Raw genomic sequence first — 50245 nt, 5'->3', positions numbered from 1 at the left:
TTGCCAGATGCGCCAAGGATGAGAATCTTGATCATGTGGACGTCTCCGGTCGCGCGCTTGTCAGGTAGAAGCGCCAGTGAAAGCCGGGGTATGGTATGATCATGGACGCATGTCCAGAAATGTTCTGGACTGGTGTCCAAGAATATTTGCCCGTAAGGTCGTGGCTTGAAAAAACGAGGGCGCCGATGCCAAATCTTTCCCGCGACCTGCGTAGGACCCAGATCATCAACGCGGCGGTAGAGCTTACGATGACCGAGGGGTTGAACGCGGCCACCGTGCGCCGTGTCGCCTCTGCAATCAGCGTGTCGCCCGGACAGATTCACCACCATTTCACGTCTGCCGATGCCTTGCGGGCCGAAGCGTTCCGCGTGTTCGGTCAGCGGCTGGCCCAGACCTTCGAACGTGACGCGTCTGATCAACCGGCGATGGAGAGGGCACTGACGCTTCTGGACTGCAAGCGCAGCAACCCCGAGATCGATGTCGATCGGCTTTGGAAAGAGGCGATGTTCGCCTCGCGCGAGGCGGATCTGGTGCGCGAGGCGGTTCGCGACGTGCTGGTCGCGTGGCAGGACATGCTGGCGGATGCTCTGTCCGCCATTCTTGCAGAGCGTGGCCTTCAAACGGACCGTGAACTTCATGCTTCCGCGCGGAGACTGATCGCGATGGCGATCGGGTCGGACCTGATCGCCGACTTCCATCTCCGCGATCCCGGCGATCTGCAAGAGTTGCAGGACTGCATCGAGCAAGAGGTGGCGAAAATCGCCCGGACCTGATCCTCAAGGCTTCGGCGGCAGCCGCGACAGCAGGTCCGTGAGGATCTCTGACATCGCGGCGGCCGTGTCCGCCTGAGAGATCCGGCTCTCAAGGCACGCACGTCCCAACTCTTCCAGGGCGCCGAAAATGCCAATCAGTCGCGTCCGGGCTGGGCAGCTTGCCGCCAGCGCCCGCCTCAATCTTGAACTCGCGGCTGAACTTCCGTCTCGTCATATCCACTCTCCAGTTCCATGGTCACGATCTTATCTGCGTGTCCACGAAACCGGCAGCAGGCCAGAACGGTGTCCTTGGGGGCCCCTCTGATCAGGCGGGCAGCAGGGTACTTGCCGCGCAGTATGATCCCGACCTTAACGGAGCTTGACCGAAAGCACTTCTCATCGGCAATCTTCGCTCGGGAACCGCAATCGAGGCAGCGTCATGGCACCCGGAAACGCAGCAAAACCCTCAAGGGGCAGGCGCCGCCTGCTGGCCGCGTTCGGTGCCTTCGGCGCACTGGCGCTGCGCGGTGCGCATGCCACCCAGGATCGCGGGCGCGTTCTGGTGCTGGGCGCGGGTCTTGCAGGGTTGGCCGCCGCGCGGCTTCTGCAACGGGCCGGCCATGCCGTGACGGTGCTGGAAGCGCGCGACCGGGTCGGCGGGCGGATCCACACCTCGCGGCTCTGGCCGGATCTGCCGATGGATCTGGGGGCAAGCTGGATTCACGGAAAGCGCGGCAACCCCATGACAGAGATTGCAAAGGAAACGGGCTCACGGCTGGTGAGCACACGTTATGATAGCGCGATATTGTTGGGGCCGGATGGTGACGAGATCGACCCCGATCTGGCCCCGGCGCGTCGTGTCCTGCGTAACGCTCTGGCTGCGGCCGAGGATCGGTCGCGCGATATCTCGGTTCTCGACGCGGTCCAGTCGCATCGCGGATGGCAGCGTGCCGATGGCGAAACGCGGCGGCTGGTCATGTATCTGCTGAACAGCACGCTGGAACAGGAATATGGCAGCCCCGCCCGCCTGCTCTCGGCCTGGTATGGCGAGGAGGGGCGGGAATTCGACGGGGGCGACGCGATCCTTCCGGAAGGGTTCGACCAGATCACGACACATCTGGCACAGGGGTTGGCTATCCGCCTCAATGCGCAAGTGTCTGAAATCGCGCCCCGATCGGTGCGCCTTTTGGGCGGCGAACAGATCGAGGCCGACCGGATCATCTGCGCTCTGCCCCTTGGTGTGCTGAAATCGGGTGGACTGCGCTTTGCCGAGTCACTGGCCCCTGAACGGCAGCGCGCGATCGACAGCCTGGGGGTCGGTTTGCTGAACAAGTGCTGGCTGCGCTTCGACCGGGTGCGCTGGCCCTCGGATGTGGACTGGATCGGCTGGCTGGGGCCGAAGCCCGGATTTTGGGCAGAGTGGGTGTCGCTGGCACACGGCCTTGGTGCGCCGGTTCTTCTGGGCTTCAACGCCGCCGATCCCGCGACAGAGATAGAGGATTTGAACGACGCCGACACCATCGCCCTTGCGCATGAGGCCCTGCGGGCGATGTTCGGCAGCGCCTTTCGCGCCCCGCTGGCGGGGCAGGTCACGCGGTGGGGGCGCGATCCGCAGGCATTGGGCAGCTACAGCTTCAATGCGGTCGGGACTCGCCCTGCGACGCGCCGGGCGCTGGCAGGCGCGGATTGGGACGGGCGGCTCTGGTTCGCCGGAGAGGCGGCCTCGGCCGATCATTTCGGCACCGCGCATGGGGCGGTGCTGTCGGGTGAGGCTGTCGCGCGCGCGATGATTGCCCGCTGATCAGACAGGGAAAGGCCCCGAAGCGCCCTGATCGCAAGTCCAAACCGCCGCCCGACTTTGTAGAGATGGCCGCGCTCAACCGAACCGGCGAGCGGCGGTATACGCGGTCTTGGCTTCAGCCTTGAACTCGGCCTGAAGGGGCCTCTGCCACTGACTTCTGTGTAAAGAAAACTACGCCGTGCCTGCCCCGTCCTGGTCCTGAATTGCGGGCCGGCCTTCTGACACAGCGTCTGCACCAAGCGCTATCGCGATCACACGGGGCGCCTCGTCCCTCAATTTCCTCGAACTGGCTCTGGTTTGACCGGCGGTGGCGTCTTTTCAGGATGCCATGCCCTCGAACCGCACGCTCAGCGGCATAATACAACTTTTCTGTTGACGTGTCGTCACCGTGTCGGCAACCTGCATGTGCGGGATGAAAAGAACGAAGGGAACGCGTCGCTGCGATTTGCCTTCACCCGCGCCAACGGGAGAGAACGATGAACAAGATTGTAAGAAAGACGCTTGGTCGGGCCGCTGTTGCCGTGCTGATGCTGACTGGCGCGGCGTCGGCTCAGGACGGGCAAGGCTACTGGCAGCAGGTGCAAAGCGCCGGCAAGCTGCGCTGCGGTGCTGCGGTGGCTCCGCCCTATGTCATGCGCGATCCGGCCACGGGCGCCTATTCGGGGTTCTTTGCCGACCTCTGCCGCGAATTCGCGGAGACGCTGGAGGTCGAGGCCGAGTTCGTGGACACGACCTGGGACAACATCGTCGCGGGCCTGCAGGCGGGGCGATGGGACATGTCCCTTGCGCTGAACCGGACCCCGGTCCGTGCGATGGCCGTCCAGTTTTCGATTCCGGCGATGGAATACCAGATCTCGCTTGTCTACAACGCGGAGAACCCCAAGATCCCCGCGAACCCGGTTTCCGTCGCCGATCTGGACGTTGCGGGCGTGACGCTTGCCGTGATGTCCGGCACGGCCCAGGACAAGGCGATCTCGGCCGCCGTGCAGAACGCGACGATCCTGCGCCTGCCGACGGCCGACGAAACGCGCCTGGCGTTGCAGTCCCGGCGGGCCGATGTCGTGGTGGACGCTTCGGACACGAACCTGCTGTTCACGCAAGCCAACCCGGACTGGACGGCGACGCTGAACCCCGAACCCGCGCTGGCCAAGCAGGGCGTGGCGTTCGGCTTGCCCATCGGTCTTCGTGCCTCGGATGTCGCGGTCGTGGACATCTTCCTCGAGGAGCGGGTCGCGACCGGCGCCGTCGATGCCCTGATCGCCAAGGCCGCCGACGAGGTTCTCGCCGCGGGCGGACAATAAACCCAAGCTCAGCCGGGCTGCCGCCATGGCAGCCCGTTCCCGCGATTGCAACGGAGGTGAAGGATGACTTCGTCTGCGAACGGCGCCCCCTTGGTCGAGATCAGGGACCTGCACAAGGGTTATGGCCCGAACATCCAGGTCCTGAAGGGGCTGAACATCCAGATGATGCCGGGCGACCGCGTGGTCGTGATCGGCCCGTCAGGCGGCGGCAAGTCCACGCTTTTGCGCGTGGTCATGGGTCTTGAGCGGATCCAGGGCGGCGAGGTCCGATTTGCCGGCAAGCCCTATATCCGCGCCAACGGCCGGAAAACCGTCATCGACACGGACCTCCGGAAGCGGATCGGGATGGTCTTTCAGCACTATACGCTGTTTCCCCATCTCTCGATCATGGAGAATCTGATCCTCGCGCCGCGCAAGGTCAACGGCGAAGGCCGGGCCTCGGCGCGTGAACGGGGCCAGAAGATCCTCGAACGCTTTGGCCTGGGGGAAAAGGCCGATGCCTATCCCAGCCAGCTTTCCGGCGGCCAGAAGCAGCGGGTGGCCATCGCGCGCGCGCTGATGCTGGACCCCCAGTTGATGCTGTTTGACGAGGTGACCTCGGCGCTGGACCCGGAACTGGTGGCCGAGGTCGAGCAGGTCATCCTGAACCTTGCCGCCCAGGGGATGCCGATGATGATGGTGACCCACGACATGTGGTTCGCCAAGAATGTCGCAAGCCGCGTGATCTTCTGCGCAGGCGGCGTGGTGGTCGAGGACGGCCCCCCCGAGCAGGTGCTGGGCAATCCGCGCGAAGAGCGGACGCGCGAGTTCATCAACCGCGTTTTCCACATCAAGGCGTGAGGGCGATGGAGTATCAACTCGACATCGGGGCCGTCACCCGGAACATGGGGCCGCTGATAGACGGGCTGTGGGTCACGCTGCAACTGACGCTGGCGGCCAATGCGATCGGCATCGTCGCCGGCTTCGGGCTTGCGCTTCTGACGACATCGCGGCTTGCCATCCTGCGCTGGCCGTCGATGCTGTTCGTCGAGTTCTTCCGCTGCACCCCGGCCATCGTGCAGATCGTCTGGTTCTTCTACTGCGTGCCGATGATCTTTGGCGTATTCTGGGGGCCGATCTTCATGGGCATCATCGCGCTTGGCCTGAACCTGACGGCCTTCAACGCCGAAGCCTATCGCGCGTCGATCCAGGCAGTGCCCAAGGAACACCTTGATGCCGGCATCGCGCTTGGGCTTTCGCCGACGCAGCGCGTGTTGAACATCGTCCTGCCACAGGCGTTGCGCAATTCGGTCCCGGTGCTTCTGACCAACGGGATCGGCATCTTTCAGCAGTCGGCGCTGGTGGCGATCGTGGGCGTGGCCGACCTGATGTATCAGGGCAAGACGCTGGCCACCGCCACATACCGACCGATCGAGACATTCACGGTCGTCGCGCTGATCTACCTCGCCATCTCGTATCCGGTCGGCCAGTTCGTGAACTGGCTCGAGCGCCGGCAACGCCATACCTGAGAGGGTCCGACATGGGAATGACGCTGGATTTCTCGATCCTTGCCCGTTTCACCGATGCCTTTGCCCTGGGGCTCTGGACGACGATCAGGCTGACGCTTCTGTGCATCGTGCTGGGCACTTGCCTGGGGTTCGTGATCGGGCTGGTGCGCAGCAGCGGCAACGCCGTCATCCGGGGCTTGCTGGGGCTTTATGTCGAGATCTTCCGCGGCACGCCGGTGCTGATCCAGCTGTTCTGGGTCTTCTTCTGCCTGCCGCTGATTCTCGGGGTCGAATTGTCGAACTTTGCATCGGCCACGATCGCCCTGACGCTCTATATGGGGGCGATCACCTCCGAGACGTTCCGTGCATCGCTGCGCTCTGTCGGCAGCGAGCAGATGGATGCCTGCATCGCGCTTGGATTGCCGCGCCGTGCGCAGATCATGAACGTCATCATGCCGCAGGCGGTGCTGCGCGCGGCCCCGACCCTGCTTTCAAACGCCATCTCGCTGTTCAAGGAAAGCGCGCTGGTTTCGGCGGTGGGCATGGCTGACCTGATGTTCATCGGACAGAACATCTCGAACAACACCGCCCGCCCTGTCGAGGTGCTGACAGCCGTTGCCGCCATCTACTTCGTCATCGCCTTCCCGCTGACGCGGGTCGTCACCCTCCTCGAGCAGAAGCTGCTCAGGAAATTCTCTGCCTGAATGTAAGGACACAACATGAAACTTTCTGGCGTCATGCCCGCCCTGGTCACGCCCTTCGACGCAAACGGCAAGATCGATTTTCAAGCCTTCAAGACCCATCTGACCAATCTGCGTGATGCTGGCGTCACGGGTTGGGTTCCCTGCGGGTCGTCCGGCGAATACAATCTCATGACCGACGAGGAACGCGACCAGGTCCTGAAATTCGTCAAGGACTTCGCCCGACCCGGCGAGATCCTGATCGCCGGGACCAACGCGCCATCGACCGCCGGCGTCATCGCGAACACCCTGCGCGCCAAGGAAATGGGCTACGACGCCGTTCTGCTGGCCACGCCCTTCTATACCAAGCCGACGCAGGCCGAGCTTGTCCAGCACTTCAGGACCGTGCTCGACGCGACCGACATGCCCATCGTCCTTTACAGCTATCCCGACAAGGATGGCGTCGAACTGGGCTGGGAGGTTCTGGATGCGCTTGCCGACGATCCGCGCATCATCGGCATCAAGGAAAGCTCGGGCTCGCTACAGCGCGCCATCGGCATCGCCACGCGCTACAAGAACCGGATTCAGCTGGTCTCGGGCTCGGACGACATCGCGCTCGACTTCATGCTCTGGGGCGCCGAGAGCTGGATCTGCGGACCCGCCAACTGCATGGCCAAAGCCGTGTGCGATCTGGACCGGACCTTCAAGTCGGGCGACCTGAAGAAGGCCAAGGACCAGATGGCGACGCTGTATACGGCCATGAACATCCTGGAATCCGGCAAGTTCGTGCAAAAGCTGAAATACGGCTGCGAGATCCAGGGCACGCCGGTCGGCGAATGCCGCTCGCCCCTCGGGCCGCTGACGGACGAGGAAAAGGCCGATTTCCGCAAGGCGATGGAACCGATCCTCGCCTGGTGAACAGCATGGCCGGGCGGATCGTCCGTCCGGCCCTTGGATCCATCAAGGAAAGACTTGGCATGACCATCGTCGTCGTTGGCGCAGGCATCATCGGAACGACCATCGCCTATGCCCTGCAAAAGCGCGGGCAGCGGGTGATCCTGCTGGACAAGGGGGATGTCGGGCGCGGGGCCTCGTTCGGGAACATGGCCTCGATCGCCGTCACCGAATTCATGCCGGCCTCGCGCCCGTCGGTCTGGCGGCAGATCCCCGGCTGGATGCTCGACCCGGAAGGTCCGGTCTGCGTGCGCCCTGCCTACATGCCGAAACTCATCCCGTGGTTCGCCCGCTTCGTTGCCGCCTCACGCCCCGGCAAGCTGCGCGCGCTCGAGGCGCAGGGTGCGGCCCTGTGCAAGCGTGTCTATGACGACCTTCTGCCGCTGCTGCGCGAAACCGGCCTTGAGCAAGAGCTGACCGACGAAGGGTGCCTGTCGCTTTACAAGGATGAGGCCGAGTTTCGCGCCGACCGCGAACATATCGAAATCCTCGAACGTTTCGACTTTCCGCATCAGCGCCTCACCGGGAACGAAGCACGCGAGCTGGAACCCGCCCTCTCCGACAGCATCGGCCTTGCGGTCATCTTCCCGCAGAACAGGTCCTTGCGCGACCCTCACCGACTGGTCGTCAAACTGGCCGAGGCGTTTCAGGCCATGGGCGGCAGGATCGAACGGGGCGATGTCTCGGGGTTCGAGCGGGGCGAGCGCATCACCGGCATTCGGCTGGCTGACGGCCGCAGCCTTGGCGCGAACGTGGTCGTCCTTTGCGCGGGCGCGCATACGGGTCGGCTGTCGAAGCTGCTGTCCGAGCCCATGCCGCTGGAAACCGAGCGTGGCTATCACACGCAGATCATGCAGCCGGGCATCTCGATGCGCCATTCGATCATCTGGCCCGCGCGCGCCTTCATGGTGACCCCGACGGCGGGCGGTATCCGCGTGGGCGGCACGGTAGAGATGGCGGGCCTTGACGCGCCGCCTGACTACCGCCGGGCAAAGATCACCGTGAAGCGCGCCTCCGAGGCGCTGCCGAAGTTGCGCTGCGCCGATGCGACAGAGTGGATGGGCCATCGCCCTGCGCTTCCCGACACGGTGCCGGTCATGTCGGCTTCGGCCAGGGTTCCGGGGGTCTACTATGCCACGGGTCACGGCCATCTGGGCGTGACCTATGCCGCGACCACGGCGCGGCTGATGGCCGACCTGATCACTGGCGCTACGCCCCCGGTCGATATGCGACCCTATCGCATCAACCGTTTCTGACGAAGGAGAAACCATGACCAAGAGGGTCTGCCCGATCACCGGCGGAGGGCGGGGCAACGGCACGGCAGTTGCGCGCGAGATGGCCAGCAGACGCTATCGGCTGGCCTTGATGTCACCGTCCGAAAACTGAGAGGCATTCATGAAACACCAAATGTTCATCGACGGCGCATATCGTGACGCGGCTTCGGGCGAGGTTTTTGACGTGATCGACCCGTCGACCCGCCAGGTCTTTGCGCAGGTCGCGCGTGGCGCCGCCGAGGATATCGACCGAGCCGTTCAGGCCGCGCGGCGTGCCTTCGACACCGGCCCCTGGCCGCGCATGTCGGGCGCCGCACGGGCCGATGTCCTTCGCCGGATGGGCGACATCATTGCCGAACGCCGGGACGAACTGGCCCGGATCGAGGTTCAGGATAACGGCAAGCCGCTGCCCGAGGCGAACTGGGATATCGACGATACCGCGGGCGTGTTCCATTTCTACGCCGATCTGGCCGCGCGGCTGGACACTTCGTCCGAGCAGGACATCCCCCTTGGGATGCAGGGCTTTGCATCAAAGGCGGTGAAAGAGCCGGTGGGCGTGGCGGGGGCGATCATCCCCTGGAATTTCCCGATGCTGATGGCGTCGTGGAAAGTGGCCCCTGCGCTGGCCGCGGGCTGCACCGTCGTCCTCAAGCCGTCCGAACTGACCCCCCTGACGGCGCTGGAACTGGGCGGGATCGCGAACGAGGCGGGCCTGCCCGCTGGCGTTCTGAACATCGTTCCGGGCTTCGGACCCGAGGCAGGCCAGCCCCTGACCGAACATCCCGGCGTGGACAAGCTGGCCTTCACGGGCTCGGTTCCGACCGGCGCCCGGATCATGGCGACGGCGGCGCGCGACATCAAGGCGATCAGCCTTGAGTTGGGCGGCAAGTCGCCTCTGGTCGTCTTCGCGGACACGCCCCTCGATGAGGCGGTGGAATGGATCATGTTCGGCATCTTCTGGAACCAGGGCGAGGTCTGCTCGGCCACCTCGCGCGTGTTGATCGAAGAGACGATCTACGAGCCGCTTCTGGCCCGGCTGGCCGAAGAGGCGCAGAAGATCCGCATCGGCCACGGTTTGCAGGAAGGCGTGCTGCTGGGACCGCTTGTCAGCCAGTCCCAGCACGAGAAGGTTCTTGATGCCATCGCCCGGGGCAAGACCGAAGCCCGGTTGGTCAGCGGCGGCGGCGTTCCCCAGGGGCTGGAGAACGGCTGCTATGTCGAGCCGACCATCTTTGCCGACATGGCCGAGGATGCCTGGATCTGGCGCGAAGAGATCTTCGGCCCCGTGGTCTGCGTCAAGCCGTTCCGCACCGAGGACGAGGCCGTCCGGATGGCCAATGATTCCCGGTTCGGGCTGGGCGCGGCGGTGATGTCCGCCGATCTCGACCGGGCCGAGCGCGTTGCCCGCGCCTTCCGCGCAGGGATCGTCTGGATCAACTGCTCGCAGCCCACCTTCACCGAGGCGCCATGGGGCGGCTACAAGCAATCCGGCATCGGGCGAGAGCTGGGCGAATGGGGGCTGAACAACTACCTCGAGACCAAGCAGATCACGAGCTATGACCGCGCAAAGCCCTGGGGATGGTATCTGAAATGAACTTCGAGCGTTCGCTGGACATTCTTCTTGTCCATTGCCAGGGCGAAAGCGGCAATGTGCTGATGAGCGGGGCGCCCGAGATCCCGGGCGCCACGATCCTCGACAAGATGAACCACCTCAACGACACCGACAACAGCCTTCGCCTGTTCGTCACGCGAGAGCCGCGCGCCCAGGTCGTCCACACGACGAACCTTCTGCTTGAACCGACCCGCCCCGATGCGGATGCGGCCTTCATCGTGCTTCAGCCGGACATGGCGCACCCGATGTCGGGGTCGAACTGCATCTGCGTCGTCACCGCGCTTCTGGAAACGGGTCGGGTCCCGATGGTCGAACCTGAAACGCTGGTGCGACTGGACACAGCGGCAGGCCTGATCACCGCCCGCGCCCATTGCGAGAACGGGCGCTGCCTGTCGGTCAGCCTGGACAACGTGCCCGCCTTCGTCTGGCAGCTGGACCAGCCTATCCTGACGCCGAAATGGGGCATCATCACGGGCGACATCGCCTTTGGCGGGGTTTTCTATGCGCAGATCGACGTGGGTCAGATCGGCCTGAAGATCCGCCCGGACCATGCCCGCGCGCTGGCCGAGGCGGGAACCGAGATCAAGGCGCTGCTTGCGGATCAGGTTCAGGTCCGGCACCCCGAGTTGCCCAGCCTCGACACGATCGCCTATGTGATGTTTCGCGACTACCAGCCCGACGGCTCGGTCGTGACTTGCACCACCTTGAAGCCCGGCCGCGTGGATCGTTCGCCCTGCGGCACCGGATCGTCGGCCAATCTTGCGATCCTGCACGCAAGGGGCCAGGCCCGCACGGGCGATGTCCGCACATCGCGCAGCATCATCGGCGGCACCTTCACCGCCGAGCTTCTGGGCGAGACCACGGTCGGCGGGCGTCCAGCCGTTCTGCCGCGCATCACCGGGCAGGGCTATGTCTTCGGGCGCCAGCAGTTGCGGCTGGATGATCGTGACCCCTTCGCCGCGGGTTTTGCCATGTCGGACACCTGGGGTCCGCAGGTGGGTGAGCTGTGAGACCCGCGCTGAAATAGCCGGAAAGGTCGCGGCGTTTGTCGCCTTCCTTGCCTCCTGGGCCGCGTTCAAGCGGCTCGGTGGTCGAAATGACGGGCGCGCGAGCCGTCGCCTGATATCGGGAGAAACCATCGTGAATCTTCAGCACAATGATCTGTCTCATGTGGTCGCCGCGGATCGGGCGCATGTCTGGCACCACCTGAGCCAGCACAAGCAATACGAGACCGCGGACCCGCGCGTGTTCGTCGAAGGCAGGGGAATGCGCCTTTGGGACACCAATGGTCGTGAATATCTTGATGCCGTCTCGGGTGGCGTCTGGACGGTCAATGTGGGCTATGGCCGCGAGAGCATCGCCGACGCCGTCCGCGACCAGCTGGTCAGGCTGAACTACTACGCCGGCGCGGCAGGAAACGTGCCGGCAGCGCAGTTCGCCAAGCGGTTGATCCAGAAGATGCCGGGGATGAGCCGGGTCTATTACTCGAACTCCGGCTCCGAGGCCAACGAGAAAGCCTACAAGATGGTCCGCCAGATCGCGGCTCGGCGCCATGGCGGGCGAAAGTGGAAGATCCTCTACCGCGACCGCGACTATCATGGCACCACCATCGGCACGCTTGCGACCTCGGGGCAGGATCAGCGGGCAGCGCAGTATGGGCCTTACCCCGACGGGTTTGTTCGGGTGCCGCATTGCCTGGAGTACCGGGCGCAATGGGACGTGGAAAACTACGGCCAGCGCGCGGCGGACGCCATCGAAGAGGTGATCCTGCGCGAGGGGCCCGACACCGTGGGCGCCATCGTGCTGGAGCCGATCACGGCCGGGGGCGGCGTCATCGTGCCACCCGAAGGCTACTGGCCGCGGGTTCAGGAGATCTGCCGCAAGTATGACATCCTCTTGCATATCGACGAAGTCGTCTGCGGTCTGGGCCGCACGGGCCGCTGGTTCGGCTACCAGCACTATGGCATCCAGCCTGACATCGTGACCATGGCGAAGGGCCTGGCGTCGGGTTACGCGGCGATCAGCTGCACAGTGACAACCGAAGCCGTCTTCGAGATGTTCAAGGACGACGCCAGCGACCCGATGGGCTACTTCCGGGACATCTCGACGTTTGGCGGCTGCACCGCAGGTCCGGTCGCCGCGCTCGAAAACATGCGCATCATCGAGGACGAGGGCCTGCTGGAAAACACGGTCGCCATGGGGGAACGCGTCCTCGGGAACCTGAGAGCGCTTCAGGAGCGGCATGCGGTGATCGGGGATGTCCGCGGCAAAGGCCTGTTCTGCGGGGCCGAGCTGGTGGCGGACCGCGCGACGAAGGAGCCGCTGGACGAGAGGTGCGTGCAGGCCGTGGTGGCCGACTGTCTGGCGCAAGGCGTCATTATCGGCGCGACCAACCGCAGCCTGCCCGGTTTCAACAATACGCTGTGCCTTTCGCCCGCCCTGATCGCGACAGCCCCTGACATCGACCGGATCACCGATGCCATTGATCGGGCGCTCACCAGGGTGATGGCGTGACGTCCCGAGCGGCGCGGGGCACCGCGCCGCTCTTTGCTCCGGGCGGGCGGGTCTAGGCCGTCCGGCGCATCGCGGTCAGGTTGACCCCGGTGGCGTAATTTTCCTTCATGAAGTCGAAGAAATTGTCGCGGAACTGGCGCGTATGGGCATGTGCCAGCGCGTCCGCGCGTTCGATGTCCTTCAGGCGGATCGCCTCGAGCATGTCATTATGTTCGTCGGTCAGCAGATAACCGTCGGTCGTGCGCTCGATGAACTCGAAGTGAAGGTGCAGCATCCGCCGCCCCTGCTTCAGCAACCGTTCGTAGAAGGATGCGATGTAGAGGTTCTTCCCGGCATGGGCGATGGCCATGTGGAACTGCATGTTCGCATGGGACATCTTCAGCCAGTCGCCCTGGTGCACCGCGGCTTCGAAGTCCTTCTGCCGCGCGGCGATCGCGGCGAGGTCCTGATCGCTGCGAAGTTCAGCCGCAAGGCGGTTGTTGAGCCGCTGCGCGACATCCAGAGCCTCGACATATTTCGGAAAGCTCAGCACATCGATCGGCGCCACGATGGTCGATCGGTTCTGAAGCGTCACCACAAGGTCCTCGCCGGCCAGCCATATCAACGCCTCGCGCACCGGCGAGCGCGACATGCCAAACCGTTCCGCAATGCTCGTCTCGTCCAGAAGCTGCCCGGGCTGCAGTTTCAGGCTGAGGATCTCGTCGTGAAGAGTATCGTAGATATGCCGCCAACCCGTTCCCTTGGCGCGTTTTGTCTGAGCGTCGTCTTCCATCTCTAGATGTGTCCTCTTGCCACGGGCCGCGACGTAAAGCACGCGCTTGGACATGTATAGCGGCATGCCGGTTTGTTGTCGACACGCGGCCGTCAGGCTTTGCCCTTGCGGTCGGAACTCAGCTGGCGATCCGCAGGCTCATGAACAGGCCTTGCAGGCTGGCGACCAGATCGCGCCGGTTTGCCCCGGGATTGCAGGCGGCGCGTCCGGCGATGCCGTCGATGAGCGCGTGGATGAGGTAGCTCATGCTGGTCGCGTCATGGCTTTCGGGAAGTAGTCCCGCGGCGATATCGCGCCTGAGTGCGGCCTCGAGAGCCGCGCCCAGCCGTTCGTCGGCGGCGCGGAAGGCCTCGGCGACCAACGGATTGCGAAGGGCCTCGGCCGTGAACTCGATCCTGAGCCGCGCCAGCAGGTCGTCGGTCTGCCAGGTGATGATGGTCTCGGCCCAACGTGTCAGCGTGTCGATCAGATCCGCTTCGCCCTCGATGGCATCGGCAAGCTGCCCCAGATCCTGCGCGTCCAGCTGCGCGAGGGCCAGGATGATGTCGTCCTTGCTGGCGAAATAACGGTAGAGGGCGCCGGGACTGATCGCGGCCGCCTCGCAGATGTCCTTCATCGTCGTCTGATGCACGCCCTTTGTCGCGAACAGCTGCATGGCGGCGTCCAGCACGGTCTCTTGACGGGCTTTTCTGCGTTCCGGGTCAGGCGGGCGACCGGCCATGAGCACTCCTTAAGCTGCGATGTCCTCACGGAATAATTGTTGACGACGGCGCTTGCAATAATTATGCGAACGAGCATTCGCTAAATGTGAGACCCCTCATGCGTAACTTGCTTTTCGTCCCGATGGCGCTGTTTCTGGCCGGTGCCGCGCAGTCGGAGGAGGCGGCCCCGACCTCGCCGCGCCCACCATTGACCGTCGCGGCGGTCAGCGCTGAACATGGGGCGGTCACACAATGGCTGTTCGCCGAAGGGGTCGCGCAAGCGGCGCGCAAGGAGTTCCTGCAGTTCCGCCAGGCCGGCAGGGTCATCGAGATCCCGCAGGACGATGATGGACGCGAACTGCGGGCGGGAAGCCGGGTCACCGCAGGCACGGTCCTGGCGCGACTACCGCGCCACGGGACACTATCGCCTTGAGGCGTAACTTGCCGCGTAAGCGGATGCCCTAATGCTGGCGAACGGCGAGGGGCGCGCTGCCTCTGCCCTATACTTAGGCGCAGTCTTGTGCCGGGCCCAGTCTGCGCGAGTGGGCGGTGCATCCCAGACAACGGTTGGCAGGCCCAGAAGACTGCTTTGAACGGCTTTAAAAGCCCGGGATCAGATGGAACTGTATCTGCTGGGAATATCTCTGACCTGTCATGCAAGAATTCGTGTCACGCTAGACAAACCGCTATTCGGCGGCGATGGGGGTCGCGCGGGCCAGAAGCGCGCGCAGTTCGGGGCGGCAGGACCCGCAATTCGTGCCGGCCCCAAGCGCCGCGCCGATGGCCTCGACGCTCTGCAGCCCGTCTCGGGCAATGGCGCGGGTGATCGTGTTCACGCCGATCTCGAAACAGGCGCAGAGGATCGCGCCGCGATCGGGTGCCGCTACGCCCGGATGACCTGCGAGGATCGCGGGATCGGGGCGGGTCAGGCTGTCCCCCAGATGCGCGCGCGACAGCCGCACGGGCTGGTCCGAGACGAACAGCGCCGCGACCAGCCCCTGATCGTCGGACAGCGCCGCGCGGTAAAGGCCACGCCCCAGGTCGGACAGCGTCATGTCGGGCGCCGCACCGAACCAGTCGCGGAATTGCGCGGTCCAGTCGGCAGGGGTGGTCGCGCCCGCCATCTCGAACTGGCGGCCGCCGGGGATGGTCGCGCCTGCCCAGTAATCGCAGCCCGGCGCCATGTCGCGGCGTGTGACGCAATAGCCGAACCACGCGGCCCTGAAGGGACGCACCGCGACCTGCATCGCCTTGCTGGCCGGCTGGCCCGAGACAAGGTCGGTCCGCGCCGCGACCAATGCATCGATCCGCCCGGCCGAGGCGGTTTCCCCGGTCCAGTGGATCGGCGCAAAGGGATGGCCCGGCGCGACCGAGGTCGAGGGCAGGACCCGCAGGATCGCGCGGCCCAGATCGGATGTGACCTCGGCCAGTCCGGCCGGGGTCAGGTCCAGCTGCGCCATGTCCTCGGGGTGGATCTCCAGATAGGGTTCGGCCAGATGGCGCGAGAGGCGCGGCGAAAGGCCCGTCCGTGTCATCGTGTGCCATTGGTCGCGGGTGCGGCCGGTGTTCAGCGTCAGCTTGCCTGGGATGCGCGCGGGCATCGCGGCGGCGACCGGCACCATTCGGGCGCGCCCGTCCGGGGTGTGGAACCGCCCCGTGCCGAAAAAGCGTCCCCCCCGTTGCGCCGGGCCTTGCGGCCAGTGCGTGGGGGCCAGCGTCTCGTAGTCGCGCACCCCCAGATCCGAGATGTCGAAATCGCTGCCCAGCCCGCCCGCAACGCCCGACAAGGCGGCGTGTTCGGCAAAGATCTGCGCGGGGCTGGTCCAGTCAAAGCCCTGAAAGCCCATCCTGCGGGCCACCTGAGCGATCTGCCACCAATCGGGCCGCGCCTGCCCCGGTGCGGGCAAGGCGGCGCGCTGGCGGCTGATCATGCGTTCGGAATTCGTGACGGTCCCGTCCTTTTCGCCCCAGCCCGTCGCGGGCAGCAGCACATGGGCCAGCCGCGCCGTATCGGTATCGGCTCGGATGTCGCTGACCGCGACGAAGTCGCAGCCCGCGATGGCGCGGGCGACGCCGTCGGCATCCGGCATGGTCGCGGCGGGGTTCGTGTGCAGGATCCACAGCGCCTTGATGCGGCCCTGTTCGACGGCGCGAAACATGTCCACGGCCTTGAGGCCGGGGTGCTCGGCCATGCGCGGGGCGTTCCAGAAGCTCTGGACGGCGGCGCGATGGGCATGATTTTCCAGGTCGAGGTGACAGGCCAGCATGTTGGCAAGGCCGCCGACCTCGCGCCCGCCCATCGCATTGGGCTGGCCGGTGACGCTGAACGGCCCCATGCCGGGGCGGCCTATGCGGCCTGTCGCAAGGTGGCAGTTGAGGATGGCGTTCACCTTGTCCGTGCCGGTGTCGGATTGGTTGATCCCCTGCGAATAGACCGTGACGGTGCGTTCCGTCCGCGCCCAGAGGTCCAGGAAGGCGGCAAGATCGGCGGCGGGCAGCCCGGTGTCGCAGGCGCGGCTGGCACGCGCCGCTGTCAGCGCGGCGTCCAGACCCGCGACATGCGGCAGGAAATCCGCGCTCATCGCCCCTTGGTCGAACAGGTGGCACAGAAGCAGGTTGAAGAGATGCCCGTCCGCGCCCGGCGCCAGCGCCAGATGCAGGTCGGCGCCCTCGCAGGTCGCGGTGCGGCGGGGGTCTATGACCACGATCCGCATCTGGGGCCGCGCCGCGCGGGCGGCCATCAGGCGTTGGTGCAGGACCGGATGGCACCAGGCGAGGTTCGACCCCGTCAGCACGACCAGATCGGCCTGCTCCAGATCCTCGTAGAGGCCGGGCACGGTGTCGCTGCCGAAGGCCCGCCTGTGCCCCGCCACGGACGAGGCCATGCACAGGCGTGAATTCGTGTCGATATTGGCGCTGCCGACGAAGCCCTTCATCAGTTTGTTGGCGACATAGTAATCCTCGGTCAGCAACTGTCCCGAGACATACATCGCCACCGAATCCGGGCCGTGATCGCGGATCGCGGCGGAAAAGCGCGCAGCGATCAGGTCAAGCGCGCTGTCCCATGTCGCATCATCGCCGTCGATGCGGGGGCTCAGCAGGCGGCCTGCCAGCCCAACCGTCTCGCCCAGGGCCGAGCCCTTGACGCAGAGCCGCCCCCGGTTCGCCGGATGGTCGGGGTCGCCCTTGACCGACAGCCCCCCTTTCCCGTCGGCTGTCGCCAGAACCCCGCAGCCGACGCCGCAATAGGGGCAGGTCGTCCGCACCTTCATGCCGCGCGCCGGATCAGACGGATGTCCAGCAGGATGCGGCCTTCCTGCACCCGCACGGGATAGGTGGCGACCGTGCCCTTGTCGGCGCCCTGGGCAAGGCCTGTCTGCATGTCGAAGACCCAGTTGTGCAGGGGACAGGTCACCTGCGTGCCATGCACGATGCCCTCGGACAGGGGGCCGCCCTTGTGCGGGCAGCGGTCGTCCAGCGCAAAGACCCGGTCGTCGGCGGTGCGGAAGATGGCCACGCAGCCATGCGGCGTGCGGACCACCCGCGCGCCTTGCGGCGGAATGTCCGAGAGGGCGGCGATGTCGATCATGGTCATTGGCTGGCCCCTCTCATTCAGCGGCGCGAAGTGTCAGGTCGGCGACGGGGGACCATTCCGCCGGGCGGGCGGCGTGATCGGCCCAGGGATCGGTCTGATAGATGGATTGCGACAGCGCAAAGCGCGCGACCAGCGCGGCGCGGGTCGCCGGGTCGGCCACCTGCTCGCGGCACCAGTCAAGGCCCACCTTGTCCACCCATTTGTAGATCCGGTGCAGATAGCGGGCGTTCTCGCGGTAAAGTTGCACGAAGGCGGCGATGACGTCGCAGACCTCGTCCTCGGTCGGCACGGTCAGCAGGGGGACCGTCTCGCGCACGTCCATTCCGGCTGCACCCGCGACGCTGATCTGGAAACCGCTGTCCACGCAGACGATGCCGATGTCCTTGCAGGTCGCCTCGGCGCAGTTGCGGGGGCAGCCCGAGACGCCCAGCTTGACCTTGGCCGGGGTCCACGACCCCCAGAGCAGCTTTTCCAGCCGGATGCCAAGCCCGGTGCTGTCTTGCGTGCCGAAGCGGCAGAATTGCTGGCCAACGCAGGTTTTGACAGTGCGCAGGCCCTTGGCATAGGCGTGGCCTGACACCATGCCCGCCGCGTTCAGGTCGGACCAGATCGCGGGCAGATCCTCTTTCCGTACACCCAGCAGGTCGATGCGCTGGCCGCCCGTCACCTTGACCATCGGCACGTTGTAGCGATCGGCGGCGTCCGCGATGGCGCGCAGCTCGGCGGGGGTGGTGACGCCGCCCCACATGCGGGGGACCACGGAATAGGTGCCGTCCTTCTGGATATTTGCGTGGTTCCTTTCATTGACGAAGCGGCTTTGGCGGTCGTCGCGATAATCCAACGGCCAGTCGGCCAGCAGATAGTAGTTCAGCGCCGGGCGGCAGGAGGCGCAGCCGCCGGTGCTGCGCCAGCCCAGTTCCTGCATGACCGCCGGGATGGACTTGAGGCCCATCGACTTGATCAGACGGCGCACGTCCTCATGCGTGTGGTCGGTGCATTTGCACATGGGCGGGTTGGCATTGGCGGCAAAGCCGTCGCCGAGGGTCAGGGCCATGACCTGTTCCACCAGCCCGGTGCAGGTCCCGCAGGAGGCGCTGGCCTTGGTAAGGCCGCGCACTGCGTCCAGCGTGTTCGCGCCGCCCTCGATGGCGCGGGTGATCTGTCCCTTGCAGACGCCGTTGCAGCCGCAGATCTCCGCCTCAGGCGGCAAGGCTGCAACGGCTGCCAGAGGGTCCGCTTGGGCGCCTCCGGCGAAGGCGGGGCCGAAGATGAGGGTGTCGCGATCCGCCGTAACGTCGGCCCCGCTGCGGATCTTGTCGAAGAACCACGCCCCGTCGGCGGTGTCGCCATACATGACCGCGCCGATCAGGCGCTCGCCTTCCAGGATCAGGCGCTTGTAGATGCCCCGGCCGGGGTCGCGAAAGACGATGTCCTCGCGGCCCGGCGCATCCGCGAAATCGCCCGCGCTGAACAGGTTGCAGCCGGTGACCTTCAGCTTGGTCGCGGTCTGGACGGGCCTGAAGGCGGCGGGCGCGCCGGCCAGCGTCGCGGCCAGCACGCGGGCCTGGTCGTAGAGCGGCGCGACGAGGCCGAAGAGCTGGCCGTCATGCTCGACGCATTCGCCAAGCGCGTAGATGGCGGGGTCGCTGGTCTGAAGCTGGTCGTTCACGGTGATGCCGCGGGCGACCTCCAGCCCCGCGTCGTTCGCCAGCCGCGTCTCGGGGCGGATGCCGACGGCCATGCAGACCAGATCGGCGGGGTAGACGGTGCCGTCCTCCAGCAGGACGGCCTCGACGCGGTCCTCGCCGAGGATTGCCTTGGTCGCGCCCTTGCAGTGGATGCGGATGCCGCGCTTTTCCAGGTCCTTTTGCAGCAGGTAGCCGGCGGCGGGGTCCAGCTGACGCTCCATCAGGTGGCCCATCAGGTGGATCACCGTCACCTCGGCCCCCCGCGCGGCCATGCCTGCGGCAGCCTCAAGCCCCAGAAGCCCGCCGCCGATGACGACCGCACGCGCGCCGGGGCGCGAGGCGGCGATCATCGCGCTGGTGTCCTCGAGGTCGCGGTAGCTGACGACGCCGGGCAGCTTGTGGCCCGGAACCGGGATGATGAACGGGGCCGAGCCGGTGGCGATGACCAGCGCGTCGTAATCGACCGGCCCGTTCCGGCCGTGAACGACCTGCGCCTGCCGGTCGATGGCGGTCACGCTTTCGCCGAAACGGCAGGTGACGCCATGAGCGCGATACCAGCTCTCGTCATGGGTGACGATCTGCTCATAGGTCTTTTCGCCCGACAGGACCGGCGACAGCATCAGGCGGTTGTAGTTTCCGCGCGGCTCGGCGTTGAACAGGGTGACATCGAAAGCGCCGGGGGCGGCCTCGAACAGATGCTCCAGCATCCGGCCCGAGGCCATGCCCGCGCCAATGACGACAAGGTTCTTTGTCATGGGCTTACTCCGCCGCTTCCACGAAGCGATGACGTTCGTAGAGGAAGCGCAGCACGGCCTCGCGTGCGCGCACATAGTCGGGGTGGCTGGCCAGCCGGATGCGGTCGCGGGGGCGGTCCAGCGGCACTTCGAGCACCTCGCCCACGGTGGCGGCGGGACCGTTGGTCAGCATCACGATGCGGTCGGCCAGCAGGACGGCCTCATCAACATCGTGGGTGATCATGATCATCGTGTTGCCAAGGCGGGCGTGGATCTCCATCACGGCGTCCTGAAGATGGGCGCGGGTCAGGGCGTCCAGCGCGCCGAAGGGTTCGTCCAGCAGCAGGATCTTGGGCTCCATCGCCAAGGCGCGGGCGATGCCGACGCGCTGCTTCATGCCGCCCGAGATTTCGCCGGGGCGCTTGTCGGCGGCATGGCTCATCTGCACGAGGTCCAGGTTCTGCATGATCCAGTCATGGCGCTCGGCCTTGGACTTCGAGGAACCAAAGACCTTCTGCACGCCCATCTTCACGTTGTCATAGACGCTGAGCCAGGGCAGCAGCGAGTGGTTCTGGAACACCACGGCGCGGTCGGGGCCGGGGGCGTTCACCTCTCGTCCCTCGAGGATGATGCCGCCGGTCGTGACCTCGGTCAGGCCCGCGATCATGTTCAGCAGCGTGGATTTCCCGCAGCCCGAATGACCGATCACGGACACGAATTCGCCCTTGGCGATGTCCAGCCGCACGTCCTGCAGCACGACGTTCTCGCGTCCGCCCGAGGCCGGGAATGATTTCGCGACGCGGTCGATTTTAAGATAGCTCATGGCGTTTCCCCTCAGACCGTGGTGCCGCGGCTGACCTTGGCGCCGATGAACGCGACCAGGCGGTCCAGCGCAAAGCCGGTGGCGCCGATGTAGAGCAGCGCGACGAAGATGTCGGTCAGCATGGAGCTGTTCCACGCGTCCCAGATGAAGAAGCCGATGCCCACGCCGCCGGTCAGCATCTCGGCCGCGACGATGGCCAGCCAGGCCAGCCCGACGCCGATCCGCAGGCCCGAAAAGATGTAGGGGGCGGCGGCGGGGACCATGATCTTCCAGAAGAACTCGATCTGGTTCAGGCGCAGGACGGCGGCGACGTTGCGGTAATCCTGCGGGATGGCGCGGACCCCTGCGGCGGTGTTGATGATGATCGGCCAGATCGCGGTGATGAAGATCACGAAGATGGCCGAGGGGCGGCTGTCCATGAAGGCCGCCAGGCTGATCGGCAGCCAGGCCAGCGGCGGCACGGTCCGCAGCACCTGGAACAGCGGATCGACCCCGCGCATCAGCCAGGCCGATTGCCCGATCACCGCGCCGACCAGCACCCCCACGCCTGCGGCAAGGCCAAAGCCGATCGCCACGCGCTCCAGCGAGGTCAGGACGCGCCAGCCAAGGCCCATGTCCTGACTGCCCGCGACATAGAACGGATCAAGGATCAGGTCGCCCGATTGCCGCCAGATTTCCAGCGGCGAGGGCAGCGACGCGCCGCCCCCCGACAGAAGCAGCTGCCACAGACCCAGCAGCGCCAGCGTGACCAGGAGCGGCGGCAGCGCGTTGGACATCGCCGCCCGCGCCATCCGCGCCGCGCGCGCGGCAAAGGGCGAGGGGGCGCGGCGCGGGATCGACAGGACCTTGCCCTTGGGCCGTGCGGCGGGCTTCGGGGGCAGTTTCAATGCGGTGACGGTCATTTCGGTTCCCTTACGCCATGGCCTTGATGGAATGGGCGGCCAGATAGGCCTCGGTGTCGGCGGGATCGAAGCTGACGCCGTCGAAGAAGGTCTCGATCCCGCGGCTGTCGCCCTTGTCCGAGACATCGAGGCCAAGCGCCGCCGCTGCTTCGATCCACAGGTCCGAGCGGTTCGTGCGGTCGATCAGCGCCGCCGTGTCCAGATCGCCCGGCAGATAGCCCCACCGCTTGTTTTCGGTGATGAACCAGCTGTCCAGCGACTTCCACGGAAAGGACGTGCTGCCATTCTCGCCCCAGAAGCGCATGGCCAGATCGGTGCGGTTTTCCTGACGGCCATTGCCGTAATTGATCTCGCCCTTGATGCGGGCGGCGATGTCGGCGACGGGCACGTTGTACCATTGGCGGCGCGACAGGATCTGCGCCATCTCGTCCTTGTTGGCGTCATCCTCGCACCACATCTGGGCCTCCATCATCGCCATCAGGATGGCGCGGGTGGCGTTGGGGTTGGCGTCCACCCAGTCGGCCCGCATCCCCAGCACCTTTTCGGGGTGGTTCAGCCAAAGCTCCCCGGTGGTGCAGGCGGTGAAGCCGATGGCCTGGTTCACCAGTTGTTCGTTCCACGGCTCGCCTACGCAGAAGGCTTCCATGTTGCCGACCTTCATGTTGGCGACCATCTGCGGCGGCGGCACGACGATCAGGTCGCAATCCTTGGTCGGGTCGATGCCCGCTGCGGCCAGCCAGTAGCGCATCCACAGGTCATGCGTGCCGCCTGGGAAGGTCATCGCCACGGGGATTTCCTGCTCTGCGGCGCGGCGGGCGGCCCAGATCTCTTTCAGGGGGCCTGCGTCCAGACCCACGCCGCTATCGGCATAGGCCTGCGTGACCGAGATGCCCTGGCATTGTTCGTTCAGGCTCAGCAGGTTGTACATCGGCAGCGGTTGGTTGTTCTGCATCACGCTGCCCGTGGAATAGAGATGCACCTTGGGCCGCAGGATATGGCCGCCATCAATGCCGCCGCCCGCGCTGCCCAGGGCCATGTTATCGCGCGTGGCACCCCAGCTGGCCTGTTTCTCGATCTTCATGCCGGTCAGGCCGTGCTTTTCGTAAAAGCCCTTTTCCAGCGCGATGATCAGGGGCGCGCTGTCGGTCAGCGCAATATAGCCAAGTGTGGCGCCCGCGACCTCGGGGGTGGGGGTCGATGCCCAGGCACCACCCGGCAGGGCAAGGCGCGCGGCGGCGGCGGTGGCCGCGACCGAGGCGGCGGATTTCAGGAAGGAACGGCGGTTCGGCGCGAAGCGGGTCATCTGGCTGTCCTTTGGCGCGGCCCGGATGGGGGCTGGGATGACGGGAACGGCAGAAGGCCACCAGAGGCGCCCCTTCTCGGGGTCAGCGACAGGTGGCGACATTGCCGGGTCTGAATGGGGAACCGCATCCTTGCGGTGTGGAAAGCCGGGGCGCCGTTGCCTCGGGCTTTCATTCAATCTGCCGGGCGGGGTGCCGGGCGGTCAAGGTTAAGGTGCCCGATTTTCGCCGCGTCGCAGCAAATGCCGCGCGCAAGGGCGCGATGCCCGCATTTTCAGCGCGACAGGAACGCGGGATCGAAGGTCTGGCCATCGAAGAACGCATCCGGTCCCAGAATCATCTGCCCCTTTTCGCTGGCCACCGGGGTCGGGTGACGCATCGCGCCCTCGACCCGGGCCGAGGCGCCGGGCATGTCCGCCCCCGCCGCGCGCAGGTGCTGGCGGTAAAGGTCGGTGCGGAAACAGGCGGGTGCCTCGCGCATGGCGCGGTCGGGGTCCAGCCCGTGGGCCAGAGCGATCTCGCGTGCCATCATCGCGGCGATGCTGCGCCACGGGAAATTCGCGCCCCCCTCGTGAAAGCGGATGAAATCGGGATAGGTCCGTACCTCGCCCTGGGGGGTGACGTGCAGGCGGCCCAGAAGGCCCCGTTCGGTCAGTTCGGGGGCAAGGTTCAGGTAGTCGGGCCGCGACACGATCTCGGCCGCCGTGCCGCGATGGCCGGCATCGTCCAGCCAGCGGCAGGCCCGCCAGACGGCACGCATCAGGGCGCCCGTCGCCTCGGGGCGGGCTTGGGCGAAGTCGCGCGTGACGACCAGCCCCTTTTCGGGCGGCGCGCCCCAGATCGCCCGCCCGGCCAGCAGCAGCGACCCCGCCGCCGTCTCGACGCCATAAGAGGCCCAGGGTTCGCCCACGCAATAGGCGTCAACCTCGCCCGAGGCCAACGCGGCGGCCATCATCGGGGGCGGCACGGTATGGACCGACAGCCCCGGCGCCAGCGCCGATCCCGCCAGCCAGTGCCGCACCAGATGCGACTGGGTCGAGAAGGTGAAAGGCACGCCCACTCGCAGCGATGGCCCGGCCACCGCCTCCAGTGCCTGCCGCGCCGCGACCGGATCGGCAAAGCCGAAATCATGCCCGATGTCGCGCAGCCTTTCCGCCAGCGCGGCGCTGACCGCGACCGCCTGGCCCCCCTGCGAGATGAACATCAGCAGATCAAAGCGCGGATAATCCGGCCCCAGCCCAAGCGTCTGCGCGACGGGCATCGGCACCAGCATATGCGCCGCGTCCACCGCGCCCGTTCCCAGCATGTCGCGGCTCTGCGCCCAGCCCTGAAGGCGGATCAGGTCCAGCGCCAGACCTTCCTCGGCGGCAAAGCCCAGCTCGTGCGCGATGATCAGGGGTGCCGCGTCGGTCAGCGGCACATAGCCCAGCCTCAGGGGGGTCGCGCTCATGTCAGAAGCCCCGCCGCCATGACCAGTTGCTGCGCGATATCAGCCACGCGGCGGCCCTGGTCCATCGCGGTCTTGCGCAACAGCGCATAGGCCTGTTCCTCGTCGATGCCGCGCGCCTTCATCAGGATCGCCTTGGCGCGGTCGATGATCTTGCGTTCCTCCAGCGCGGCGCGGGTGGCGGCCAGTTCGGTCCGCATCTTCTGGAACATGTGGAACCGCGCGATGGCGGCATCCAGGATGGGCTTGATCCGGTCGGGTTGCAGCCCGTCCACCACATAGGCCGAGACGCCCGCCTCGATCGCGGCGCGGGTCAGCTGCTCGTCCGAGCGGTCCACGAACATCGCCACCGGCCGGTCCATCGGTCCCGAGGCGAAGGCCAGTTCCTCCAGCACGTCGCGCGAGGGGTTGGCGATATCGATCAGCACGATGTCAGGCTTGAGTTCGGTGATCCGCCGCGCCAGCCCGGTTTCTTCCGAGATGACGGCGATCTGATGCCCTTCGGCGCCCCCAAGACCATCGACGATCCGCAGGGCGCGTTCCCGGTCGCGTTCGACCACGATGATGGAGAGCTTCGGCATGCCTTCCGTCTAAGCGGATGAGCGGCGCGACGGCAGAACGATCGGCCTCTCCGGCGGCCGGAAGCGCGGCTTCGGGGCCTCGCTGCCCGTGGACGCGGCAAGGGGCGCCGGGGTGCCGGTTTTTCGGGCAATTCACGGTGCGCTCGGGCGGTCACGATTCGTGCCTTGATGCGGGCCGAGGGTGGATGCGGCGATTTGGCCCGCCGTCCCGGATTTTGCCCGAGGCGCTCTGGAAAGCCCGGAAAATTCAGGCTAGACGGGCTGCCCGGCGGGTCGCGCCCGCACGTTGCCATCCGCGAAATCACCCGGCCCACCACACCAGATATTGACACCGGGTTAACGCTGCAGTCTATATGATGTGGCATCGCATCCACGGCTCGCGCTACGGTAGAAACGGTTCAGCCCGTCGAAATCCCCGTTTCCACGGGGTTTTCGCCCCGGTCAGCGCAGGGTCACGAGGGTCGCGATTGCACGACATCACAAGGACCGGGCGACGGGTCCGGGGGCTGCAAGCCCCTCCCGCGCCTCTGACAGGAAAGCGAGCAGGGCATGACCATCATCGTTTACAGCAAACCCGCCTGCGTGCAGTGCACCGCCACCACCCGCGCACTGGATGCCCGTGGGCTGGATTACGACGTGATCGACCTGACCCAGGACGACGAGGCCATGGCCCGCGTGACCGAGCTTGGCTATCGGCAGGCCCCCGTCGTCATCGCCGGGGAATCGCATTGGGCGGGCTTCCGCCCCGACATGATCAGCGCGCTGGCCTGATCGCCGCGATGGCGGGGTTGGTCTATTTATCGTCTGGCTCGGGGAACACCGCGCGGTTCGTGCAGGCGCTTGGCCTGCCCGCCGACCGCATCCCGATCCGCGAGGGGCAGCCCATGCCCGCGCCCACGGCGCCCTATGTGCTGATCTGCCCGACCTATGCCGATGGCGAGGGTCGGGGCGCGGTCCCCAAGCAGGTGATCCGCTTTCTGAACGACCCCGCCCGCCGCGCCCTGATCCGGGGTGTCATCGGGGCGGGCAACCGCAATTTCGGGTCGACCTATGCCCTGTCGGCCCGGATCATCGCAGAAAAATGCCGCGTCCCGGTGCTGGCCACGTTCGAACTGGCCGGGACCCAAACCGATATTGCCCGCATCCGTGACGGGCTGACCCTGTTCTGGAGAGAGCCATGCTTGACGCCGTGAAGCCCGACCTCGACTACCACGCGCTGAACGCGATGCTGAACCTCTATGACGGGGACGGCAAGATCCGCTTTGATGCGGACCGCATGGCCGCGCGGCAGTATTTCCTGCAGCACGTGAACCAGAACACGGTCTTCTTCCACTCGCTGGACGAGAAGCTCGATTACCTTGTGGACGAGGGCTATTACGAGGCCGAGGTGCTGGCGCAATACCCGCGCGAGTTCCTGCACGCGATCTGGGCCGCCGCCTTCAAGCGCAAGTTCCGCTTTCCGACCTTCCTTGGCGCGTTCAAGTATTACACCAGCTACACGCTGAAGACCCGCGATGGTCAGCGTTACCTCGAACGCTACGAGGATCGCGTGGTGATGGTCGCGCTGACGCTGGCGCGCGGCGATCAGGCGCTGGCGATGCGCTTCATGGAAGAGATGCTGTCGGGCCGTTTCCAGCCCGCCACGCCGACCTTCCTGAACGCGGGCAAGAAATCGCGCGGCGAGCTGATTTCCTGTTTCCTCCTGCGGATCGAGGACAACATGGAATCCATCGGCCGCGCCATCAACTCGTCGCTGCAATTGTCCAAGCGCGGCGGCGGCGTGGCGCTGATGCTGACCAACATCCGCGAGGCCGGCGCGCCGATCAAGGGGATCGAGAACCAGTCCTCGGGCGTCATTCCGGTGATGAAACTGCTCGAGGACAGCTTCAGCTACGCCAACCAGCTGGGCGCGCGGCAGGGCGCGGGGGCGGTCTATCTCAACGCCCACCACCCCGACATCCTGCGCTTTCTGGACACCAAGCGCGAGAACGCGGACGAGAAGATCCGCATCAAGACGCTGTCGCTTGGCGTGGTGATCCCCGACGTCACCTTTGAACTGGCCAAGAAGAACGAGGATATGTACCTGTTCTCGCCCCATGACGTGCAGAAGGTCTATGGCGTGCCCTTCTCGGAAATCTCGGTCAGCGAGAAGTATCACGAGATGGTCGAGGACAAGCGCATCAAGAAGAAGAAGATCAACGCCCGCGCCTTCTTCCAGACGCTGGCCGAGATCCAGTTCGAGAGCGGCTATCCCTACATCATGTTCGAAGACACCGTGAACCGCGCGAACCCCATCGCGGGCCGGATCACCATGTCGAACCTGTGTTCGGAAATCCTGCAAGTGGCCGAGGCCTCCGAGTTCAACGAGGATCTGGGCTATGCCAAGATGGGCACGGACATTTCGTGCAACCTCGGTTCGCTGAACATCGCGCAGACGATGGACGGTCCCGATTTCGGCGAGACGGTCGAGACCGCGATCCGCGCCCTGACCGCTGTCAGCGAGATGTCCGCAATTGACGCGGTGCCGTCGATCCGGCGCGGCAATGACGAGGCCCATGCCGTCGGTCTGGGCCAGATGAACCTGCACGGGTTCCTGGCGCGCGAACGCATCCATTACGACAGCCCCGAGGCGGTCGAGTTCACCAGCGTCTATTTCGCGGCGATCACCTATCACGCGATCCGCGCCTCGAACGCGCTGGCGCGCGAGAAGGGGACGACCTTCAAGGATTTCGACAAGTCGCGCTATGCCGACGGCACGTTCTTCGACAAATACGTGACCCGCGACTGGCTGCCCGAGCGGGCCGAAGTCGCGCGGCTGTTCGAGGGTATCACCCTGCCGACGCGCGAGGATTGGGCCGCGCTGCGCGAGGCGGTGATGAAGAACGGGCTTTACAACCGCAACCTTCAGGCCGTGCCGCCGACGGGTTCGATCAGCTATATCAACAACTCGACCAGCTCGATCCATCCGATCGTGTCGAAGATCGAGATCCGGAAAGAGGGCAAGATCGGCCGCGTCTATTACCCCGCGCCCTTCATGTCGAACGAGAACCTGGAATATTACCGCGACGCCTACGAGATCGGGCCGGACGCGATCATCGACGTCTATGCGGCGGCGACCGAGCATGTGGACCAGGGCCTGTCGCTGACGCTGTTCTTCCCGGCCGAGGCCACGACGCGCGACATCAACCGCGCGCAGATCAAGGCGTGGAAATCGGGGATCAAGACGATCTACTACATCCGCCTGCGCCAGGCCGCGCTGGAGGGGACCGAGGTTCAGGGCTGCGTCAGCTGCTCTTTGTGATTGGCCGAGGACCGGGGGCCAGCCCCCGGACCCCCGGGATATTTGGATGAAGAAGAAGGGTTTGTGCGATGCGTGACATGGTGACGGGCGCGGCCCGCGCGATCAACTGGAACCGGCTGGAGGACGAGAAGGACCTGGAGGTCTGGAACCGCCTGACGGTGAATTTCTGGCTGCCCGAGAAGGTGCCGCTGTCGAATGACGTGCAAAGCTGGGCGACGCTGCGCCCGGCCGAGCGTGAGCTGACGATCCGGGTCTTTACCGGGCTGACCATGCTGGACACGATCCAGAGCAGCCTGGGCGCGCCTGCGCTGATGGGCGATGCGATCACCCCGCATGAGGAGGCGGTCTTGTCCAACATCGCCTTTATGGAGGCGGTGCATGCGCGGTCCTATTCGTCGATCTTCTCGACGCTGTGTTCGACGCCCGAGGTGGATGACGCCTTCCGCTGGTCCGAGGAGAACCCGCATCTGCAGCAGAAGGCGCGGCTGATCCTGGAGGAGTATCAGGCGGGCGCCGATCCGCTGAAGCGCAAGATCGCCAGCGTGTTCCTGGAAAGCTTCATGTTCTATTCGGGCTTCTACCTGCCGATGTACTGGTCGAGCCGGGCGAAGCTGACGAACACGGCCGACCTGATCCGTCTGATCATCCGCGACGAGGCCGTGCATGGCTATTATGTCGGCTACAAGTTCCAGCGGGGTCTGGAGCGCGTGACCGAGGCCGAGCGGGCGGCGCTGAAGGATTTCGCGTTCTCGCTGATGTTCGACCTCTACGAGGTCGAGAGCCGCTATACCGAGCAGCTTTATGACGGGATCGGCCTGACCGAGGACGTGAAGGCTTTCCTGCATTACAACGCCAACAAGGCGCTGCAGAACCTTGGCTACGAGGCGCTGTTCCCGCCTGCCGCCTGCGAGGTGAACCCCGCGATCATGGCCGCCCTGTCGCCGGACAGCGAGAACCATGACTTCTTCTCGGGTTCGGGGTCGTCCTATGTGATCGGAAAGACCGTCGCCACCCAGGACGAGGACTGGGATTTCTGAGACGGAACGGGGCGCCTGCGGGCGCCCCTTTTCATGCGGCCAGACCGCCCTGCGGTGGATCGACTGCAAAGCCCAGCCGGGCCACCGTGCCGCCCTGAGGATGGCGGTTCAGCGACAATTCGCCGTTCAGTGCCGTTGCGAATTGCCGCGCCACGATGAGGCCCAGGCTGTCCGAGCGTTCCAGCGCGAAGCCCTCGGGCAGGCCCGGGCCGCGGTCGCGGATTTCCAGCGTGGCGGCGGTTCGGCCCTGGCCCGCCGGGCCGTTCACCTTGAGGCGCGCCGTGACGTGGTTCACGCGGCCCTCGGCCGCCGCGTGTTCGATCGCGTTCATCACCAGTTCGCTGGCGATGAGACCCAAGGGCACGGCGCTGTCATGGGGCAGGGGCAGGCTGTCGGCGCTGAAATCCAGCTGCACGTCGCCCGCGCCCGCGACCTCGACCACATCGGCCAAGACGTCGCGCAGGTAGTCGGCGGCGTCCAGATCCTGCATATCGGGCGCGTGCAGGCGCCGTTGCAGCAGCGAGATCGACCGGATGCGCGATTGCGCCGCCATCAGGGCGTGCCGCGCCGTTTCGTCGGTGATCTGCTGGCTTTGCAGCCTCAGGAGCGCCGCCACCGTCGAGAGGTTGTTCGAGATCCGGTGCTGAAGCTCCGAGAACATCAGGCTGCGGGCCTGTGCCAGATGGCTGGCCCGCGCCTCGGCCCGTATGCGCTGCCACAGCGCGCGGCGCGCGGCGGTGATGAAGATGACCTCGGTCCCGATGATCAGCGCGTAGAAGCCGAGGGCCAGGATCGAGCCGGGATCGAGCGTCAGCCTGCCGACCGGCTCGATGAAAGAATGCAGCGCGATCACGCCGCAGACGACGCCCACCACCACGCCCGAACGCAGCGACGACAGGACCAGGGTCAGCATCACCGCCGGAAAGAAGGTCAGGAACGGAAAGCCGGGCGGCAGGATGTCGTTCAGCGCGTGGCGCAGCCCGGTCGAAACGGCGATGGCCGACAGCGCGAACGTGATCTCGTAGCGCGGACTGCGCCGCGCCATCAGGGCCGCACCAAGGGCCCGCATGAAACGCCCCGACCGTTCCGGTCTGGCACTGGTCACCATCTGGCCCGCCATTGCATCGCCCCCTTCGAGTCAGCGCAGGTATTTGGCCATTTACTCGTGGTTTGGTATCACGCCTGCGGGCGGCAAAGCAAAGGTTGATCTTTGTTTGTCTCGCTGCGTCAGAAGGCTGCGCGGGGCAGCCAGGTGCCGATCGCGGGGACCAGCCAGATCAGCGCGATGGCCAGCCCTTGCAGGGCGATGAAGGGGATGACGCCGCGATAGATCATGCCCGTCGTGATCGAGGCCGGGGCAGCGCCGCGCAAATAGAACAGCGAGAATCCGAAAGGCGGCGTCAGGAACGAGGTCTGCAGGTTCACCGCGATCAGCACCGCAAGCCAGATCGGGTCATGCCCCATCAGGATCAGCGGCGGGACCAGCAGCGGCAGCAGGATCACGGCGATCTCGACGAAGTCCAGAAAGAAGCCCAGCACGAAAATGAAGGCCATGGCGAAGATCAGGGCGCCGGTCGGGCCTCCGGGCAGGGATTGCAGGATTGCCGCGATGCGGTGTTCGCCGCCCAGACCCACGAAGACCAGCGAGAAGTAGCTGGCCATCAGGATCGTGGCGAAGATCATCGAGGTGACGGTCAGCGTCGAGGTCAGGACCGGCCCGAAGACCCCTGCCCGCATGAGCCGCCAACCGGCCACCGTGATCGCGGCCATCCCCCAGAGCGCCAGCCCCGCATAAAGCGCGGCGCGCAGATATTCGGCCATGCCCGCATCCGATCGCTGCACCCGGACCGGCCAGCCGCCTGCCAGCACCGCCAGCAGCGCCAGCGCCACGCCGCCCGAGACCAGCAGCCAGCGCGGCAAGCCGTGCCGCCCGCCCGCCAGCAGCAGCGCGCCGATGGCGCCCACCGCCGCGGCCTCGTTGGGCGAGGCGACGCCGCCCAGGATCGCGCCCAGAACGGCGACGATCAGCAGGACCGGCGGCAGGATCGCGGCCAGCACCGCGCCAAGGTGCGGGCGGGTGACGGCCTCGCGCATGGCGGGGGCGTCGTCAGGGCGCAGCCACGCCCGGATCAGGATATAGGCCACATACAGCGCGACCAGCAGCAGCCCCGGCATCAGCGCGGCCGCGAAGACCTGCCCGACCGAGACCGTCTGGATCGAGAACAGACCCTGCGCGTATTGCGCCTGCTGAAAGGCCGAGGACATCACATCCGCCAGGATGATCAGCAGCGTCGAGGGCGGGATGATCTGGCCAAGCGTGCCGGACGTCGCCACCATCCCCGCCGCCAGCGACGGGTTGTAGCCGTTCCGCAGCATCGCGGGCAGCGCGATCAGCCCCATCGCCACCACCGTCGCCCCCACGATCCCGGTCGAGGCCGCCAGCAGCGCCCCCACCAGCACGACCGAGACACCAAGGCCCCCGCGCAACGTGCCGAACAGGCGGCCCATCGTCTCAAGCAGGTCTTCGGCGATGCGGCTCCGTTCGAGGATCACACCCATCAGCACGAAAAGCGGAATGGCGGTCAGGACCGGGTTCGTCATGATCCCGAAGAACCGCTGTCCAAGCGCGCCCATCAGCGCGATGTTGAACTGCCCCGTCGCGGACCCCAGCAGCGCGAACCCTGTCGCCACGCCGGCAATGGCGAAGGCCACCGGATAGCCGGTCAGGATCACGGCGATCAGCGCGCCGAACATGATCAGGTCAAGGGGCAGGGTCATGCCTCGTCTCCGTTCAGGCGCAGCAGGTCGCGGAGCAGCGCCGACAGGCCCTGGATCAGCAGCAGCACGCAAAAGACCGGGATCAGCGTCTTCAGCAGGAACGAGGCCGGGATGCCGCCCACGCTGATCGGCCCTTCAAGGATCGCCCAGGACCGCCTGACTGTCGGCCATGACCAGTAAAGCAGGATCAGAAGCCCCGGCATCAGCAGCGTCAGATGCCCGATGACATCCACCACCGCCCGACCCCGCGCCGAGAGCTTCGCATAGAAGATGTCCACCCGCACATGCCCGCCCACCAGCAGCGTGTAGCCCGCGCCGATCATGAAGATCGCGGCATGCAGATAAAGCACGCCCTCGGTCAGGAAGATCGAGGAATAGCCAAAGACGTAGCGCAGCAGGACGATGGCGAATTGCAGCATCACCATGGCCAGCGCCAGCCAGCGCACCGACAGCCCGGCCGCGCGGTTGATCCAGTCCAGCATGTCGGCCAGTCGCAGCATCCTTGCCCCCGTTCGCGGTGATCGCGCAGGGCCGCGACGGCCCCGCGCCTTGTCTCATCAGCCCTCGTGGACGGCCGCGCGGGCGTTCAGTTGCCCGCCTTCCGCATAGGGCATGTAGCCCGCCATCAGGTCGCGGTATTCCAGATAGCTTTCGGTGATGCGCCGCACCAGTTCGTCGCTGTCCTCGCGCAGACCGGCCACGACCTCGTCCATCGCCCCAGCCATCGCCGTCACGACATCCTCGGGAAGCTGGCGCACGGTGACGCCATGGTCGCTGACCAGTTCGCGCAGGGCCATCGCGTGCTTGGTGTTGTATTCGGTCAGAACCGGGTTGTAGAGGCTTTCGCAGGCATAGGTGACGGCCTCTTTCAGATCGTCCTCCAGTTCGTTGAAGGCGTCCAGATTGACCGCGCATTCCTCGGCCGAGGACGGCTCGCCCACGCCGGGCCAATAGTAGTTCTTGGCGACCTGTTGCAGGCCAAGCGCGGAATCCGACCAGGGGCCGATGAACTCTCCTGCATCCAGTGCGCCCGATTGCAGCGCCTGGAACATCGCGGGTCCGGGCATCGCCTCGACCGCCATGCCGATGCGCGAACAGACCTCGGAGTTCAGGCCCGTCGTGCGATATTTCAGCCCGCGCAGATCGTCGAGGCTGTTGATCTCGTTGCGGAACCAGCCTGCCCATTGCGGACCCGAATTGCCGCAGAGGAAGGGTTTCAACCCGAAGCGGCCATACATCTCGTCGTAAAGCGCCTGCCCTCCGCCATGCAGCATCCAGCCATGCTGTTCGATCGCGGTCAGGCCGAAGGGCTGGCTGCCGAACAGCAGGATGCCGCGCGATTTCGACCCCCAATAGGCCGGGACCGCGTGATAAAGCTCGGCCGTGCCCTCGGCCACCGCGTCAAAGACGCCGGGGCCGGGGACGATCTCGCCCGCCGCGAACAGCTCGACCTGGATGCGGCCACCCGACAGGGCGGTGATGCGGTCGGCCAGCATCTGGGCGGCGATGCCGGGTCCGGGCAGGTTGCGCGGCCAGGCCGAGACCATCCGCCATTGTCGCACGCCCTGCGCCAGGGCCGGGGCGGCCAGCGCCGAGGCCGCGGCCCCGATGCCCGCCGTCGCAAGGAAAGAACGTCGCTTCATGATGTCACCTCTCTGTTGGGGGGAAGGGCGCCGTTCGGCGGCGCCTCGGTTCTTGTCAGTCCCTGAGGATCGCGGGCAGGTTCAGCCCGTGTTCGCGGGCGCAATCCAGCGCGATGTCGTAGCCCGCATCCGCATGGCGCATCACGCCCGTCGCCGGGTCGTTCCACAGCACGTTGGCGATGCGCCTGTCGGCATCCTCGCTGCCGTCGCAGCAGATGACCATGCCGGAATGCTGGGAAAAGCCCATGCCGACGCCGCCGCCGTGATGCAGGCTGACCCAGGTGGCACCTGACGCGCAATTCAGCAGCGCGTTCAGCAAGGGCCAGTCGCTGACCGCGTCGCTGCCGTCCTTCATCGCCTCGGTCTCGCGGTTGGGGCTGGCGACGCTGCCGCTGTCCAGGTGGTCGCGCCCGATCACAACCGGGGCCTTCAGCTCGCCATTCCTGACCATCTCGTTGATGGCCAGCCCCGCGCGGTGCCGGTCGCCCAGACCGATCCACATGATCCGCGCGGGCAGGCCCTGAAACGCGATCCGCTCGCGCGCCATGTCCAGCCAGTTGTGCAGATGCGCGTTGTCGGGGAACAGTTCCTTCATGCGCTGGTCGGTCTTGTAGATGTCCTCGGGGTCGCCGGACAGCGCGCACCAGCGGAACGGCCCGATCCCCTTGCAGAACAGGGGCCGGATATAGGCCGGCACGAAGCCCGGAAAGGCGAAGGCGTTTTCCAGCCCTTCCTCCAGCGCGACCTGGCGGATGTTGTTGCCGTAATCCAGCGTCGGCACGCCCGCATTCCAGAAGCCGACCATCGCCTCGACATGGGCCTTCATGCTGGCGCGGGCGGCCTGTTCGACGGCCTTCGGATCGGTTTCCTGTTTGGCGCGCCATTCGGCCACGCTCCAGCCCAGGGGCAGGTAGCCGTGCAGCGGATCATGCGCGCTGGTCTGGTCGGTCACGATGTCGGGGCGGCCATTCGGCATCGGCTCGCCCGCCTTCATGCGGCGCAGCAGTTCGGGGAAGACCTCGGCGGCGTTGCCGATCAGGGCCACGGATTTCGCCTCGCCCGCGCGGGTCCAGGTGTCGATCATCGCCAAAGCCTCGTCTAGGCTGTGGGCCTTGGCGTCGCAATAGCGGGTGCGGATGCGGAAATCGGCGCGCGTCTCGTCACATTCGACCGCAAGGCAGCAGGCCCCCGCCATCACCGCCGCCAGAGGCTGCGCGCCGCCCATCCCGCCAAGCCCCGCCGTCAGGATCCAGCGCCCGCGCAGATTGCCGTCGTAATGCTGGCGACCGGCCTCGGCAAAGGTCTCGTAGGTGCCCTGCACGATGCCCTGCGTGCCGATATAGATCCAGCTTCCCGCCGTCATCTGGCCGTACATGGCCAGCCCCTTGCGGTCGAGTTCGCTGAAATGCTCCCATGTCGCCCAATGGGGAACAAGGTTCGAGTTCGCGATCAGCACGCGCGGCGCGTCCTTGTGGGTGCGGAAGACGCCCACGGGCTTGCCTGACTGGACCAGCAGGGTCTGGTCATCCTCCAGCGCGCGCAGGCTGTCGCAGATGCGGTCGAAATCCTCCCATGTGCGGGCGGCGCGGCCGATGCCGCCATAGACGACCAGTTCATGCGGGTTCTCGGCCACGTCAGGATGCAGGTTGTTCATCAGCATCCGCAAGGGCGCCTCGGTCAGCCAGCTTTTGGCGCTGATCTCGGTGCCGGTGGCGGGGTAGATGTCGCGGGCATTGTGGCGCGGGTTGTGGGCGGTCATGTCAGGCTCTCAGCTTGGGGGCCAGATCGGCCAGGCGATGCAGGATGGCGGCCAGAACCGGGCGCAGGGCTTCGGCGCGGGCCGGGTCATAGGCAAAGGGCGGGGTCTCGGATGACAGATGCGTGGACTGCGCCAGCTCCATCTGGATTGCGTGCAGGCCCTCGGCGGGCCGGCCGTAATGGCGCGTGGTCCAGCCGCCCTTGAAGCGCGCATTGACCACGGTGGGGCGCCCGGTCGCGACAGCGACCTCCTGCGCGGCGGCCTCGATGGCCGGCGCGCAGGACGCCCCCTCGGCGGTCCCGATGTTGAAGTCGGGCAGCACGCCCTCGAACAGGAACGGGATGCGCGACCGGATCGAATGGCAATCATAAAGGATCGCCACCCCGTGCCGCGCGCGCACCCGCTCCAGTTCGGCGGCAAGCGCCGCGTGATAGGGCGCGTGAAAGGCCAGACGCCGCGCCTCGACATCCTCGGGCGGCTCGTCCCAGATCGGCTGGCCGTCGAAATCGGTCAGCGGCACAAGCCCGGTCGTGTTCTGCCCCGGATAGAGGCTCGCCCCGTCCGGGGGCCGGTTCGCGTCGATCACATAGCGGTGGAACTGGGCCTGAACCACGCTGGCACCGGGCAGCAGCCCGTCATAGAGGCGCGGCAGGTGCCAGTCGGTATCGGCCAGCACGCGGCCCCGGTCGTTCAGTCGCGCGGCGATGCCATCGGGCAGATAGGTGCCGGAATGGGGCAGGGCCAGAACGACCGGCAGGTCGCCTTGCGTCACGGTGACGGGGGTCATGGCGCCAGCCCCTCAAGCCCCGCCGCCGCGATCAGGCGGCCGTCCGTGACCATCCGCGCCATCGCCGCCAGATCGGGCGCCAGATAGCGGTCCTCGGCCACGGGCGGCACCTCGGCGCGGATCGCGGCCAGCACCGCCTGAAGCCGCGCCGAGGTCAGCAAGGGCGCGCGGAACCCGATGCCCTGCGCCGCCGCCATCGCCTCGACCCCCAGAATGACGTCCAGGTTGTCCGCCATCCGCCTCAGACGCCGCGCGCCATGGGCGGCCATGCTGACGTGATCCTCCTGATTGGCGCTGGTCGGCGTGCTGTCGGTCGAGCAGGGGTTCGCCAGATGCTTGTTCTCGCTCATCAGGGCGGCGGTCGTGACCTCAGCGATCATCAGCCCGCTGTTCAGCCCCGGATCAGGCGTCAGAAAGGGCGGCAGATCGTGCGACAGCGTCGGGTCCACCATCAGCGCGACGCGGCGCTGCGCGATGGCGCCGATCTCGGCCAAAGCCAGCGCGATCTGGTCCGCGGCAAAGCCCACGGGTTCGGCATGGAAATTTCCGCCCGACACGATCTGGCCGTCATCCAGCACCAGCGGGTTGTCGGTGACGGCGTTCGCCTCGATTTCCAGGGTCGAGGCGGCATGGCGCAGGATGTCCAGCGCCGCGCCCGCGACCTGCGGCTGGCAGCGGATGCAATAGGGGTCCTGCACCCGGCTGTCGCCCTGCCGGTGGCTTTCGCGGATCTGCGAGCCCTCCATCAGCGCGCGCATGGCCTGCGCCACCTCGATCTGGCCGCGATGGCCGCGCAGGGCGTGGATCTGCGGATGCAGCGGCGCGGTCGAGCCCATGATCGCGTCGGTGGACAGCGACGCCGTGACCAGCGAATTCAGCGCACAGCGCCATGCCCGGAACAGCCCGATCAACGCCAGAGCGGTCGAGAATTGCGTGCCGTTGATCAGCGCCAGCCCCTCCTTGGGGCCAAGCGTGACGGGGCTCAGCCCCGCCTGCGCCAGCGCCGCGCCGCCCGTCATCCGTTGGCCGTCAAGGACAGCCTCGCCCGCGCCGATCATCACGGCAGCCATATGCGCCAAGGGCGCCAGATCGCCAGAAGCCCCGACCGAGCCCTGCGCCGGCACTACGGGCGTTACGCCGCGTTCCAGCATCGCTTCGATCAGCGCGACGATCTGCCAGCGCACGCCCGAGGCGCCGCGGCCAAGGCTGAGCAGTTTCAGCGCCATCATCAGCCGGGTCGCGGGGATATCCAGCGCCTCGCCCACGCCGCAGCAATGCGACAGGATCAGGTTCCTTTGCAGCGTCGCCGTGTCGGCGGGCGCGATCTTGACCGAGGCCAGCTTGCCAAAGCCGGTGTTCACGCCATAGACCGCCTCACCGCCATTCGCGGCGCGTTCGACATGGGCGGCGGCGGCCTCGATGCCGGGGCGGGCGGCGGGGTCCAGCCGTGCGGCCAGCCCGTCGCGCCACAGCGATTCCAGCTGCGCCAGGGTGGCCGCACCGGGGGTCAGAGTGATGGTCATGTCTCACCTTGCAGGATGCCGCCGAAGATGCGGCGATGAAGAGGGTTGAAGCCGATGCGCCAGGCCAGCTCGGCCGGGTCGCGCGCATCCCAGACGGCCAGATCGGCCCGCATCCCGGGCGCGATCCGGCCCTGATCGGTCAGGCCAAGTGCGGTTGCGGCATGGCAGGTCACGCCCGCCAGCGCCTCGGCCGGGGTCAGGCGGAAAAGCGTGCAGCCCATGTTCATCGCCATCAGGATCGAGGTCATGGGAGAGGTGCCGGGGTTGCAGTCGGTGGCCAACGCCATCGGCACGCCATGGCGGCGAAAGGCATCGACGGGCGGCATCTGCGTCTCGCGCAGCGTGTAGAACGCGCCCGGCAGCAGGACAGCAACCGTGCCCGAGGCTGCCAGCGCGCGGGCGTCATCCTCGGTCGCGTATTCGACATGATCGGCTGACAGCCCGCCATAGCCCGCGACCAGCGCCGTGCCGCCCTGATGGGTCAGCTGTTCGGCATGCAGCTTGACCGGCAAGCCAAGCGCGCGCGCCGCGTCAAAGACGCGCGCCATCTGGGATGCGGAAAAGGCGATCCCCTCGCAGAACCCGTCCACCGCATCGACCAGCCCTTCGGCATGGGCGTGATGCAGCGCGGGAATGGCGACCTCGTCCAGATAGGCGTCGGGGCGGCCCTGATATTCGGGCGGGCAGGCATGGGCGGCAAGCCAGGTGGTGACAATCCGGACCGGCCGCAAGGATGCCAGCGCGCGCGCGGCGCGCAGCATCCGCAGCTCGGTATCGGGTTCCAGCCCATAGCCGGACTTGATCTCGACCGTGGTGACGCCTTCGGCCAGCAGCGCGTCCAGCCGGGGCAGGGCGCCCGCGATCAGCGAAGCCTCGTCGGCGGCGCGGGTCGCGCGCACGGTGGACAGGATGCCGCCCCCGGCTTGGGCGATCTGCTGGTAGCTGGCGCCCTCCAGCCGCATGGCGAATTCGCGCGCGCGGTCGCCCGCATGGACCAGATGCGTATGGCAATCGATCAGTCCCGGCGTGACCAGCCTGCCCCCCAGATCATGCGCGGGCAGGGCTGCGTGTTCGGCGGGCAGGTCCGCTGCCGGACCGGCCCAGAGGATGCGCCCATCCTGAACGGCGATCGCCCCGTCCTCGACCACACCGCCTGCTTGCGGCATCGCCAGACGGCCCTTGCGGAACAGCGCCTCTGCCATGCGGATCCCCGTTAATGCTGTCTTTAAAAAAATATGCGTGTGTATATTATGGCTGTCAACGCGGAATCACAGGGGTCGGAAGCTATGCAGGTGATCTGGGCAGAACAGGCGCTGTTGCCTGAGGGTTGGGCAGAGCATGTGCGGATCGAGATCGCCCCCGATGGCCGCATCGCTAGCGTCACGCCGCACGCGGCGCGCGAGGGGCAGGCCCGTGCGATCATCCTGCCCGCGCCTGCGAACCTGCACAGCCACGCCTTTCAGCGCGCCATGGCCGGCCTGACCGAGGCGCGCGGCCCGGCCGAGGGTGACAGTTTCTGGACCTGGCGGCAGTTGATGTTCCGCTTTCTGGACCGTCTGACGCCCGATCATGTCGAGGCCATCGCGGCCTTCGTGCAGATGCAGATGCTCGAGGCCGGCTACGCCTGCAACGTCGAATTCCACTATCTGCATCACCGGCCCGGCGGGCTGCCCTATGACGACCTGTCCGAGATGTCGTCGCGCATCGCCGCCGCCTCGGCACGGACCGGGATCGGGCTGACGCTGCTGCCGGTGCTTTATCAATATGGCGGCTGTGACGGGCGGCCCCTGGCGCCTGGGCAGATCCGCTTCGGCAATGATCCCGACCGTTTCGGGCGGCTGGTTCAGGGCGCCCGGGCGGCCTTGCGCGACCTGCCCGCCGATGCACGTCTGGGCATCGCGCCCCACAGCCTGCGCGCGGTCAGCCTCGAGGGTCTGGTCGCCGCCATCGCGCTGGCCCCCGGCCCGATCCACATGCATCTGGCCGAACAACAGGCCGAGGTCGATGAGGTCATCGCTGCCCACGGCGCCCGGCCCGTGCGCTGGCTTCTGGATCACGCGCCCGTCGATCAGGATTGGTGCCTGATCCACTGCACCCAGATGCTGCCCGACGAGACGCAGGCGCTGGCCGCCTCCGGCGCTGTGGCCGGGCTGTGCCCGATCACCGAAAGCTCGCTTGGCGACGGGATCTTCGACGGGCTGCGCTGGCAGGCGGCGGGCGGGCGCTTTGGCATCGGGTCCGACAGCAATATCCGCATCAGCCTGTCCGAGGAATTGCGGACGCTGGAATATTCGCAACGCCTGCGCGACCGGGGGCGGGCGATGCTGGCGCGTCCCGGCGCCTCGACCGGGCGGGTGCTGTTTCAGGGCGCGGCGCAAGGCGGTGCGCGGGCGGCGGGGCGCCAGGCGGGGGAATTGCGCGCGGGTTTCTGGGCCGACATGCTGGCGCTGGACGGCGCGGCGGTGGATCTGGCCGGGTTGCGGGGCGATACGCTGCTGGATGCGTGGATCTTTGCCGGAGACGACCGGATGGTGCTTGATGTCTGGTCCGCCGGGCGCCATCTGGTCAGCGGCGGCCGACACCGGGACCATGACGCGATCACGGCCGCCTATGCGCGCGTCATGCAACAGACGAGGGACATGCTCTGATGCCATCCGAGACGGTCACATGGCAGGCGATCCAGGCCGAGGTCATGGACCGCATCCGCCGCCGCATCTGGGCGCCGGGCGATCTGCTGCCCCATGACGACAAGCTGGCACTGGAATTCGGCTGCGCGCGGGCGACGGTCAGCCGCGCCCTGCGCGAGCTGGCCGACATGGGGCTTCTGGACCGGCGGCGCAAGGCCGGGACCCGGGTTGCGACCAGCCCGGTCCGCAAGGCCACGCTGGAAATTCCCGTCATCCGCTCCGAGATCGAGGCGCGCGGCGCCCGCTATGGCTATGCGCTGATCACGCGCGAGACCGCGTCCGCCCCCCTGCAGGCGCGCAGCGTCATGGGCCTGCCCGAAGGGGCGGAATTGCTGCATATCGTGGCGCTGCATCTGGCCGATGACGCGCCCTGGTGCCTTGAGGATCGCTGGATCGACCTGACGACCGTGCCTGCCATGGCAGAGGTCGATCTGGGCCGGATCAGCGCGAACCAGTGGCTGGTCGAGAATGTCTCCTATACGCTCGGGACGCTGGCGCTGACGGCGGCCCTTGCCGATCACGCCACCGCCGAGGCGCTGCGTTGCGCGCCCGGCGCGGCGGTCTTCGTGATCGAACGCGCCACTTTCCTGCACGATGCCCCGATTACCTGGGTCCGGCAGAGCCATCCGGGCAGCTTCCGACTGACGACCTCGCTTTAGCGCGCGGAATCGCGGTTGCCGGGCGGGGCGTTTCGGGCTTTTCTGCCCCGATCCCCAACCTGCCGGTCACAGGAAAGCGCATCGCCATGAACCCCAACCCGCCCGTCAGCGGCCTTGACATCGCCCCGTGGCGGGCGGCGCAGGCGGCCCTGGCGCCGCTTCTGGCCGAGGCGGCGCTGGCGGTCGGGCGGCTGGACGCGACGCTGGCCTCGCTTCCGCGCGAGACCGCGCAGGGCGCGCTTGGCAGGCTGGCGTTGATCGAGACCGAGACGATGCTCTGGACCGAGGGGCTGGTGCTGGGCCGCGACGAGATCGGGCGCGATCTGGCCGGCGCGCGGGCGGGCTCTGATCCGCAGGCGATGCGGCTGGCGCGCTGGACGATGCGGCGGCTGGCCGGGCAGGGGCGGCTTGGGGATCTGCCGGGGTTTCTGGGCCTCTATCGCGGAGGCGCAGCCGCGCCGGGCGCGACGCCCGCCTTGCCCGAGACGCGCCCCCGGGGCGCCGACTTCGACGACGCGGCAGCGGAATTCCTGTCGGTCATGGCGGAGCTTGCGGGTCTGCATCCGCTGACGCGGGGGCCTCTGGCGCTGATGGCGTGGCGGCTGGCGGGTCTGTCGCCGCCCGAACGCGTGGCCGAGGGCGCCGCCTGGTCGGCCCGCGACATGGCGCAAGGGTTCGAGACCCTGACCTTCCTGCCGCTCGGGCGGCATGGGCGGCGGGTCTGGACGGCCTATGGCGCGCCCGAGGACAGGCTGGCCGCGCATCTCGCCGGTCTGCGAGACGGTGCGACCGAGGCGCGATCCGAGGTGCTGCGGCTTTGCCGATGGGCCGATACCGCCCGCGCCGCGACAGCGACGATCAAGGGCGCGAACCCCGCCCGCGTGATCGAGGCGCTGGCGGCGCGCCCGCTGCTATCTGCCCCCGAGGCCGAGGCCATCACCGGCCTGTCGCGCATCACCGCCGAGCGGATGCTGAACCGCATGACCACCATGGGCCTGATCCGCGAGGTGACGGGGGGCCGCCGGTTCCGGCTGTGGACCGCCAGGCTTGAAGCCGCCTGATCCCTGCGTCAGACCAAAAGGACGATCAGCACCAGAACGACCGCGCCGATCGCCAGCCAGGCGCCGGTGGACAGGACCGGCTTGCGCGTGGGCGGGGCGGCATGGCCCGGCGGCGGCACGACGCCCGGCGCCCCGTCGCGCCCGGCGGTGCCGAATGCGGTCTGACGGTCCGGCGCCTCGTGGTCGGTGACTGGCGCCATGCCGGGCGCCATGCCGGGTGTCACCGTGTCGGGATGTTGTGGCATGTCCGGATCGGTGCCGGGATCGTCCGGGTGGCGCCTTGTTTCCATCTCGGCGCGAAGCATGTCGCCTTCGTCGGCGCGGGGCGGGATCGGGTGGTGGTTCTTGTCGGCCATGTCGTGGCTCCTGTCAGGGGGCGGGCCGGGCACAAAGCCCGACCCGTCCGGTCACATCTGTTCGGATTGCGCGCCGCTGCCGGGGCGCGCCTTGCCCAGATCGGGCTTTTCACCAAGCGCCTGCATGGGCTGCGAGGCGAAGCTGCCCTTGCCGTCGGGCGAGGTCCCCTCGGACCAGCGACCCGGCGCGGGGGCGCTGCCATCGGCCTGAAAGCCCAGATAGGCGTAGCTGAAGGACTGCGCCTCGTCCGCCTGGGGAAAGCTGTTGGGGATCGGAAAGACAGCCTCGGTCCCGCCCAGATCCTCCAGCGCAGCCATGAACTGGTTCTGGTGCATCGTGTCGCGGGCGATCAGATAGGACAGCATGTCCTTCATGCCGGGGTCGTCGGTCATTTCCCACAGACGAACGGCGAGGGTGCGGCCGGTGGATTCGGCGGCGATGTTGGCGACCATGTCGGCAGCGACATTGCCGCTGGCATAGATGTGCGACATGTCGAAGGGCACGCCGTCACTGTCCACGGGCATGGCCGACATCCCCGCCGATAGCAGGTTCTTGAGGTTCATCCCGCCCATCACCGCGCCGACGGCTGCATCCTGCGCGCCCTCTTCCTGCATGGTCAGGGGTGCGCCTTCCAGGTTCAGCGCGACGGCGGTGGCCAACATCTCGATATGGCCCAGCTCTTCGGCGGCGGTGTTCATCAGCAGGTCGCGGAACCGCGTGTCACCGCGCGCGCCGCAGGCCTGAAAGAAATACTGCATCGCGACGCGGATCTCGCCCTCGACGCCGCCGATGGCCTGTTGCAGGGCGCGGGCGAAAAGCGGGTTCGGCTTTTCGACGCGGACGGGATATTGCAGCTTGTTGTCGGTCAGAAACATCGGATTCTCCGGGTTGGGACCCGGCGCGTGGCCGGATGAGGGGCCGGAGAGGTGCGGCCCCTCCGGCAAGAGGCTCAGGCCTCGGCGGCGGCGTTCACAACCGTTTCGGCCAGCTTCGTCAGGATCTCGTCGGTGGCGCCTTCTTCCTGCAGGGTCTGGTCCAGCAGGCGTTCGGCATCCGACAGACCAAGCTGCGCGGCCCAGGATTTGAGCGTGCCGTAGCGGGCGATCTCGTAATGCTCGACCGCCTGCGCGGCGGCCAGCAGGCCCGCGTCAAGCGCGGGGCTGCCCTTGAACTCGTCCATGATCTCCTGCCCCTCGGCGATGATGCCTTCGATGGCATCGCAGGTCTTGCCGCGGGGCCTCTTGCCGATCGCCTCGAAGACCTCGGTCAGGCGCTCGTACTGGGCCTGCGTCTCCTGTTCGTGGGTCTCGAAGGCGGCCTTCAGGTCTGGGTTCTGCGCGGCCCGGGCCATCTTGCGCAGAGCGGTCGCGATCTTGCGCTCGGCGTAATAGATGTCCTTGAGGGTCTCGTGAAACAGCGTGTCGAGAGTTTGGTCGGCCATCTGGCTCCTCCTTGAGGTGAGGGCCGATGAACCGGCGCGGCGGCGCTTTGTTCCAGCGCGCCGCGCAGGGGCGTTGTCAGGTCGAGCCGCGCGCCACGAAAAGGCCGGGCAGGTGCACGTCGCTGGACAACCTGCCCTCCAGCACGTCAAGCAGGCGTTCCGTCATGGCGGTGATCGGCTGGCGATAGGTGGTCAGCCCGTAGGCGGGCGATCCGGCCAGCGGGATGTCGTCGAAGCCCGTGACCGCCACGTCCTGCGGGACGCGCAGCCCGAGGCGATAGCGCAGCGCGTCCATCGCGCCGATCGCGATGATGTCGTTCTCGCAGACCAGCACATCGGGGCGCGGCCCACCTTCGGCGAAGAGGGCGGTCACGCGGTCGATGGCGGCGCCGAAATCATAGGCGTCGGCATGGATTGACCGGACAGCGACGCCGGTCTTGTCCCGCCAGTATTCGGTGAATGTCGTCTTGCGGTGCAGCTTGGCCGATTGTGTATCGGGACCGGCCAGATAGACCGGGTGCCGATAGCCGCGCGACAGCAGGTGGTCTGCGATCTCTCGCATGGCGATCACGTCGTCGCAGGCGATGGTCAGCGTATCGGGGTTCTGGCTGTAGCGGGCGAAGATCACCAACTTCTTCACGCGCCGCGCGCCAAGCGCCGTGCCAAGGATGCGATCGTCGAAGCGCGTCCCGATCACCACCGCCGCATCGACCCGGCGCTGGCTGGCGGCCAGCAGTGCGGCCGAGGCATCCTCGCTGTCGGACATATGCACCAGCAGCGTCCCCCAGCCTCGCGTCCACAGGATGCGGGTCAGGCGTTCCAGCACGACCAGCTTGTGGGGATTGCTGAAGTCGTTGTTGATGATGGCGACAAGGTTCGACTTGTCCGAGGCCAGGGACGAGGCCAGCAGATCGGGCGCGTAGCCAAGCGCCTCGGCTGCGGCCAGCACCTTCTCGCGGCTTTTGCGGGAAATCGAGGCGTCCTTCTTGAAGGCTCGCGCGACCGTCCAGCGCGACACCCCCGCCGCCGCCGCCACATCATCGGCCGTCACCGCGCCATTGTCCTGCATGTCGTCCATGCGCCCAGACTACCCCAGCCGGGCCCCCGTCGAAAGGCGTTTGCACGCGCGTGCAGTTTTTTCTTGCACGCGCGTGCAAGGGGCGGCAGTCTGGCGCTAACGGATCACCGGAGGGGGTGATTCGACGGGAGGAAAGACGAATGCTGAACGTGGCGCTGCTGGGCGCTGGCCGTATCGGTCAGGTCCATGCCGAATCCATGACGGCGACGCGCGACAGCCGCGTCGTGGCCGTGGCCGATGTGAACCGCGAGGCGGCCGAGGCTCTGGCCGCGCGGATCGGCGCCGCCGCCCGCAGCGTCGATGAGATCATCGCCGACCCTGCCATCGACGCGGTGCTGATCGCCACCTCGACCGACACCCATTCCGACCTGATCACCCGCGCCACCCAGGCCGGCAAGGCGGTCCTGTGCGAAAAGCCCGTGGACCTGTCGCTTGAACGCGCCCTGACCACGCTGGCCGCCGCCGAGGCCACGGGCCGCCCGGTGATGATCGGCTTCAACCGCCGCTTCGATCCGAATTTCGCGGCGCTCAAGGCCGGGTTCGATCAGGGACGCATCGGCAAGGGCGAGCTGCTGTCGATCACCTCGTTCGATCCCGCGCCGCCTCCGGTGGAATATGTCCGGGTCTCGGGCGGGCTGTTCCGCGACATGATGATCCATGATTTCGACATGGCCTGCTGGCTGTTCGGCGGCCCGCCCGCGCGCCTGACGGCGCATGGCGCGGCGCTGGTCGATCCGGCGATCGGCGAGGCGGGCGATGTCGATACCGCCGCCGTCACGATGGTCTGGGGCGATGGCCGCATTGCCGTCATCAAGAATTCGCGCCGGGCTGCCTATGGCTATGACCAGCGGGTCGAGATTTTGGGCGAAAAGGGCCTGTTGTCGGCGCGCAACGTGCTGGAGAACACCGTCGAGGCGCTGACAGCCTACGGCGCCGTGGCCGCAAAGCCGCTGCATTTCTTCCTCGAACGCTACATGCGGGCCTATCAGATCGAATGGCAGGCCTTTCTTGATGCGGTGACGCAGGACCGGCCCATGCCGGTCACATTGCGCGAGGGGGTGGCCGCGCTGGCCTGCGCCGAGGCCGCGACCCGGTCGCTGGCGACCGGCACGACGATTTCCCTGACGCCCGGCATGCTGGGCTGAAGGACCGGCCCGCCCCTTGGGGCGGGCCGCAAGATCCGCGCGCAACGCCGCGCAGGAGGGCTGCCCACGGGAGAGGGCGGCCGATGTGCAACCTGGGAGGAAACCACATGACCAAGCTGAAGACCGCCGTCGCCGCCGCTGCGCTGATGGCTTTTGCCGCGCCCGCCTTGGCGCAGAACATCATCGTCGTAGCGCATGGCCAGGCGAACGACCCCTTCTGGTCGGTCGTCAAGAACGGCGCTGCGCTGGCCGGCGAACACACCGGCGCCAGCGTCGATTTCCGCGCCCCCGAGGTCTTTGACATGGTGGCCATGAGCCAGTTGATCGACGCCGCCGTGAACCAGGCGCCCGATGGTCTGGTCGTCTCGATCCCCGACGCGGATGCGCTTGGGCCGTCGATCCGCCGTGCGGTCGAGGCGGGGATTCCCGTGATCTCGATGAATTCGGGCGCGGATGTGGCCGCCGAGATGGGCGTTCTGCTGCATGTCGGCCAGTCGGAATACGACGCGGGTGTGGCCGCAGGTCAGCGTCTGGCCGAGATCGGCGGCACCAAGGCGATCTGCGTCAACCACGAGGTCGGAAACGTCTCGCTGGATCAGCGCTGCGCGGGCTTTGCCGAGGGTTTCGGCCAGGCGGTGCAGGTGGTCCCGACCCAGAACGACCCGACCGAGGTGCAGTCGCGCGTCCGTGCAGCCCTGGAATCGGACCCCGAGGTTGACACGATCCTCGCCCTTGGCGCCAGCCTTGCGGGCGAGCCGACCGTCGCCGCCGTCGAGGCGCTTGGCCGCGACGACGTGCATATCGCCAGCTTCGATCTGTCGGCGGGCTTCCTTCAGGCGGTGGCCGACGGCAAGGCGACCTTTGCCATCGACCAGCAGCAATATCTGCAAGGCTACCTGCCCGTCGCCTTTCTGGCGCTGAATGCCAGCTACGGCCTGATGCCGGGCGGCGACGTGCCGTCGGGTCCGAACCTTGTGGGGCAGGACAGCGCCGCGCAGGTGATCGACCTGTCCGCGCAGGGCATCCGCTGATCCGGCGGGGCGGGCCACGCGCCCGCCCCCCTTACCAGACAGCAGGGGGAACAGACCCATGGCCGACAGCGCCAGCTTCTCCGCCGACGAGCGGATCAAGACCGAATCCATTGCCACGCGTCTCATGAAACGCCCCGAACTGGGCGCGATCGGCGGCGTGATCCTTGTCACCATCTTCTTCATGGTCACGGCCAGCCCAGCCATGTTTACGCTGGCCGGGATCATGAACTTCATGACGCCCGCCGCCCAGCTGGGCATCCTGGGGATCGCCGCCGCCATGCTGATGATCGGGGGCGAATTCGACCTGTCCATCGGTTCGATGGTGGCCTTCGCGGGGATGATCTTCGGCGTGCTTGTGGTCAATATGGACCTGCCGCTGATCCTGGCGATCCCGCTGACCTTCGTCTTTGCGGCGCTGGTGGGTGCGGCCAACGGGATGATCGTGCTGCGGACCGGCCTGCCCAGCTTCATCGTGACGCTGGCCTTCCTGTTCATCCTGCGCGGCGCCTCGCTGGTGGGGCTCAAGGTGTTCACGGGCGGCGCGACGCAGCTTCGCGGCGTGCGCGACGCGGTGGCGAATGACTGGCTGGCGCCCATCTTCTCGGGGCATGCCTTCGGCGGTCTGTTCCGCTGGATGGCCGATCAGGGCTGGATCGCCAAGCTGGCCTCGGGCAACCCTGCGGTGCCGGGCATTCCGGTCTCGATCCTGTGGTTCGTGGGCTTTGCGGCCTTGGCGACCTTCGTGCTGCTGCGCACGCCTGCGGGGAACTGGATTTTCGCCACCGGCGGCGACCGGGTCGCGGCCAGCAATTCCGGCGTGCCGGTGCGTCGGGTCAAGATCTCGCTCTTCATGCTGACCGCCTGCGCCGCCGCGCTGGTCGCCATCATCACCGTGATAGACACCGGATCGACCGATGCCCGGCGCGGCTTCATGAAGGAATTCGAGGCGATCATCGCCGCCGTCATCGGGGGCTGCCTGCTGACCGGGGGCTACGGCTCGGCCATCGGTGCCTTCTTTGGCGCGATCATCTTCGGCATGGTCACCATCGGGCTGACCTATACCGGCTTTGACCAGGACTGGTTCCAGGTCTTCCTGGGGGCGATGCTGCTGCTGGCCGTGGTCTTCAACAACGCCATCCGCAAGCGCGTGACGGGGGAACGCTGAGATGTCCGAACCGATCATCCGCATGGAGAACATCAAGAAGCATTTCGGCAACGTGATCGCCCTGAACGGCGTCACCTTCGATGTGCGGCCCGGCGAATGCCACTGCCTTCTGGGCGACAATGGCGCGGGGAAATCGACCTTCATCAAGACCATGTCGGGCGTCCACAAGCCGACCGAAGGCACGATCACCTTCGAGGGCCGCCCGATGGAGTTCAACAGCCCCCGCGATGCGATGGAGGCGGGCATCGCTACGGTCTTTCAGGACCTGGCCATGATCCCGCTGATGAGCGTCACGCGCAACTTCTTCATGGGGCGTGAGCCGACGAAAGGACGCTTTATCAAGCGCTTCGACATCGAGACCGCGAACCGCATCACGATGGAGAAGATGCGCCAGATGGGCATCAACCTGCGCGCCCCCGATCAGGCCGTCGGCACCCTGTCTGGCGGGGAACGCCAGACGGTCGCCATCGCGCGGGCCGTCCATTTCGGCGCCAAGGTGCTGATCCTTGATGAACCGACCAGCGCGCTTGGGGTGCGTCAGACCTCGAACGTGCTGGCCACCATCGCGCGGGTCCGGTCGCAGGGCGTGGGCGTGGTCTTCATCAGCCACAACGTGCGGCACGCGCTGGCCGTGGGCGACCGCTTCACGGTGCTGAACCGCGGCCAGACGCTCGGCACCGCCAACCGGGGCGAGATCGACGCGGCCGAATTGCAGGACCTGATGGCGGGCGGGCAAGAGTTGGCCAAGCTGGAAGGCAGCCTGGGGGGGACGATCTGATGTCCCTGGGGGTCGCCCTGATCGGCACCGGCTTCATGGGCAAGTGCCACGCCATGGCCTGGCGCAACGTGGCGACCGCCTTTGGCGGCACGCCGCCGCGGCTGGAGGTTCTCGCCGATGCCACCGTGCCGGGCGATCTGGCCCGCGCCTGGGGCTTTGCCCGCGCCACCGATGACTGGCAGGCGGCTGTGGCCGACCCGGGCGTCGATGTGGTCAGCATCACCACTCCCAACGGTCTGCACCGCCCCATGGCCGAGGCCGCCTTGCGCGCGGGCAAGCATGTCTGGCTGGAAAAGCCCATGGCGCTGACCCTGGCCGACGCGCAGGCCATGGCCGATCTGGCGGCGGCGCATTCCGGTCAGGTGACGCTGCTGGGCTACAACTACCTGCGCAGCCCGGCCTTTCAGGCGGCGCGTGCAATGGTGGCGGATGGGATGATCGGCACGCCGCTGGCCTTTCGCGGCGTCTATGACGAGGATTATTCGGCCGACCCGTCGCTGCCCTGGTCGTGGCGGATGACCCATCAGGGCGGCGGTCTGGGCGCGCTTGGCGATCTGGGCTGCCATCTGGTCAGCGTCATGGTTGCGCTGATGGGGCCGGTCGCGGAACTGACCGCGATGACGCAGATCGCCGTTCCCACGCGCCCGTCGCCCGACGGTCCCCGCGCGGTGGAAAACGAGGACAGTGCGCTCGCCCTGATCCGCTTTGCCAGCGGCGCGCAGGGGTCGTTTGCCACGTCGCGCGTGGCGCGGGGCCGCAAATGCCGCCTGCAATGGGAGATCCACGGCAGCGACGGCACGCTGGTCTTTGATCAGGAACACATGAACGAATTGTGGGTCCATCGCGCAGGGGATGCGGGCTTCACCCGCCACCTGACCGGGCCGGACCAGCCCGATTTCGCCGCCTTCTGCCCCGCGCCGGGGCACAATTTCGGCTTCAACGAACAGAAGGTCGTGGAATGCCGCGACCTGATCCGCGCGACCCAAGGCGGCACCCTCTGCGGCCCCGATTTCGCCGCCGGATTGCAGATCGAACGGATCATCCATGCCATGGCGGCCAGCGCCGGTCGCCCCGTTTCCCTGGAGGGCGCATGAAC

At 66.9% G+C, this 50245-nt stretch carries 46 protein-coding genes; 24 read left to right on the top strand and 22 right to left on the bottom strand.

What is annotated here, in order from left to right:
* Positions 1–95 precede the first annotated feature (95 nt).
* The 11 genes from ACTZWU_RS15210 to tpa all read left to right on the top strand — a co-directional run bounded on the left by ACTZWU_RS15210 (position 96) and on the right by tpa (position 12375).
* Positions 96–773: a TetR family transcriptional regulator gene (locus tag ACTZWU_RS15210; protein ID WP_444738211.1), complete on the top strand. Its 678-nt coding sequence runs from the start codon at positions 96–98 to the stop codon at positions 771–773.
* Positions 774–1191: 418 nt separating this feature from the next.
* Entirely contained in the window at positions 1192–2553 is a 1362-nt protein-coding gene (locus tag ACTZWU_RS15205) for a flavin monoamine oxidase family protein (RefSeq protein ID WP_444738210.1), read from the top strand.
* 476 nt (positions 2554–3029) lie between these two features.
* Positions 3030–3854 carry a substrate-binding periplasmic protein gene (locus ACTZWU_RS15200; protein WP_444738209.1) on the top strand — a complete coding sequence of 275 codons (825 nt, stop codon included), beginning with the start codon at positions 3030–3032 and terminating at the stop codon, positions 3852–3854.
* A 63-nt stretch (positions 3855–3917) separates the two neighbouring features.
* Positions 3918–4694: an amino acid ABC transporter ATP-binding protein gene (locus tag ACTZWU_RS15195; protein WP_444738208.1), complete on the top strand. Its 777-nt coding sequence runs from the start codon at positions 3918–3920 to the stop codon at positions 4692–4694.
* Positions 4695–4699: 5 nt separating this feature from the next.
* Complete coding sequence (locus tag ACTZWU_RS15190) at positions 4700–5362, top strand: amino acid ABC transporter permease (protein ID WP_444738207.1); 663 nt, start codon at positions 4700–4702, stop codon at positions 5360–5362.
* A gap of 11 nt (positions 5363–5373) precedes the next feature.
* Complete coding sequence (locus ACTZWU_RS15185; RefSeq protein WP_444738206.1) at positions 5374–6045, top strand: amino acid ABC transporter permease; 672 nt, start codon at positions 5374–5376, stop codon at positions 6043–6045.
* Positions 6046–6060: 15 nt separating this feature from the next.
* Positions 6061–6939, top strand: a complete 879-nt coding sequence (locus ACTZWU_RS15180) for a dihydrodipicolinate synthase family protein (protein WP_444738205.1) — start codon at positions 6061–6063, stop codon at positions 6937–6939.
* Between the two features lie 59 nt (positions 6940–6998).
* Positions 6999–8231 (top strand): NAD(P)/FAD-dependent oxidoreductase, encoded by a 1233-nt coding sequence (locus tag ACTZWU_RS15175; RefSeq protein WP_444738204.1) that lies wholly within the window; start codon positions 6999–7001, stop codon positions 8229–8231.
* 139 nt (positions 8232–8370) lie between these two features.
* Positions 8371–9843, top strand: coding sequence for an aldehyde dehydrogenase family protein (locus ACTZWU_RS15170; RefSeq protein ID WP_444738203.1), 1473 nt, complete (start codon positions 8371–8373; stop codon positions 9841–9843).
* Positions 9828–10871, top strand: a complete 1044-nt coding sequence (locus tag ACTZWU_RS15165; RefSeq protein WP_444738202.1) for a proline racemase family protein — start codon at positions 9828–9830, stop codon at positions 10869–10871. The genes ACTZWU_RS15170 and ACTZWU_RS15165 overlap by 16 nt, the downstream gene beginning before the upstream one ends.
* A gap of 127 nt (positions 10872–10998) precedes the next feature.
* A complete protein-coding gene (gene tpa / locus ACTZWU_RS15160; RefSeq protein ID WP_444738212.1) occupies positions 10999–12375 on the top strand; it encodes a hypotaurine--pyruvate aminotransferase Tpa in 1377 nt (458 codons plus the stop codon).
* A 52-nt stretch (positions 12376–12427) separates the two neighbouring features.
* Here tpa and ACTZWU_RS15155 read toward each other — a convergent pair whose 3' ends face one another.
* Together ACTZWU_RS15155 and ACTZWU_RS15150 are read right to left on the bottom strand one after the other, a co-directional pair.
* Positions 12428–13147: a GntR family transcriptional regulator gene (locus ACTZWU_RS15155; protein WP_444738201.1), complete on the bottom strand. Its 720-nt coding sequence runs from the start codon at positions 13145–13147 to the stop codon at positions 12428–12430.
* A 118-nt stretch (positions 13148–13265) separates the two neighbouring features.
* A complete protein-coding gene (locus ACTZWU_RS15150; RefSeq protein ID WP_444738200.1) occupies positions 13266–13868 on the bottom strand; it encodes a TetR/AcrR family transcriptional regulator in 603 nt (200 codons plus the stop codon).
* Between the two features lie 98 nt (positions 13869–13966).
* Between ACTZWU_RS15150 and ACTZWU_RS15145 the strand changes: the two genes are divergently transcribed.
* Entirely contained in the window at positions 13967–14281 is a 315-nt protein-coding gene (locus ACTZWU_RS15145) for a hypothetical protein (protein WP_444738199.1), read from the top strand.
* Between the two features lie 253 nt (positions 14282–14534).
* Here ACTZWU_RS15145 and ACTZWU_RS15140 read toward each other — a convergent pair whose 3' ends face one another.
* The 8 genes from ACTZWU_RS15140 to ACTZWU_RS15105 all read right to left on the bottom strand — a co-directional run bounded on the left by ACTZWU_RS15140 (position 14535) and on the right by ACTZWU_RS15105 (position 24919).
* The gene (locus ACTZWU_RS15140; RefSeq protein WP_444738198.1) at positions 14535–17120 is read right to left on the bottom strand and encodes a molybdopterin-dependent oxidoreductase; all 2586 of its coding nucleotides are present in this window, start codon (positions 17118–17120) and stop codon (positions 14535–14537) included.
* On the bottom strand, positions 17117–17443 hold the full coding sequence (gene nirD, locus ACTZWU_RS15135; protein ID WP_444738197.1) for a nitrite reductase small subunit NirD: 327 nt from the start codon (positions 17441–17443) through the stop codon (positions 17117–17119). The genes ACTZWU_RS15140 and nirD overlap by 4 nt, the downstream gene beginning before the upstream one ends.
* Before the next feature lie 13 nt (positions 17444–17456).
* Positions 17457–19886 (bottom strand): nitrite reductase large subunit NirB, encoded by a 2430-nt coding sequence (nirB, locus tag ACTZWU_RS15130; protein WP_444738196.1) that lies wholly within the window; start codon positions 19884–19886, stop codon positions 17457–17459.
* A gap of 4 nt (positions 19887–19890) precedes the next feature.
* On the bottom strand, positions 19891–20688 hold the full coding sequence (locus ACTZWU_RS15125; RefSeq protein ID WP_444738195.1) for an ABC transporter ATP-binding protein: 798 nt from the start codon (positions 20686–20688) through the stop codon (positions 19891–19893).
* Between the two features lie 11 nt (positions 20689–20699).
* Positions 20700–21590 carry a nitrate ABC transporter permease gene (gene ntrB, locus ACTZWU_RS15120; protein WP_444738194.1) on the bottom strand — a complete coding sequence of 297 codons (891 nt, stop codon included), beginning with the start codon at positions 21588–21590 and terminating at the stop codon, positions 20700–20702.
* Between the two features lie 10 nt (positions 21591–21600).
* Positions 21601–22893 carry a CmpA/NrtA family ABC transporter substrate-binding protein gene (locus ACTZWU_RS15115; protein ID WP_444738193.1) on the bottom strand — a complete coding sequence of 431 codons (1293 nt, stop codon included), beginning with the start codon at positions 22891–22893 and terminating at the stop codon, positions 21601–21603.
* Positions 22894–23165: 272 nt separating this feature from the next.
* Positions 23166–24341 (bottom strand): ABC transporter substrate-binding protein, encoded by a 1176-nt coding sequence (locus ACTZWU_RS15110; protein WP_444738192.1) that lies wholly within the window; start codon positions 24339–24341, stop codon positions 23166–23168.
* Positions 24338–24919 (bottom strand): ANTAR domain-containing response regulator, encoded by a 582-nt coding sequence (locus tag ACTZWU_RS15105; protein WP_444738191.1) that lies wholly within the window; start codon positions 24917–24919, stop codon positions 24338–24340. The genes ACTZWU_RS15110 and ACTZWU_RS15105 overlap by 4 nt, the downstream gene beginning before the upstream one ends.
* A 549-nt stretch (positions 24920–25468) precedes the next feature.
* Between ACTZWU_RS15105 and nrdH the strand changes: the two genes are divergently transcribed.
* From nrdH to nrdF, 4 genes are all read left to right on the top strand, one after another.
* Positions 25469–25690 (top strand): glutaredoxin-like protein NrdH, encoded by a 222-nt coding sequence (gene nrdH / locus ACTZWU_RS15100; RefSeq protein ID WP_444738190.1) that lies wholly within the window; start codon positions 25469–25471, stop codon positions 25688–25690.
* A gap of 8 nt (positions 25691–25698) precedes the next feature.
* Positions 25699–26112 (top strand): class Ib ribonucleoside-diphosphate reductase assembly flavoprotein NrdI, encoded by a 414-nt coding sequence (nrdI, locus tag ACTZWU_RS15095; RefSeq protein ID WP_444738189.1) that lies wholly within the window; start codon positions 25699–25701, stop codon positions 26110–26112.
* A complete protein-coding gene (gene nrdE, locus ACTZWU_RS15090; protein WP_444738188.1) occupies positions 26097–28220 on the top strand; it encodes a class 1b ribonucleoside-diphosphate reductase subunit alpha in 2124 nt (707 codons plus the stop codon). The genes nrdI and nrdE overlap by 16 nt, the downstream gene beginning before the upstream one ends.
* Before the next feature lie 68 nt (positions 28221–28288).
* Entirely contained in the window at positions 28289–29257 is a 969-nt protein-coding gene (nrdF, locus tag ACTZWU_RS15085; RefSeq protein ID WP_444738187.1) for a class 1b ribonucleoside-diphosphate reductase subunit beta, read from the top strand.
* A 31-nt stretch (positions 29258–29288) separates the two neighbouring features.
* Here nrdF and ACTZWU_RS15080 read toward each other — a convergent pair whose 3' ends face one another.
* From ACTZWU_RS15080 to hutI, 8 genes are all read right to left on the bottom strand, one after another.
* Positions 29289–30377, bottom strand: a complete 1089-nt coding sequence (locus ACTZWU_RS15080; RefSeq protein ID WP_444738186.1) for a sensor histidine kinase — start codon at positions 30375–30377, stop codon at positions 29289–29291.
* Between the two features lie 107 nt (positions 30378–30484).
* On the bottom strand, positions 30485–32035 hold the full coding sequence (locus ACTZWU_RS15075; RefSeq protein WP_444738185.1) for a TRAP transporter large permease: 1551 nt from the start codon (positions 32033–32035) through the stop codon (positions 30485–30487).
* A complete protein-coding gene (locus ACTZWU_RS15070; protein WP_444738184.1) occupies positions 32032–32535 on the bottom strand; it encodes a TRAP transporter small permease subunit in 504 nt (167 codons plus the stop codon). The genes ACTZWU_RS15075 and ACTZWU_RS15070 overlap by 4 nt, the downstream gene beginning before the upstream one ends.
* Positions 32536–32592: 57 nt before the next feature.
* Positions 32593–33678, bottom strand: a complete 1086-nt coding sequence (locus ACTZWU_RS15065) for a TRAP transporter substrate-binding protein (protein ID WP_444738183.1) — start codon at positions 33676–33678, stop codon at positions 32593–32595.
* A 55-nt stretch (positions 33679–33733) separates the two neighbouring features.
* Positions 33734–35437: a urocanate hydratase gene (gene hutU, locus ACTZWU_RS15060; RefSeq protein ID WP_444738182.1), complete on the bottom strand. Its 1704-nt coding sequence runs from the start codon at positions 35435–35437 to the stop codon at positions 33734–33736.
* Position 35438: 1 nt separating this feature from the next.
* Positions 35439–36224: an N-formylglutamate deformylase gene (gene hutG / locus ACTZWU_RS15055; protein WP_444738181.1), complete on the bottom strand. Its 786-nt coding sequence runs from the start codon at positions 36222–36224 to the stop codon at positions 35439–35441.
* A complete protein-coding gene (hutH, locus tag ACTZWU_RS15050; protein WP_444738180.1) occupies positions 36221–37747 on the bottom strand; it encodes a histidine ammonia-lyase in 1527 nt (508 codons plus the stop codon). Before hutH ends, hutG begins: the two co-directional genes overlap by 4 nt.
* On the bottom strand, positions 37744–38949 hold the full coding sequence (gene hutI, locus ACTZWU_RS15045) for an imidazolonepropionase (RefSeq protein ID WP_444738179.1): 1206 nt from the start codon (positions 38947–38949) through the stop codon (positions 37744–37746). The genes hutH and hutI overlap by 4 nt, the downstream gene beginning before the upstream one ends.
* Before the next feature lie 84 nt (positions 38950–39033).
* On the opposite strand from hutI, the gene ACTZWU_RS15040 reads away from it, so the two are divergent.
* From ACTZWU_RS15040 to ACTZWU_RS15030, 3 genes are all read left to right on the top strand, one after another.
* Positions 39034–40395, top strand: coding sequence for a formimidoylglutamate deiminase (locus ACTZWU_RS15040; RefSeq protein ID WP_444738178.1), 1362 nt, complete (start codon positions 39034–39036; stop codon positions 40393–40395).
* Positions 40395–41093, top strand: coding sequence for a GntR family transcriptional regulator (locus tag ACTZWU_RS15035; RefSeq protein WP_444738177.1), 699 nt, complete (start codon positions 40395–40397; stop codon positions 41091–41093). Before ACTZWU_RS15040 ends, ACTZWU_RS15035 begins: the two co-directional genes overlap by 1 nt.
* An 86-nt stretch (positions 41094–41179) precedes the next feature.
* Positions 41180–42154 (top strand): hypothetical protein, encoded by a 975-nt coding sequence (locus ACTZWU_RS15030; protein ID WP_444738176.1) that lies wholly within the window; start codon positions 41180–41182, stop codon positions 42152–42154.
* A gap of 8 nt (positions 42155–42162) precedes the next feature.
* Here ACTZWU_RS15030 and ACTZWU_RS15025 read toward each other — a convergent pair whose 3' ends face one another.
* From ACTZWU_RS15025 to ACTZWU_RS15010, 4 genes are all read right to left on the bottom strand, one after another.
* Entirely contained in the window at positions 42163–42510 is a 348-nt protein-coding gene (locus ACTZWU_RS15025) for a hypothetical protein (protein ID WP_444738175.1), read from the bottom strand.
* A gap of 51 nt (positions 42511–42561) precedes the next feature.
* Entirely contained in the window at positions 42562–43386 is an 825-nt protein-coding gene (locus ACTZWU_RS15020) for a manganese catalase family protein (RefSeq protein ID WP_444738174.1), read from the bottom strand.
* 74 nt (positions 43387–43460) lie between these two features.
* Positions 43461–43952: a YciE/YciF ferroxidase family protein gene (locus ACTZWU_RS15015; RefSeq protein ID WP_444738173.1), complete on the bottom strand. Its 492-nt coding sequence runs from the start codon at positions 43950–43952 to the stop codon at positions 43461–43463.
* A 76-nt stretch (positions 43953–44028) separates the two neighbouring features.
* Positions 44029–45030, bottom strand: a complete 1002-nt coding sequence (locus ACTZWU_RS15010) for a LacI family DNA-binding transcriptional regulator (RefSeq protein ID WP_444738172.1) — start codon at positions 45028–45030, stop codon at positions 44029–44031.
* A 140-nt stretch (positions 45031–45170) separates the two neighbouring features.
* Here ACTZWU_RS15010 and iolG point away from each other — a divergent pair, with 140 nt between their 5' ends.
* The 5 genes from iolG to ACTZWU_RS14985 all read left to right on the top strand — a co-directional run bounded on the left by iolG (position 45171) and on the right by ACTZWU_RS14985 (position 50243).
* A complete protein-coding gene (iolG, locus tag ACTZWU_RS15005; RefSeq protein WP_444738171.1) occupies positions 45171–46175 on the top strand; it encodes an inositol 2-dehydrogenase in 1005 nt (334 codons plus the stop codon).
* A gap of 107 nt (positions 46176–46282) precedes the next feature.
* Positions 46283–47206, top strand: a complete 924-nt coding sequence (locus ACTZWU_RS15000; protein ID WP_444738170.1) for a sugar ABC transporter substrate-binding protein — start codon at positions 46283–46285, stop codon at positions 47204–47206.
* Between the two features lie 58 nt (positions 47207–47264).
* A complete protein-coding gene (locus ACTZWU_RS14995; RefSeq protein ID WP_444738169.1) occupies positions 47265–48371 on the top strand; it encodes an ABC transporter permease in 1107 nt (368 codons plus the stop codon).
* Between the two features lies 1 nt (position 48372).
* Entirely contained in the window at positions 48373–49149 is a 777-nt protein-coding gene (locus ACTZWU_RS14990; RefSeq protein ID WP_444738168.1) for an ATP-binding cassette domain-containing protein, read from the top strand.
* Complete coding sequence (locus ACTZWU_RS14985; protein WP_444738167.1) at positions 49149–50243, top strand: Gfo/Idh/MocA family protein; 1095 nt, start codon at positions 49149–49151, stop codon at positions 50241–50243. Before ACTZWU_RS14990 ends, ACTZWU_RS14985 begins: the two co-directional genes overlap by 1 nt.
* Positions 50244–50245 lie beyond the last annotated feature (2 nt).

The organism is Paracoccus sp. NSM (assembly GCF_052379855.1).
GTDB lineage: Bacteria > Pseudomonadota > Alphaproteobacteria > Rhodobacterales > Rhodobacteraceae > Paracoccus.
Note: the sequence above shows the minus strand (reverse complement) of the source record. Positions and strands in the feature narration are given on the sequence as shown.

Bases quoted from the DNA above. Each gene is read 5' to 3' on its own strand.
- ACTZWU_RS15210 (WP_444738211.1), top strand. From the start codon at position 96: ATGATCATGGACGCATGTCCAGAAATGTTCTGGACTGGTGTCCAAGAA.
- ACTZWU_RS15205 (WP_444738210.1), top strand. From the start codon at position 1,192: ATGGCACCCGGAAACGCAGCAAAACCCTCAAGGGGCAGGCGCCGCCTG.
- ACTZWU_RS15200 (WP_444738209.1), top strand. From the start codon at position 3,030: ATGAACAAGATTGTAAGAAAGACGCTTGGTCGGGCCGCTGTTGCCGTG.
- ACTZWU_RS15195 (WP_444738208.1), top strand. From the start codon at position 3,918: ATGACTTCGTCTGCGAACGGCGCCCCCTTGGTCGAGATCAGGGACCTG.
- ACTZWU_RS15190 (WP_444738207.1), top strand. From the start codon at position 4,700: ATGGAGTATCAACTCGACATCGGGGCCGTCACCCGGAACATGGGGCCG.
- ACTZWU_RS15185 (WP_444738206.1), top strand. From the start codon at position 5,374: ATGGGAATGACGCTGGATTTCTCGATCCTTGCCCGTTTCACCGATGCC.
- ACTZWU_RS15180 (WP_444738205.1), top strand. From the start codon at position 6,061: ATGAAACTTTCTGGCGTCATGCCCGCCCTGGTCACGCCCTTCGACGCA.
- ACTZWU_RS15175 (WP_444738204.1), top strand. From the start codon at position 6,999: ATGACCATCGTCGTCGTTGGCGCAGGCATCATCGGAACGACCATCGCC.
- ACTZWU_RS15170 (WP_444738203.1), top strand. From the start codon at position 8,371: ATGAAACACCAAATGTTCATCGACGGCGCATATCGTGACGCGGCTTCG.
- ACTZWU_RS15165 (WP_444738202.1), top strand. From the start codon at position 9,828: ATGGTATCTGAAATGAACTTCGAGCGTTCGCTGGACATTCTTCTTGTC.
- ACTZWU_RS15155 (WP_444738201.1), bottom strand. From the start codon at position 13,147: ATGGAAGACGACGCTCAGACAAAACGCGCCAAGGGAACGGGTTGGCGG.
- ACTZWU_RS15150 (WP_444738200.1), bottom strand. From the start codon at position 13,868: ATGGCCGGTCGCCCGCCTGACCCGGAACGCAGAAAAGCCCGTCAAGAG.
- ACTZWU_RS15145 (WP_444738199.1), top strand. From the start codon at position 13,967: ATGCGTAACTTGCTTTTCGTCCCGATGGCGCTGTTTCTGGCCGGTGCC.
- ACTZWU_RS15140 (WP_444738198.1), bottom strand. From the start codon at position 17,120: ATGAAGGTGCGGACGACCTGCCCCTATTGCGGCGTCGGCTGCGGGGTT.
- nirD (WP_444738197.1), bottom strand. From the start codon at position 17,443: ATGACCATGATCGACATCGCCGCCCTCTCGGACATTCCGCCGCAAGGC.
- nirB (WP_444738196.1), bottom strand. From the start codon at position 19,886: ATGACAAAGAACCTTGTCGTCATTGGCGCGGGCATGGCCTCGGGCCGG.
- ACTZWU_RS15125 (WP_444738195.1), bottom strand. From the start codon at position 20,688: ATGAGCTATCTTAAAATCGACCGCGTCGCGAAATCATTCCCGGCCTCG.
- ntrB (WP_444738194.1), bottom strand. From the start codon at position 21,590: ATGACCGTCACCGCATTGAAACTGCCCCCGAAGCCCGCCGCACGGCCC.
- ACTZWU_RS15115 (WP_444738193.1), bottom strand. From the start codon at position 22,893: ATGACCCGCTTCGCGCCGAACCGCCGTTCCTTCCTGAAATCCGCCGCC.
- ACTZWU_RS15110 (WP_444738192.1), bottom strand. From the start codon at position 24,341: ATGAGCGCGACCCCCCTGAGGCTGGGCTATGTGCCGCTGACCGACGCG.
- ACTZWU_RS15105 (WP_444738191.1), bottom strand. From the start codon at position 24,919: ATGCCGAAGCTCTCCATCATCGTGGTCGAACGCGACCGGGAACGCGCC.
- nrdH (WP_444738190.1), top strand. From the start codon at position 25,469: ATGACCATCATCGTTTACAGCAAACCCGCCTGCGTGCAGTGCACCGCC.
- nrdI (WP_444738189.1), top strand. From the start codon at position 25,699: ATGGCGGGGTTGGTCTATTTATCGTCTGGCTCGGGGAACACCGCGCGG.
- nrdE (WP_444738188.1), top strand. From the start codon at position 26,097: ATGCTTGACGCCGTGAAGCCCGACCTCGACTACCACGCGCTGAACGCG.
- nrdF (WP_444738187.1), top strand. From the start codon at position 28,289: ATGCGTGACATGGTGACGGGCGCGGCCCGCGCGATCAACTGGAACCGG.
- ACTZWU_RS15080 (WP_444738186.1), bottom strand. From the start codon at position 30,377: ATGGCGGGCCAGATGGTGACCAGTGCCAGACCGGAACGGTCGGGGCGT.
- ACTZWU_RS15075 (WP_444738185.1), bottom strand. From the start codon at position 32,035: ATGACCCTGCCCCTTGACCTGATCATGTTCGGCGCGCTGATCGCCGTG.
- ACTZWU_RS15070 (WP_444738184.1), bottom strand. From the start codon at position 32,535: ATGCTGCGACTGGCCGACATGCTGGACTGGATCAACCGCGCGGCCGGG.
- ACTZWU_RS15065 (WP_444738183.1), bottom strand. From the start codon at position 33,678: ATGAAGCGACGTTCTTTCCTTGCGACGGCGGGCATCGGGGCCGCGGCC.
- hutU (WP_444738182.1), bottom strand. From the start codon at position 35,437: ATGACCGCCCACAACCCGCGCCACAATGCCCGCGACATCTACCCCGCC.
- hutG (WP_444738181.1), bottom strand. From the start codon at position 36,224: ATGACCCCCGTCACCGTGACGCAAGGCGACCTGCCGGTCGTTCTGGCC.
- hutH (WP_444738180.1), bottom strand. From the start codon at position 37,747: ATGACCATCACTCTGACCCCCGGTGCGGCCACCCTGGCGCAGCTGGAA.
- hutI (WP_444738179.1), bottom strand. From the start codon at position 38,949: ATGGCAGAGGCGCTGTTCCGCAAGGGCCGTCTGGCGATGCCGCAAGCA.
- ACTZWU_RS15040 (WP_444738178.1), top strand. From the start codon at position 39,034: ATGCAGGTGATCTGGGCAGAACAGGCGCTGTTGCCTGAGGGTTGGGCA.
- ACTZWU_RS15035 (WP_444738177.1), top strand. From the start codon at position 40,395: ATGCCATCCGAGACGGTCACATGGCAGGCGATCCAGGCCGAGGTCATG.
- ACTZWU_RS15030 (WP_444738176.1), top strand. From the start codon at position 41,180: ATGAACCCCAACCCGCCCGTCAGCGGCCTTGACATCGCCCCGTGGCGG.
- ACTZWU_RS15025 (WP_444738175.1), bottom strand. From the start codon at position 42,510: ATGGCCGACAAGAACCACCACCCGATCCCGCCCCGCGCCGACGAAGGC.
- ACTZWU_RS15020 (WP_444738174.1), bottom strand. From the start codon at position 43,386: ATGTTTCTGACCGACAACAAGCTGCAATATCCCGTCCGCGTCGAAAAG.
- ACTZWU_RS15015 (WP_444738173.1), bottom strand. From the start codon at position 43,952: ATGGCCGACCAAACTCTCGACACGCTGTTTCACGAGACCCTCAAGGAC.
- ACTZWU_RS15010 (WP_444738172.1), bottom strand. From the start codon at position 45,030: ATGGACGACATGCAGGACAATGGCGCGGTGACGGCCGATGATGTGGCG.
- iolG (WP_444738171.1), top strand. From the start codon at position 45,171: ATGCTGAACGTGGCGCTGCTGGGCGCTGGCCGTATCGGTCAGGTCCAT.
- ACTZWU_RS15000 (WP_444738170.1), top strand. From the start codon at position 46,283: ATGACCAAGCTGAAGACCGCCGTCGCCGCCGCTGCGCTGATGGCTTTT.
- ACTZWU_RS14995 (WP_444738169.1), top strand. From the start codon at position 47,265: ATGGCCGACAGCGCCAGCTTCTCCGCCGACGAGCGGATCAAGACCGAA.
- ACTZWU_RS14990 (WP_444738168.1), top strand. From the start codon at position 48,373: ATGTCCGAACCGATCATCCGCATGGAGAACATCAAGAAGCATTTCGGC.
- ACTZWU_RS14985 (WP_444738167.1), top strand. From the start codon at position 49,149: ATGTCCCTGGGGGTCGCCCTGATCGGCACCGGCTTCATGGGCAAGTGC.